Below are 57,225 nucleotides of genomic sequence, written 5' to 3'. Positions count from 1 at the left end.
GTGCGCCGCCGGGTCCGCCCGCGATGCCCGATCGATCCTGCTCGAAGCTCCTCCGTGCCCTGCTCCCGCTCCTCGCCGCCGCCGGCTGCGATGGCTGCCCGAGCTCCAGGCCCTACACGCCCTACACGCTCGGCTCGGCGGCGCCCTCCGGCTCCCCGCCCCCGCTGAGCGGCGTCGGCCCTGGCGCGGCGACCGCCGGCCCCGAGGCCGACGCCGGCGCTCCGGACGCCGCCGCGCCTCGGTTCGCGGTCGTGCCGAGCGTCCCGGCGCCAGAAGGCGGCAAGCGATGGCCCCTCGAGGGCGGCCCCGTGGCCGCGGCGCCGACCGGACGCACGTTCGAGACCGGGCTCCTCCTCGACGTCGACGGGGACGGCGCGCGCGATCTCGTCGCCTGGGCGCGGTCGCCCGACGGCCTGCGCGGCGAGCTCCTGCTCGCGCCCGCCGCGCGGCCGCAGGCGCTGCGCACGCTCGCCGCGCTCCCCGGCGATCTCGACGCGCAGGGGTGCACTCCGCGCGTCGGCCTCAGCCAGATCGGGCCCTCCGCGCTCGCCTTCGATTTCGCCCCGCAGTGCGGCGGCGCTCACCGCGGCGCCGCGGGTACGGGCCCCACGCGCTGGATCGCCGTGATCCGCCTCCCCGGGCCCGCCGCGGGCGCGGGCGCGCCGCCGGAGCTCGCCCTGGAGCTCCGCCTCCGCGCGCCGCCTGCGGAGGAAGCGCTCTCCGCCTCCCTCGAGGTCGCCGACCGCGACGCGGACGGCCGCGACGACCTCATCGTCTCGGTCGGCCTCGCCGGCGCCCTGCGCCCGTTCCCTGCCCCGGCGGGCCCAGCGTCCGAGGTCCGCGCCCCGCTCGTCTTCCTGGATCGCCCCGCCGGCCTCTCGCGCGACGCGGCCCAGCCCGGCGAGGCGCTGCGCGCCCTCGCCGCCTCCCTGCTCCGGGACGCGCGCGGCAAGTCGACGGCGCCGGCCGTGGCCGCCTCCGCCCAGCGGCTGCGCCGGTTCCACGCCGCCCTCTGCGCCGACGCCGAAAGCGGCGCCGGAGCGACCACCGGCCGCGACGCCGCGCGCGCCGGCGAGGCCCTCGTCTGGACGGGCCCTGGCCCGGTGCGCTGCGGCGAGCCGCGGCTCGCGGCCGCCATCGACCACGCGGAGGCGGTGGCGGCGTCCACGCGGGGCGCGCCGATCGCGGCCATCGCGGCGCTCGACCGGGGCGGCGCCGAGGCGCGCACCAAGGAGGACGGCAAGCTCCTCGCGAAGCTCGCGCCGCCGGCGACCGCCGCCGCCGTGTACCGCACCGCCGCTGCCCCGCAGCCGACCAGGACCGGCGCCTTCGGCCCGCTCGCGTTCGAGGCGAGCGGCGCCCTGCTCGTCAGGACCGCGCAGGGCGTCGTCCGCGTCGACCCGGCCACGTCCACCGAGTCCGCGACGGACATCCCTCCCTGGCCCGCCGCCGTCCACGCCGGGCCCGCGGAGCTCGTCGCCGTCGAGCGGCGCTGCGACGCGCCCACCTTGCTCGCGCTCTTCCGCAGCTCGCCCGATGCCGTCGGCGAGATGCAGGTCCCGCTCCCGCTGCTCCGCGGCCAGGGGCCTCGCTCCCGGCCCGGCGCGGCCGCGCCCGAGCGCTGCGCCGGGACGGAGCGCCTGCCGTTCGTTCCGCTCGCCGCGTCCGAGCGCGGCTTCGACATCGCCCTCGGCGCCGCGCTGATCTCGATCGACCTGCGGGCGGCCGCGCCGGCCTCGTCCGCGCTGTCGTTCCCGCTCACGACGCCCGCGCCTCAGGGCGCGGCGCGGTCGCCGGACGGCGCCACGCTGGCGATCCCCGCCGCCGGCGGGCTCCTCGTGGCGACCGCGGGCGGCGCCGCGCGCCTCTGGACGGGCGGCGACCTCGCGCAGGAGACGGCGTGCGCGCCGGCCAACGGAGGAACCCGCGTCGCGTGCGTCGCCGGCGCGGCCGCCGTGATCTTCGAGGCGAAGTGACCCCCGGCGGCCCGTGGGCGCGCCCCGCCCCCGGAGGGTCAGCCGAGCGTCAGCCGAGGGTCAGCAGGGGCTCAGCCCTTGTTGACGCGCTCCAGGTACTTGCCGTCGGTCGTGTCGATCTTGATCCACTCGCCCTCCTTCACGAAGAGCGGGACGTTGACGGTCGCGCCGGTCGACACCGTGGCGGGCTTGGTGGCGCCGCTCGCCGTGTCGCCCTTGACGCCCGGCTCGCTGCTCACGATCTGGAGCACCACGTGCGGGGGCATGCTGACGCCGATCGGTAGCCCGTTGAACAGGGTCACGTCGATCGACATCCCGTCGCTCAGCCACTTGGAGTCATCGCCGATCTTGTCGCCGGGGACCGTGAGCTGCTCGCCGGTCGCCGCGTCCATGAACACGAAGTCGGTGCCCTCCGGATAGATGTACTGGAGGCTGCGCTCCTCCACGTCCGCCGGCTCCAGCTTCTCGCCCGATTTGTACGTGCGCTCGAGCACCGCGCCCGTCGCCATGTTCCGGATCTTGACGCGGGTGAACGCCTGCCCCTTTCCCGGCTTGACGAACTGGAAGTCGATGACCGAGTAGGGCTGGCCGTCGACCATAAACTTGAGGCCTTTTCGGATGTCGCTTGTGTCCATGGGGAGAGCTTCCTGGTAGCGTAAGGGCGGCCTGTCGGCGAGGCCGGGGATCCGCGTCCGCGGCACCCTGGCGCGGCTCGGGGGTCCGCGAACGCGGCCCCTTCCACGGGTCGGGGGTCCGCGAACGCGGCCTCCGTCTACAGGTCGGGGGTCCGCGTTCGCGGCCCCCTTCCACGGGTCGGGGGTCCGCGTTCGCGGCCCCCTTAGCACGAGCACAGCCTCCTGCACAGGGCACGGTTTCAGGACCTGAAAATGCACGACTTCGACGACGAGCTCAGGGAGATCAAGCGTGAGATCGTGGAATCCCGTGGGCTCATCATCAAGACGAACAACCTCACGAACGCCCTCGCCGCGGATCTGAAGAGCATCTCCAAGCGCCAGATGGCGTACGAGCGGCGCGCCTTCTGGAACAGCGCGAGCGCGAACCTGCTCTTCGTGATCGTGGTGATCGGCGTGGTCAAGCTCGCCTGGGACGCACGCGTGGACGCCGTCCAGGCCGAGACCAAGGGCGCGCGCGACCGCATCGCGAAGCATGAGGCCGATCTCAAGGAGATGCAGCAGCGGAGCGACGCGCGCGCCAAGGCCGAGAGCGACGCCGCGGCGTTCTACGAGCTCATCCGTGCCGAGCGGCGACAGGAGGTGATCGAGGGCTTCGAGGCGCTGCGCAAGGCGCCGCTCACCCGCGCCGAGCTCGCGTTCTTCTCGGACTCGGTCGACAAGTCGCGCTCGGAGCTCTCGATCAAATCGTACCAGACGGGCCTCGATCACATGCGGACGGGCCGCTGGCACGAGGCCGCGGTCGCCTTCGAGGACGCCATCCGGCAGAAGGAGACGGCGTCGCACACCCCGTCGGCCCGCCTCAACCTGGCGCGCGCCTACCGCAGGCTGAACCGGCAGCGCGACGCGATTCCGCTGCTCATGACGCTCTCCGAGGCGTCGCCCGATCGGGAGGTCATGGATGACGCGACCTTCCTCCTCGCCGAGTGCCTCCTCGACATCCAGGCCTGGAACGACGCGAAGACGACGTTGCGGTCGTTCATCCGCCGCTTCCCGGACAGCGCGTACATCAACGACGCGCGCCTCGCGCTGGCCGACGTCTCGCTCCGGCACTGACGCGCGCCGCCACGACCGGCCGGCGCCCCCCACGCGGCGCCGCGGCGGCGGGACGACGTCAGGACCCGCGCCGCACGTCGATCCGGCGCGGCTCGTCCTTCTTCTTGAACCAGCTGGATCGGAGCTGCCGGCGGAGGCCTGACGCGAACAGGCAGTCGCGGAACGCGTTCTGCTCGAAGGTCACCGCGCTGTGCGCGAGCGGGACCTGGATGAAGATGGCGCGGCCGTCCAGGAGCTGCTTGCGCGTGAGCTCGCCCGGGCGCCGCTCGTGAAGGCAGGCGACGCCCTGCGCCTCGAGCGCACGCTCCAGCTCGAGGTTGAGCCGCCGCACGTCGCCGGCGACGAAGTGGCTGATGAGCTTGTGCCTGTCCCGCCCCGTTCGGCCCTTCCGCTCGAGCACCCAGTCGCGGAACGCGTCGACCTCGCCGTACAGCGCGTCGAACAGGTACACCTCGTTCACCTCGCAGCCGCCGTGGCGCAGGCACGCGGCCGCGACGCGGTATCCGCCCGAGTGCGCCGACAGGCAGAGCGTCCCGAGCCTCGCCTGCCGCGGGATGGCGCGATCGCCGAGCGCCCGCCGCGCCGAGGGGCTCGCGAGCACCGACGCGAGCTCGCCGCACAGCCGCCGGAGGCCGCCCTTCTGCCCCAGCTTGCCCGGGGGCGACTCCGCCGCGTTCACCGCGCACTGCGGCACCACGAGCACCGCGTTCTGCTTGCTCTCGTGGAGCTGCTCGCGGAGCTTGTGCGCCGCGATGGCCCGCTCCGCGGTCGTGACGTGGCCGTGGAAGTGGATCACGAGGTCGAGCTCATCGCTCTCCGGCGCGCGGTAATGGGCCGGCACGAAGACCATCGCCGTGGCGTCCTGGTAGGGAGCCCCGTCGCAGGGAAACGGCGCGTTCGACAGCTCGATCTTCAGCGTCACGCCGATGTCCGACGCCTCGACGGCCCTCACCCTGGAGGCCGCCCTGGCGAGCGCCGGCGCCGGCGCCCAGAGCCCCGGCGCGGCCAGGGCGCCGCCCGCCGCGCCGAGCGCTCGGAGAAAGGCCCGGCGGCCGAGCGCCGGTGTTGCGATTCGGGACATCCTGGCGACCTCGTCCCGCGCCTATCACCGACGCTCGACCCCGGCCAAGAAACCGCGGCTCGTCAGGGCTGGCTGACGGCGGCGGAGCTGACCTGCGCGAGCAGATCCTGGATGCGCCGGACGAGCTTCGCCGGCTCCTGGACCACGCCCTCGACGAGGAGGGCCTGGTCGAGGAGGAGCTCGGACCACTGCTTCACCCGCTCCGAGCCGGCCTCGCGCCCCGCCAGGATATTGAGGTTCTTCACCACCGGGTGGCCCGGGTTGAGCTCCAGGATCCGCTTGGATTCCCCGGTATTCTGGTCGATGAGCTTCATGATCCGCTCGAAGTTCGCCCCTGGATCGCCCTCGGCGGCGACGAGGCAGCTCGCGCTGTCGGTCAGGCGCCGCGAGACGCGCACGTCCTTCACCCGGTCGCCCAGCGCCGCCTTGACCGCCGCCACGGCCGCGTCCACCGACGCCTCCGGCTCGTCCTTCTTCTCCGGTTCGGCGCCGAGGTCGACATCGCCGTGCATCACGCTCTTGAGGCGGCGCTTGTCGAACTCGTTCAGCGACTGCACGAACCACTCGTCGACCGGATCCACGAGGAACAGCACGTCGTAGCCGCGCTTCCGGAACGCCTCGAGGTGCGGGCTCTGCTCGACCGCGTGGCGGCCGAGCCCCGTCACGTAATAGATCTCCTTCTGCGCCTCCGGCATCTTCGCCACGTAGTCGCGGAGCGAGATGACCTTGCCGGCCTCCGTGTTCATCGACTCGAACCGGCAGAGCTCGGCGATCGCGTCCTTGTTCTTCCAGTCGTTGGTGACCCCCTCCTTGATGACCCGGCCGAACTCCTTCCAGAAAGCCGCATAGCGCTCGGGCTCCGACTCGGAGAGGTCCTTGAGCGACTTGAGCACCTGCTTGACGATCTGCTGCTCGATCTGGGAGAGCGTGCGGTTCTCCTGGAGCATCTCGCGAGAGACGTTCAGCGAGAGGTCCTCGGAGTCGACGACGCCGCGCAGGAAGCGCAGGTACATCGGCGTCAGCTTGTCGCAGTCCTCGACGATGAGGACCCGCTTCGCGTAGAGGCGCACGCCCCTGCGGTCCTTGTGGAACATGTCCGCCGGCGCCTTCTCGGGCACGTAGAGCAGGGCGTGGAACTGCACGGGCGCGTCGATCGACAGGTGCACGGTGAGCAGCGGCTTCTCCCCCTCGTAGCCGCCGGTCACGTGCCGGAAGAACTCCGCGTGCTGCTCCTCGGTGATCTGCGACTTGGGCAGCGTCCAGAGCGCGGCCGAGCGGTTCGCGACCTCGTCGTTCACCTTGATGGGGAAATGAACGAAATCCGAGTACTTGCGGATGATCTCCTTGATCCGCCACACCTTCGTGTACTCGCGCGCGTCGTCCTTGAGGTGGAGGACGATCTTCGTGCCCGGGTGCTCGCGATCGCCGGGGGCCACGGTGAAGGAGCCCGCGCCGGACGAGCGCCACAGGACGGGCTCCGCGCCCGGCAGCATCGAGCGGGTCTGCACGTCGACGCGCGAGGCGACCATGAACGCGGCGTAGAAGCCGACGCCGAACTGGCCGATGAGCTGGAGCTTGCCGCCGTCCTTCTTCTGCTTGGCGGCCTCAGCGTTGGCCTTCAGGAATTCCAGCGACCCAGAGCGGGCGATGGTGCCGAGGTTCTGCACCACCTCGTCCCGGGTCATCCCGATGCCGTTGTCCTCGATGGTGAGGGTGTGGGCGGCGTCGTCGAGCGTGATGAGGATCGCGGGCTCGCCGGCTTGTTCAGCGACGCCTTCGCGCGTGAGGGCCAGGAAGCGGGCCTTGTCGAGCGCGTCCGACGCGTTCGAGATGAGCTCGCGGAGGAAGACCTCCTGGTTTGCGTAGAGCGAGTTGATGACCAGCGCGAGGACCTGCTGCACCTCGGCCTGGAAGGGGAGCTCGACCGCGCCGGCGGCCTTGGCCTCCTCGGACGGGGTCGACGCGGGCGTCTCCGGGCCCGGGGCCGCACCCGAAGGCTCGGCAGAGGGCGTGGAACCGCTGGTTTCGGGGTTCGGGCTTTCCGTGTTCATGTCGGCGACCAAATGGATCCGATTTTCGAAAGGGCAATCCCCCGGCGCGCCGCGGGGCGTCCCCAAGACGCGCCGCGGTGTGTCGCCTCGCTCCGAGCGCGCTCCGCGGCCAGCTCGACGCCTCACTGCCGCGGCGCCCCCCGGCCGAGGTAAGGGGCTCACCAGGCCGCGGGCCAACGCCTGCGTCGAGGTCGGGATCTGCGCGCCGGGTCGTCACGTTCAGGTCGCTGTGCGCGATCCCCGCATCCCTGCCCGGCTTTTCCGGTGGGTAAGGGTTTCTTCATCAGGTCGCCGGAGCTAGATTCACCGGCGTTGCACCCTCGCCGTCGTGGAGATCTGTTGTGGTAGCACTTCTCCGTGCAGTCCTCCGTGTTCTCCCGGCAATCGGCGTGCTGGCCGGGGTGCTGGCGCTCGCGGGGTGCGGCGATCGGGGAAAGACGGTTGATCGGGACGTGAAGCGTCCGCCCGCTGTGCTCCAGTTCGACGGCTATGTCTACGTCCCGACCGGGACGAGCGATTTCAAGATCCTCGAGCGCGTGCGGACGCAGACGCGATCGGTGTTCACGGGGCTGCGGAAATCCCGGGTGATGGTGAGCCGGCGCGAGGTCCAGGGCGCGACCACGGACAACTTCGCCAAGGAGGCCGTGACCGTCGTCGACGCCGCGGGGCACCGCACCCTCGCGCTCCGCGTTCGGTACCGCTTCGTGGCCCGGCCGGAGGTCGCGAACGGCATCGACGATCGCAAGGAGCTCCCGCTCGGGCTCCTGCACCGGGAGGATGACGAAGTCGCGGAGCGCATCCACGAGGAGTGCACGCCGCCCCAGGAGCGGAGGAAGGGGGGCGCCAGCGCCGTCGGCCTCGACTTCGATCCGTCCCTTCCGAGCTGCAAGGCCGCGATGGCCGCGGAGCAGGCGGCGATCGACGCGGCGCGCGCGAAGGTGCCCGAGCTCGCGGGCGGGCCGCCGGCCTCCGTTAAGGAGACCGTGGTCCCGATCGAGGAGGCGCGGCGCCTGTATATCCCGACCCAGGTGACCGTCGAGCTCCGCGATCGGAAGCCGGGCGAGGTCGCGCCGCGCTTCGTCCCGGTGGATCGACCGGAGGAGGACGCGCGGGTCGCGACCGCGGAGCCGGGCGGCGCCGAGCACCCCGAGCGGCTCGAGCCGGCGGTGGTGCTCATCGACCCGGATCTCAGGACGGAGCGGACGCCCGAGGAGAAGGCGATCGCCGAGGGTACCCTGCTGCCGAAGATGCCCGCGACCGGCGGCACTGGCGTCGCGAGCGGCGCGAGCGGCGCGAGGCGAATCGAGGTCGTGAGCCCCGCGGTGGCGCAAGCGCAGCAGCGCAAGGCGGAGGCCGCGACCGCGAACGAGCGCTTCGAGATCCCGTTCGAGACGCTGACCGACCCGAAGTTCCTGGTGGTCTGGTTCAGCCTGCTGATGGCGTACCCGATCCTCCGGGGCGATCCGCGGAAGAAGCGCTGACGCGCGCCGCAACGCGCGCCTCGCCGAGAGGAGCGACGGCGCGGCGCTCGGACCGGCGCGGGCACAGGACGCCGCGATCGCGGGAGGCGTCCGCTACGATGCCCGCCACGCGCCGGAGCACCGCTACCCCGCGCAGCTCGAGGACGCGCTCGCCGCCTTCGATGCGCTGGTCGAGCGCGGCCATGCGCCGTGGGAGATCGCGCTCGCCGGCGACTCCGCCGGCGGCAACCTCGCGCTCGTCACGCAGCTCGCGCTGCGCGACCGCGGCGCGCAGGCGCGGTGCGCCGCGCTCATCTCTCCCTGGCTCGACCTCACCTCGAGCAGCGCCTCGGCTCCGAGCGAGCCTGTCGTCGAGCGCCCCGGGGGCGACGCGACCTCATGCGGCCTGATGCGGAGCTCGCTCCGGGGCGCTGCGAGGCGAGATGGTTGCCGTGAGCGGGCGGCGCGCGTAGGGGATCGCGCCGTGAGGCTCGCGTCGAGGGCCCACGGAGGAGACGATGACCCCTTCCCAGGACCTGGTCGAGCTGGCAGAGCGGCTCGCGGACGCCAGCGGCGCCGTGATCCGGCGCTATTTCCGCAAGGGCATCGAGGCCGACGACAAGGCGGACGCGAGCCCTGTCACGATCGCCGACCGCGAGGCCGAGGCGGCGATACGCGAGCTCCTCGCCGCGCGCGCGCCGGGCCACGGGATCGTGGGAGAGGAGTTCGGCCGCCAGAACGAGGGGGCGGAGCTCGTGTGGGTGCTCGATCCCATCGACGGGACGAAGGCGTTCATCACGGGCAAGCCGCTCTTCGGCACGCTCATCGCGCTGCTGCACCGGGGCCGGCCGGTGCTCGGCGTCATCGACCAGCCCGTCCTCGGCGATCGCTGGCTCGGCGTCCTGGGCCGGCAGACGCTCTGGAACGGCGCGCCGGCGCGCGTCCGCGCGTGCGCGGGGCTTTCGCTCGCGCGCCTCTCCACCACGGGCCCGCAGTACTTCCCGCCGGCGAAGACCCGCGCCTTCGGGGAGGTCGCGTCCCGGGCCAAGCTCGTGAGCTACGGCGGCGATTGTTACCAGTATGGCCTCGTGGCGAGCGGCAGCATCGATGTGGTCGTCGAGTACGGCCTCAAGCTCCACGATTTCGCGGCGCTCGTCCCGGTGATCACCGGCGCCGGCGGGGTCATGACGGACTGGGAAGGGCGCCCGCTCGACGCCGCGAGCGCCGGTGACGTGGTGGCCGCCGGCGACCCGCGCGTCCACGCCGAGGTGCTCGCCGCGCTCCGCGCCGGCGATCCCCGGCAGGGCGCGCGCTGACGCGCGCCGACGTTGGAGCGCCGGCGCCTCACGCCCGGAGCCCTCGGAACTGGAGGGCGAGGGAGCTCTTCAGCACAGGATCCAGCGCGGCGCCGAGCGTCACGAAGCCGCTGAGCCAGGACAGGAGCGCCGCGAAGTAGAGGGCGAACACGTTGTGCGCCGCGGCGAGCGGGTCGATGTCGCCCGCGACCTCGCCGCGCGCCTGTGCGTCGCGCACGAGGCCCGCGATGCGGTGAAGGAACGCGAACGTGAGCGCGTTCAGCCGCTCTCCGTTCGGGCCCGACGCGCCGGGGAAGGCCTTCACGAACGCCTGCGAGACGAGCGGCTGTTCGCCGTACATCGCGAACAGCCGCTGGAACACGTGGAGCAGCTGAGCGAGCAGGGGCTCTTTGCGCGGCAGCGCCTCGAACGCCGCGTCGACAGCGGCCGCGAGCCGGTCGTGCATCACCATCATGAGCAGGTCGGGCTTGTCGCGCGCGTGCACGAACACCGTCCCCGTCGCGACCTCCGCGCGCTCCGCCACCGCCTTGGTCGTCGTGCCGTCGTACCCGAGCTCGGTGAAGAGCGCCCACGCGGCGTCCCGGATCCGCCGGCGGGTGTCGAGCTTCTGCTGGGCGCGCCCGCCGCGCTCGGGCGCCGAAGCGATCGGCGCGGACGCGACCGGCGCCGGCGCGACCGGAGCTCGCGGCGCCGCGGCTCGCTTCCGGCGTTTCGTCGCGTCTGGAATGACCTTGCTCATCGACCGGGCAATCTGTTGCCGCGGATGCTCCCACGTCAAGCGGAGATCTCCTTGACAGAACGAGCGCGAAGAATGACCATGGTCAGTGACTGAAGTCATCGAACGAGGGTGGTGCCATGGCTCTGGTGCATTACGACGAAGGCCTCACGATGCGGGAGGCGCGGGCGCTCTACTTCGAGGTGAACCGCTTCGGCGCGGACGGCGGGTACGGCGACGCGTGGGTCGATTTCAAGCTCGGTCCGCTCCCCGTCCCGTTCCCGAACACCCGGGCGCGCGTGCGCGCCGTGCGTTACCACGACCTGCACCACGTGCTGACGGGCTACGACACGAACGCGATCGGCGAGTTCGAGATCGCGGCCTGGGAGCTCGGCGCCGGCTGCAAGGGCTTCGTGGCGGCCTGGCAGCTCAACCTGGGCGGCCTCTTCGCGGGGCTGCTCTCGGCCCCGCGCCGGACGATTCGCGCGTTCTTCCGCGGCCGCCGCAGCGAGAGCCTGTATGGCCGGCCGTTCGAGGCGCTGCTCGATCGAGAGGTCGGCGAGCTGCGCAGGGAGATGCGCGTCGATGAGCGCTCTTCGTCCGGTTCCAGCCCGGCGGCGCTCGACGTGCTCTGGCTCGCGCTCGCGAGCCTCGCGGGGATGGTGGTCGGCGTCCTCGGGTTCGCGACCGTGCTCTTCGTGGCGCCGATCGGGATCGTGAACCTCGCGCGGCGCCGGCACCGCGCGCGCACCGCCGCAGAAGCCGGGGCCTGAGGCGAGGAGCCGCCCGGCGTTCACGCCCCGAGCAGGTTACGAGGGTTCAACGAACCCCCAGCACCTTCTCGCATACTCCACGACCACCTTTGCGACACCGTGCTCAATCGATGACACCTCCGCACGAACAAAGTCGCCCTTGAGAGGCCCACCGGAAGCAAGGACAGTATACGGGCCGTTATCGGACGGACCTCTACCACCATCAAGCTTTATGAGGACGATCGCCCCGTCGCTGCGCATGCGCTCCAGGATCGGGAGGACCGCATCGATTCCTCTCCACTGCGCTGAAACTGGGCTCAAACCAAGGTAGCTTGCTACCATTGGAATGAGGCTATAATCACCTGTAGCCATGAAAACCCCTGGGGTGTGACACAGTAGCCTCGTGTCAGAACGCAGTCTCGATAACCTTTACGAATGGGGTTCCGAAGAAGTCTGAACCGCCAAGATCGTCGACAACCTCCGAGTACGGTACGCCACCGGGCCCAAGAATGCCTCGCGCACAGCATCTGTGCGCCCGTCCGGCCGCCGACCCGCCCCCTGGCGAAGCTCGACGCGCGCCCCCGGCGCATCCCGCCCTACCTCTCCCCAGCTTGACCTGGCCCCCGCGACGCACGAGGATCCGCCTCGTGCCCCAGCGAAAGCGCTACCTCTTCGTCTGCGTCAACCGCCGCCCCGACGGCGTTCCCAAGGGCTCCTGCGCTCAGCGCGGCGCCGAGGGCATCCACGTGCAGCTCAAAGCCGCGCTCGCCGAGCGGGGCCTCGCGAAGGTCGAGGCGCGCGCCTGCTCCGCGAGCTGCCTCGACGTCTGCTGGGCGGGCCCCGTCATCGCCGTGGAGCCGGACGGCTACTTCTACGGCCGCGTGACCCCCGCCGACGTCCCGGAGATCGTCGACGCCCTCGCCTCCGGCCGCCGCGTCGAGCGGCTCGTGCTCCCGCCCGAGGACTTCACGGAGGCGACGGCCGCCCCGCCGCTGCCGGCGCCTCCCCGGGGCGCGCCCCCGCAGGCGTGATGGGCGGAGGCGTGATGCGCGGCTTCGAGTTCTGCGAGACCATGGCCGGGAGCTTCCACCTGGTCGACTCGCCCTCCGACGAGCGGCCCATGTCGTTCACGATCCGCGCGCGCTCGCGCGGCCTCCTCGCCTTCCTGCGCAAGCCCGAGGTCGAGATCGAGGGCGAGATCGACGCCGAGGGCTTCGCCGACCACCGCTACCTCTCCGGGCGGCTCGGCCTCGACGTCGCGCGCACCGGCACCCTGCCCTACTCCTTCGAGTTCACCGCCAACGACGGCCGCCGCTGCGCGTTCGCCGGCCGGAAGACCGTGCGCCCCGGCGATCTCATGACGTCGATGACCGTCCTGCCCGGCGTCCTCGTCGGAGACGGCGGCGCCCTGATCGGCGAGGCGCTCCTCCGCTTCGACCTGCGGAGCGACCTGCTCCGGTTCCTGAGGAGCTTCCGGGCCACGAGGTAGCCACCATGCAAAGGATCGAGCCCGCAGACAGCGCGGTCATCGTCATCGACGTCCAGGAGAAGCTCGCCGGCGCGATGCCGGCGCCCCAGATGGACGCGCTGACCCGCGCGGCCACGGTGCTGATCGAGGCGGCGCGGCGGCTCGGCGCGGCGGTCATCGCCACCGAGCAGTACCCCGCAGGCCTCGGCCCGACCGTCGCGCCCATCGCCGAGCGGCTCGCCCAGGCGGGCGCGCCCGTCATCCCCAAGATGGAGTTCTCCGCCTGCGGCTCCCCCGAGTTCGAGCGCGCCTTGCGCACGTCGACCGGGCGCGCGCCCCGCGCCGCCATCGTCGTCGGCGTGGAGGCGCACGTCTGCGTCTTCCAGACCGTGCGCGACCTCGCCGCGCGCGGCGTCCTCGTCCAGGTCCCGCTCGACGGCGTCGCCTCCCGCCGCGACGACCACCGGCTCGCCGGCCTCGATCTCTGCCGCGCCGCAGGCGCCACCATCACCACCGCGGAGACCGTCGTCTTCGACTGGCTCAGGATCGCCGGGACGGACGACTTCAAGCAGCTGTCGAAGCTCATCCGCTGACGGAGCCCGCGATCTTCGCGGGCAGCGCGCGGGACCAGGTCGGCGTGTCAGTTTGTCAGGCGCCGGCTCGGACGTTGTCAGACCCGTGCTCTCCTGGACATGCCGCCGACGCCTGTGACACAGTGGCGCATGGCTGACGATCTGGCACAGGTCCCCCCGAGCGCGCCGCCCGCTGGCCCCGTCGCGCCGCCGCCCGGCGCGCCGACGGTCCTCGTGGTCGATGACGAGCCGTCGAACGTCGCCTCCATCGAGAAGATCTTCCAGCGCGACGGCATGCGCGTCATCACGGCGGACAGCGCGAAGGCGGCGCTGGAGATCGTGCGCAGCCGCCGCGTCGAGGTCGTCCTGACCGACCTGATGATGCCGGGCGTCAGCGGCCTCGAGCTGCTCCGCGCGCTGAAGCAGCTCGCGCCCGACACCGAGGTCGTGATGATGACCGCCTACGGGACCGTCGAGACCGCGGTCCAGGCCATGCGCGAGGGCGCCTACGACTTCGTGGAGAAGCCGCTCAAGCGGATGACGATCATCAAGAGCGTGCGCAAGGCGGCCGAGCGCCAGTCGCTCGTCGCCGAGAACCGCTCGCTCCGGCAGGAGATCAAGCTGCTCACGAAGCGCGAGATCGTCGGATCGAGCCCGACGCTCCGCCGCGTGCTCGACATCGCGACCCAGGCGGCGCCCTCGAGCGCCACGGTGCTCGTGCTCGGCGAGAGCGGCACCGGCAAGGAGCTGCTCGCGCGCTTCATCCACGAGCGCAGCGCGCGATCGCGAGGGCCGTTCGTCGCGGTCAACTGCGCGGCCATCCCGGAGACCATCCTCGAGGCCGAGCTCTTCGGCCACGAGCGCGGCGCGTTCACCGGCGCCCTCGCGAAGCGCGACGGCCGCTTCGCCAAGGCGGCCGGCGGCACGCTGTTCCTCGACGAGATCGGCGAGCTCTCGCCCGCCGTGCAGGTGAAGCTCCTCCGCGTGCTGCAGGAGGGCGAGTACGAGCCCGTCGGCGGCGACACGGTGCGCGCCGACGTACGCGTGGTCGCGGCCACCAACAAGGACCTCCGCGCCGAGGTCGCCGCCGGCCGCTTCCGCGAGGACCTGTTCTACCGGCTCAACGTGATCGCGATCACGGCGCCCCCGCTCCGGACCCGCCGCGAGGACATCCCGCTCCTCGTCGACCACTTCCTCGGCATCTACTGCACGAAGAACAACCGCCCCCGCCTGGAGGCGCCGCGCGACGTGCTCGCGCGCCTGACCGACTACACGTGGCCGGGCAACGTGCGCGAGCTCGAGAACGTGATCGAGCGCGCCGTGGTCCTCTGCCGCGGCGACCAGCTCTCCGTCGACGACCTGCCCGACTTCATCCGCGAGGCCGCCCCCGCCGAGCCGAGCTCGCTCACCTTCTCGGTCGGCACGCCCCTCGACGAGGTCGAGCGCAGGCTCATCCGCGAGACGCTCCGCCACGCCCGCGGGGACAAATCCGTGGCCGCGCAGTTGCTCGGCATCTCCACGCGCACCATCTACCGAAAGCTCGGCGAGCTGGAGTGACGCCGCGCGCGCCGTCTTGCGGACACGGCGCGCACCCGTGCGCCGGCACCCCGCGAAAATCCATTTGTCACTTTGGCAACGAAGGCCGTCCGACGCGGCTGGGGTGCGTCACCTTGGCGGGACAGCTTCCGAATTTCCGAGAAGACGCGGCGAACCACCGGCGATTGACCGCTGGCATGAAACTCGCCTAGAGGAGGATGGGCGCATGGGCATCGACGCGATCCTGAAGCGGTATTTCCCCTGGGTGCTGGGCGCGCTGATCGCGCTCGCCGCCTATTTCCAGGCGTCGGGCATGGGTCAGCTGGTGGTCTCCAGCGTCGCGATCGACGCCCCGCCGGCGCCGCCCAGCCCTCCGACGCGCCCGGCGTCGTTCGGGTCGACCGCGAGCAGCACCGACCACGCGACGAGCGCCGCGGCGATCCTCTCGCGCAACCCGTTCGACTCGGTGACGGGGCCGCTCGACGGCAAGCCGGTCGAGATCCCGAGCGCCCCGCACGAGCTGCCCAACAAGGACCCGTACGCGGACCCCTCCTGCGACGGCGCCCGCGTCCTCCTCATCACGCAGGCCGACGATCCCGCGTGGTCGTTCGCGGCCATGGCCGGCTCGGACGGCAAGGCGATCTTGCGCCGGCAAGGGGATGAGATCAGCGGGCAGACCGTTTACTACGTGGGGTGGGATCGGGTCTGGCTGACGTCCGGCAGCTCGCGGTGCCAGGCCATCGTGGGCAGCAACCACGCCGTCGCCCGCGCCAGCGCGACGCCGTCGCCGGCGCCCGCGACGCCGTCGACGAGCGCGGCGTCGAAGCCCGCCGCCCGCGGCGGCAAGAAGATCCCGCCGGAGCTCGCCGCGAAGATCCAGCGCGTGAGCGAGAACGAGTTCAACGTGGAGCGCAGCGCCGTCGACCACATCCTGGAGAACCAGGGCGAGCTGATGCGCTCCGCGCGTATCGTCCCCGAGAAGGAGGGAGACAAGGTGGTGGGCATCCGTCTCTTCGGGATTCGCCCGGACTCTCTGCTGGGGACGCTCGGGCTGGAGAACGGAGATCGGCTGTCCAGCATCAACGGGTTTGAGATGAGCGATCCGCAGAAGGCCCTCGAGGCCTACGCGCGGCTCCGGACGGCGGACCGGCTCACGGTGAGCATCAACCGCAAGGGCAAGCCGATGAACATCGACTTCAACATCAAGTGAGCGCTCCGGACTGAATCCAGGGACGAAAGCAGGGTAGCGGCATGGCGCGATGGATAGGGACGCTGGACGAGGGGAGCCTGCTCCGGCGGACGCTGATGGTGATCGGCACGTTCGTCCTCGGCTCGCTCACGTTCGTCGGGGTCATGAGCCTCGTCCTCGTGTCGGTCGCCAAGGCCGTCCTGCCGCCCCACGACAAAGAGTCCGCGACGGACGCGACGGAGGAGGCCGACAGCGAGGCCTCCGCCGGCGCGAGCAAGACCGCCCTGGGCAAGACCTCCCGCTCGAAGCGGCCGCGGCCCTCCTCGCCGGCCGCGCGCGAAAGCGCGCCGAACGCGCCGAACGCGCCGAACGCGCCGAACGCGCCGAACGCGCCGAACGCGCCGAACGCCGACTGAGCGGCGCCGCCTCCCCCTACCAACCCACGCAGAGAATATCGAGTCGACTGATGGTGATGACGACCCTCGAGCGATCCTGCTGCCTCCGGAGGAGGCTCCTCGCCGCGCCGGTGGCGGCGCTCGTGCTCGCCGCCGCGGCGCCGCCCGCCGCAGCGCAGCCCGCGAACCGCGGCGTCCCCGTGCTGCGGACCCCCGGCCAGGTCCCGCCGCCGCCCGCCCGCCCCGCGCCGGGCGCGCCGGGCGCCCCGGCCGCAGGCGCTCCGCCTGCTGGCGCGCCGGGCGCAGCCGCGCCCGCGCCAGGCGCGCCTGGCGCCCCGGCCGACGCCGGGGACGACCCGCTCGCCGCGGTCAAGCAGGGGGTCCAGGAGATCGAGTTCAAGCCGAAGCCCGGCGGCTACAAGGTCAGCTTCAACCTCGACGAGGCCGACCTCCCCGAGCTCGTGAAGGCCATCAGCAACATCACCGGGCGCCGCTTCATCTACGGTGGCAAGCTCCGGCAGATCAAGGCCACGGTGTACGCGCCGGAGAAGGTGACCGTCGCCGAGGCGTACAGCGCGTTCCTCTCGATCCTCGCCTCGAACGATCTCACCGTCATCCCCCACGGCCGCTTCCTCAAGATCGTGGAGACGCCGGGCGCGGTGTCCGAGACGACCCCCGTGTTCGGGGCCGCCGCGCCCGTGCCCGCGGAGGACCGGTTCGTCACCCGCATGTACCGGCTGTCCCATATCGACGCCAACGACGCGGGCGGCGTCCTGAGCAAGTTCAAATCGAAGGACGGCGACGTCACCGTCTACCCGCCCGGCAACCTGCTCATCATCACGGACACCGGGTCCAACATCCAGCGCATGCTCCGGATCGTCGAGGAGATCGACGTCGGCGGCGCCGGCGATCAGCTCTGGGTGCAGCCCGTTCATTACGGCTCCGCGGCGGAGGTCGCGACCAAGCTGAACGAGATCGTCGACCCGAGCAGGGGCGCGGCGGGCGGCGGCAGGCCCGGCAGGGGCGGCGCCGGCGGCACCGGCGCCCGCATCATCGCGGACGACAGGACCAACTCCCTCATCATCACCGCCACCGAGCCGGACTACCTGCGCGTCCTCGGCATCCTGAAGCGCCTCGACGTGGCGCAGACGGGCGAGGGGCAGGTCCACGTGCTCTCGCTCCAGCACGCCGGCTGCAAGGAGCTGTCGGCGACGCTGAACCAGGTCCTCGGCGGCGGGAGCGGCGGCGGCGCGCCCGTGGGCGGCAGGCCGGGCGCGCGCGCCGCCCCCGCGGTGCCGGGCTCGACCGACGACATCTTCGAGGGGCAGGTCAAGGTCACCTGCGACGAGGCGAGCAACAAGCTCCTCATCACGTCGTCACCCCACGATTACGCCCAGCTGCGCACCGTGATCGACCAGCTCGACGAGCCCCGGCGGCAGGTGTTCATCGAGGCCGTGATCATGGACGTGAACGTCAGCCGCTCGCTCGATTTCGGCATCGGCTACCACGCCGGCGCGCCGTTCGACGGCCTCGACCCGAACGACAGCGTCGTCTACGGCGGCAACAACATCCGCCAGTCCGTCATCGGCCTGCCGGCGCAGCTCGGCGCGCTCGCGCTGGGCATCAAGGGCCCCGCGATCACGGGCTCGAACAACATCCTCGGGACGGGCATCTCGATCCCCGCGTTCGGCGTCGTCCTCCACGCGCTGGCCCAGGACGGCGACTCCAACGTCCTCGCCACGCCGCACATCCTCGCGACCGACAACGTGGCGGCCGAGATCTCGATCGGCCAGAACATCCCGCTCCAGACCAACGTGGGCGGCGGCGGGCTCAACCAGCTCGCGAGCCTGGCGGGCGGCGCAGGCGCCGCGGCGGGCGGGCTCGGCGGGCTCGCCGGCCTGCTCGGCGGCCTCGGCGGCGCCGGCGGCACCGCCGCGCGCCAGGACGTCGGCACGAAGATCAAGGTCGTCCCCCACGTCAACGACTCGGATCAGGTTCGGCTGGAGCTCTCCGAGGAGATCTCCGACGCCGGCGCCCCCCTCGAGGGCGCGCTCGGCGCGATCCCCATCAACAAGCGCACCGCGAGCACCACGCTCGTCGTCCGGGACCAGCAGACGGTCGTGATCGGCGGCCTCATGCGCGACGGCATGACCACCTCGGAGACGAAGATCCCCGTGCTGGGCGACATCCCGGTGCTCGGGTTCCTCTTCCGGCAGCGGGTCAAGACCAAGACGAAGACGAACCTCCTCCTCGTGCTGACGCCCTACGTGATCCGCGACCAGGACGATCTCCGGACCATCTTCGAGCGCAAGATGCAGGAGCGGCAGGAGTTCATCGACCGTTACTTCGTCTTCAGCGAGAGCGCCGCGTGGGAGCCGCCGCGCGACTTCGGCCGCGCGAACGGGCTCCTCGAGGACATCCGCCAGTCGATGCTGGCCGAGGAGGAGCGGGCGCGCCTCGAGGAGGAGGCGCGCCCGAAGGGGCCGCGCGAGCACGTGCCGGTGGATCCGGTCGGCCTGCCGACGTTCGGCGGCAAGGCCACCGGCGCCGCGCATATGCAGCCCGGCGCGGTCGACATGGAGGGCGAGCCGGCCCAGCTGCCGCCGCCCCCGAACGGCGCCCCGCCGCCGCGGCCCACGCGGCGGCCGCCGGGCGGCGGACGGCAGATGGAGCGCGTGGAATGAGCCTGCAGCAGCAGCAGTACCTCGGCGAGATCCTGGTCCGGCGGGGCGTCGTCCCCGCGGAGCGGCTCGTGCCGCTCTACGACACCGTCCGCGAGCGCGGTCAGCAGCTCGCGGAGCTCATCGTCTCGTCCAACATCGCCGACGAGGCGAGCATCGCCAAGGCGCTCGCGGAGGAGTGCGAGGTCGGCCTCCTCCCGCGCATCGACATCGACGCGGTGCCGCTCGAGCTCGCGAGCCGGGTGCCGATCACCTACGCCAAGCAGCACAAGATCCTGCCGCTCGCCGAGCACGACGGGGTCGTCTACTGCGCCGTCGCCGACCCCCTCGACACGACGGCGATCGACGACGTGCGGGCGCTGTTCGGCAAGCCGGTCGAGATCGCGGTCGCCACGAGCGACGCGGTGCTGAACGCGATCAACCGCATCTGGGAGCGCAAGGAGGACGGCGGCGCGAAGCTCGAGGGCGACACGGCGCTCGAGGAGGACAACCTCGTCGACATCATCGACTCGGACGACGACGCCCCGATCATCGCCTGGGTCAACGGCCTCTTCGCGCAGGCGGTCCGCGAGCGGGCGAGCGACATCCACATCGAGCCCGAGGAGCGCGACGTCGTCGTCCGCTACCGGATCGACGGCGAGCTCTACGTCGCGAAGCGCGCCTCGAAGCAGTTCATGGCGCCGATCATCGCCCGCGTGAAGATCATGGCGGCGCTCAACATCGCCGAGAAGCGGCTCCCGCAGGACGGCCGCATCACGCTGAAGATCGCGGGCAAGAGCGTCGACATCCGCGTCTCGACCGTGCCGACGAGCCGCGGCTTCGAGCGGATCGTGATGCGCATCCTGCACAAGGCGTCGGTCCTGCTCGGGCTCGACGACCTCGGCTTCGCGCCGCGCGAGTACGCCGTCATGGACGCGCTCATCCAGCGGCCGGACGGCATCATCCTCGTCACCGGCCCGACCGGCAGCGGCAAGACGACCACGCTCTACGCCTGCCTCAACCGGATCAACGAGCCCAGCCGGAACATCCTCACGGCCGAGGACCCGGTCGAGTACGAGATCGGCGGCATCCACCAGATCCACGTCCACCCCGGGATCGGGCTCACCTTCGCCTCGGCGCTCCGCGCGTTCCTCCGCCAGGATCCGGACGTCATCATGGTCGGCGAGATCCGCGACAAGGAGACCGCCGAGATCGCCATCCACGCGTCGCTGACCGGCCACCTGGTGCTCTCGACCCTCCACACGAACGACGCGGCCGCCGCCGTGACCCGCCTCGTCGAGATGGAGATCGAGCCGTTCCTCGTGCGGAGCAGCGTGATCGGCATCCTCGCCCAGCGCCTCGTGCGCCTGCTCTGCCCGGCGTGCAAGGTCGCCTACCGCCCCTCCGATTACGAGCTGCAGCAGCTCGGCCTCGACGAGGACCGGCTCGCCTGGAAGGCGCGGCGGAAGCTCTCGAACCGCTACAGCGTGCACGGACAGAAATACGATTACATCGGTCAGGACATCGACCGGGCCGTGTTCTACAAGCCCGGGGGCTGCGACGCCTGCAACCAGAAGGGCTTCATCGGCCGGCGGGGCATCTATGAGCTGATGGTCGTCGATGACGCCGTGGGTCCGCACATCCTGAAGAGCGCGGACGCGCAGACCATCAAGCGGGTCGCCATCTCCCAGGGGATGGATACGCTCCGGGATGACGGGGCGCGCAAGGTGCTCAAGGGCATCACCACCGTCGAGGAGGTGCTCGCGGCGACGCAGGAAGACGTCATCGTCGACGAGTAGGGAAGGCCGTGGCGGTATTCGAATACAAAGGCATCCTCGTCGGCACCGGCAAGCCGGTCAAAGGGGTCCGCGACGCGGAGAACGCGAAGGCCCTCCGTGCCGCCCTGCGCAAGGACGGCATCATGCTCACCGGCGCGACCGAGGAGCAGGCCGCGAAGGCGAAGGCGAAGCGCGATCTCAAGATCTTCGCCTTCGCGGGCCGCCCCTCGACGTCGGACGTCGCCGTGATGACCCGCCAGCTCGCGACGCTCATCGGCGCCGGCATACCGCTCTTCGAGTCGCTCAACGCGCTCATCGAGCAGGTCGAGAAGGAGTCGCTGAAGCGGGTGCTCACGCAGGTGCGCGAGCAGGTGCGCGAAGGCACGAGCTTCGCCAAGGCCCTCGAGGCGCACCCCTCGGTCTTCCCGCCGCTCTACGTGAGCATGGTGCGCGCCGGCGAGGCGTCCGGCACGCTCGAGGGCGTGCTGACCCGCCTGACCCTGTTCATGGAGAACCAGGCGAAGCTCGTGGGCAAGGTGACCGCCGCCCTCGCCTACCCCGCGCTGATGGCGCTCATCGGCATCGGGCTCATCTCGGTCCTCATGGTCGCGGTCGTGCCGAACGTGACCGGCATCTTCGCCTCCATGGACCAGGCGCTGCCCTGGTACACGGCGGCGCTCATCGGCACGTCGGCGTTCGCCTCGAGCTACTGGTGGCTCGTCCTTCTCGCGCTCGTGGGCGCGGTGTACGGGTTCCGCCGCTGGGTGCGGACGCCGAAGGGCCGCCTCGCGTGGGACACGTTCGTGCTGCAGGCGCCCATCTTCGGCAAGCTCATCCAGATGCTGTCCATCGCGCGCTTCGCGCGGACCCTCGCGACCCTGCTGTCGTCGGGCGTCGCGCTCCTCAGCGCGATGGATATCGTGCGGAGCGTGCTGGGCAACGCGGCCCTGGAGAAGGTCATCGTCGACGCCATCGCGTCGATCCGCGAGGGCCAGAGCATCGCCGATCCGCTGAAGCGGAGCGGCCGGTTCCCGCCGATCGTCACCCACATGATCGCCATCGGCGAGAGGAGCGGGCAGCTGGAGGCGATGCTGGAGAACGTCGCCAATGCCTACGACTCCGCCGTGGAGACCCGCGTCCAGGTGCTCACGAGCCTGCTCGAGCCGCTCATGATCGTCATCATGGGCGGCGCGGTCGCGTTCATCGCGATATCCATCCTCATGCCGCTCATCCAGATGTCGAGCTTCGTCGGGTAGGTGGCTATGGGGCGGCGCAGGCAGCGAGAGAGCACGATCTTCTTCCCCTGGGAGCGCGGCGGCGGGCTCTTCCGGCGGACCGGCATGGCGCGGGCGAGGCCCTTCGCCGCGGGCCTCGCGATGGTGGTCCTCCTGCTGCTCCTCGGCGCGCGCGAGCGGCGGCTCGTGGGAATTCGATCGACCCGCGCCACGTTGTCCGTCGTCCACGGGGCGATCACCCTGTACCGCGCGGATCACGAGCGGCGGTGCCCGGGTTCCCTGGAAGAGCTGAAGCGCGAGGGATACCTCGCGATCGACCCGGTCGACGCGTGGGGCAGGCCGCTCCGGCTCACCTGTCCCGGAAGGAAGGATCCGGACGGATACGATCTCATGAGCGACGGACCGGACGGCGAAATAGGCGGCCTTGACAGGGTGGAGTGAGAGATGGAGACGAACAGAGCAAGCAGCGCAAGAAGGATTCGACGGCTGAGCCGGAAGCTATCGCGGGGCGTGACCCTCGTCGAGGTGCTCATCGTCGTGACGATCATGGCGATCATCGCCGGCGGCGCCACGCTCGTGGTGTGGCCGAAGCTCAAGCAGTCGCGCGTCAAGAGCGCCTATACCGGGGCGACGATCATCAAGAGCGCCGCCGAGCAGTACCAGCAGCTCGGGGCGGGCAGCGAGGGGTGCCCGACGATCCAGGCGCTGGTCAGCGCGAAGCAGATCGACGGCAACAAGACGGACGATCCCTGGGGCCAGCCCTACAAGATCAAGTGTGACGAGAACAACGACGTCCATGTCGTCTCGTCCGGCGACGACAGGAAAGAGAACACGCCGGACGACATCCGGGACGACATGAAGCAATCGGATCTCAACAAGATCGCGGAGATGTAGCGCCGCGCGGGAGCAGGAGCGCCCATGACACGCCGTCGCACGAGGGGACTCACGCTGGTCGAGGTGCTGATCACCGTCACGGTGATCGCGCTCATCAGCGGCTCGGTCATGCTCGGCATGGGCGCTGTCACGAGCGCGCGGCTGAAGCGCAGCGCGGCGCTGCTCGCGGGCGCCGTCCGGGTCGCGTACGCCCACGCGAACGCGAAGTCGAAGCCGGTGCGGCTGGTGTTCGATTTCGAGGAGCGGATGATCGTGCTCGAGGAGTCCGCGGGGGATCTGCTCGTCGAGCGGAACGACCGGGCCGGCGGCGCCGCCGCGGCGACGGAGGCCGAGAAGGCGGCCACGGCGGAGGCCGAGGCGATCCTGAAGGGGCCGCGCGCGCCGCGGCCCTCGTTCGAGCCGGCGAAGGCGTACGGCTTCAACCCCGAGAAGGACAGGCCCGGCAAGGAGCTGTCGAGCGGCGTGCGCTTCCTCCAGGTGGAGACCGGACACCAGGACGAGCCCGTGACAGAGGGGCGGGCGTATCTCTACTTCTGGCCCGGAGGCCAGACCGAGCACGCCGCGATCCAGCTCAGCCTGGGCGGCGGAGAGACCGAGGACGCGGTGATGACGGTGCTCGTCTCGCCGCTGACCGGCAAGACGGACATCCGGAAGGGCAAGGCGAGCATGCCCAGGCCGCGCGACGACGCCGAGGCGTCGGAGCGCGAGGACACGGGGCTCTGATGCGCGCCCGCGGCTTCACCCTGCTCGAGGTGATGGTGGCGGTCGCCATCCTCGGCCTCGGGCTGACGGCGATCCTCTCCGCGCAGGCCGGCGCCTTCTCGGCCGCGGCGCACGCGAGGAACCTCAGCCTCGCGAACGGGCTCGCGCGCTGCAAGATGACCGAGCTCGAGGAGCGGCTCGCCAAGGACGGCCTGCCGGCGCTCGACGAGGCCGACAGCGGGCCATGCTGCGAGGGCGACGAGTCGCCGAACATCAAGTGCAGCTGGCGCATCGAGAAGCCCGAGATGCCCGAGCCCAAGTACGGCGATCTGGACCTCGACACCAACCTCGAGGGGCTCGGGGCGCTCGGCAAGCCGGGCGAGTCGAGCGGCACCGCGGCCCCGAGCGGCGACATCAACGATCTCGCGCAATCGCTGGTCGGCGGCGGCGCGGGGGGCGGCGAGTCGGGCGGCGGGATCTCGGGGCTCCTGCAGCCGTTCGTCGACATGCTCGCGCCGACGCTCCAGCCCATCTTCGAGGCGAGCGCGCGGCGGGTGACGGTCAAGCTGACCTGGAAGCAAGGGTCTCGGGAGCACGCGTTCGAGCTCGTGCAGTGGGTCACGATCCCCCAGATGGGCCAGCCCGACGAGGGCGCGGGCGGTCAGGGAGGAGGGAGTTGACCGTGGCGACGCGAAGGCCAAGCTCTCCTCGCAGGCGCCGCGGCCGCTCGCGCGCGGTGACCCTCCTCGAGGTCCTCGTCTCGGTCGGCATCCTGGCGCTCATCGGGACGCTCATCTACGGCGCGTTCGACGGCATGAGCCGCGCGCGCTCGGGCATCGCGCGGATGGGCGACCGCTACCACCAGGGCCGCGCGGCGATCGCCCGCATCTCGCGCGAGCTCCAGACGGCCTTCCTGTCCAGGCACCAGCCGGCCGACAAGAACATCGTCGTGCGGCTCACCGCCTTCGCGGGGGACGACTCGTCGCCCGCGGACCGCGTCGATTTCACCGCGTTCGCGCACCGGAGGCTCCTCCGGAACGCGCACGAGTCCGATCAGTGCGAGATCGGCTATTTCGGCGCGCGCGACCCGGAGCGCGACAGGCTCGATCTCGTGCGGCGAGAGGCGAGGACCATCGATACCGAGCCGACGAGGGGCGGAGTCGTCAACGTGCTCGCCGAGGACATCGAGAGCTTCAATCTGCAGTACCTCGACCCGATCACCGGGGAGTGGGTCGACTCGTGGGACTCGACGCAGCCGGCGGCGCAGCTCGACCGGCTCCCCTCGCAGGTGTGGGTGACGCTGGTCCTGAACGGCGGGCCTGGCGGGGAGCCGATCAAGTTCGAGTCGAAGGTGCCACTCCCGATGCAGGTCCCCATCGCCTTCGGGGCCAACTGAGCCATGAGCCGCCCGAGGAGCCCCCACGCCGAGGACCGCGCCGCAGAGAGGCCAGCTTCCGGGCGCGCGCGCCGCCGCCTCCGGAGGCGGCGCGACCGGCGCGGCGTGGCGCTGGTCATGGTGCTCGGCGCGATCACGGTGCTCACCGTGTTCCTGACCGAGCTCCAGGAGGAGACATCGACCGAGCTCTCCGCGGCGCTCGCCGATCGCGACGCGCTGCGGGCCGAGTACTACGCGAAGAGCGCCGTGAACCTGTCGCGGATGCTCATCGCCTCCGAGCCGAGCGTCAGCACGGCGATCGGGCCGATGCTCGCGATCGTCGGGATCAGGGGGAAGTTCCAGGTGCCGGTCTGGAAATTCACCGACATGTTCCTCGGCCCCTTCAACGCGCAGCTCGCCGAGGCCGAGGGCAGCGCGGCGCCGCCCCCCGAGGCGGCGGGCGAGGGCAGCGCGACGGGCAAGAACCTGGGGCTCACCGGCGGCGGCCGCTTCGAGCTCAAGATCGTCGACGAGGACTCGAAGATCAACGTCAACCGCGCCGCCGACGACGTGGGCGGCATCTCCGATCAGATCGCGGTCGGGAACCAGCTGCTCAGCCTGATGAGCGACGCGCAGTACAACACGCTCTTCGAGGAGCGCGACGGCGACGGCCAGTTCTCGGACCGCGCGACCATCTGCAGCGCGCTCATCGACTGGGCCGACCCCGGCGACCAGACGTTCGCCTGCGACGCGACGCCGAACGCCCCGAGCTCCACCGGCGCCGAGGACAGCTTCTACCAGACGGTCGGCCTCTCCTATCAGCGCAAGAACGCCCCGTTCGATTCGGTCGACGAGCTGCGGCTGATCCGGGGCATGAACGACGACTTCTGGGCGACGTTCGTCGACCCGGATCCGAGCAACCCGGACAAGCGGGTCCTGACCGTCTGGGGCAGCCGGAAGCAGAAGGTGAACGTCTCGTCGGCGAACGCGCTGACCCTGCTCAGGCTCACGTGCACCGCCGATTTCGTGGATATCGCGACGACGACGCTCTGCACCGACGTGAACCAGCAGACGGCGTTCCTCACCGTGGCGTCGCTCGTGCAGAGCATGACCGGGGGGCTGCTCTTCCCCACCCCGAAAGATTATGTCGATGCGATGACCCAGAAGGCGGGCAGCTCGCTCGGGGGGATGCTCGGGCAGCAGTTCAAGGCGATGGGCGTGGAAGCGGTGAAGTTCAAGCCGAACGTCACGAAGTCCCTCGGCAACAGGACCAACTTCCTGAGCATCTACGCCGATGGCATCGTCCCGGGGAACAAGCGTGAGACGCGCGTACGCGTCCATGCGGTGGTCGATCTCACGGGGGCGACGAAGCTCGACGATCCGGTCAAGGATACCAAGGACCCCGCTCAGCCCAGCACCCCTCCGACGCCGGAAACGTACGAACAGCAGGTACGATCGAACCCTGCCGGGACGATCATCTACTATCGCATCGACTAGGACACCCCTCCGGGAAGAAGCGCGCAAATGCACAGGCTGCTCGGGATAGATGCTGGAAAATCCGTGGTACGGGCGGCGCTCATCCGCACCACGTACAGGAGGGTCTTCGTCGAGGCCCTCGGCGAGGCGGCCGTCACGGACGGCGTCTCCGAGGCCGAGGCCATCCGCGCCGCCGTGGGGCTCCACCGCCCGGACGCCGCGGCGATCGCGCTCTCCGGGGAGAAATCGTTCTACCGCCGCCTCGACCTGCCGGCGGCCGCGCAGAAGGAGGTCGAGAACGTCCTCGGCTTCGAGCTCGAGGCCACGGTGCCGTTCGAGATGGAAGACGCGGTCTTCGACCACCGTCTGCTGAAGCGGCCGCCCGGCGTGGAGACGCTGCCGGTCTTCGCCGCCGTCGCGCGCGTGGACGACGTGCGCGAGCGCATCGCCGTCGTGAAGGAGGCGCTCGGCTTCGAGCCGGAGCGGGTCGCGCTGGGCGCGGTGGCGCTCGCCAACCTCGAGGCGGTGATGCCGGAGCTCGCCGCGCCATCGCCCGCCAGCGCGCCGATCGCCCTGCTCGACCTCGACTACCTCACGTCCGAGATCGTGATCGTCTCCGGCGGCGAGCCCGTCTTCGCCCGGACGCTGTCGCGCGGGACGGCCGGCCTCCCCGGCACCGCGCCGGCGCTCGCGCGCGAGCTCCGCCAGACGCTCGCGGCGTGGCGCAACCTCGGCGGCGAGCCGCTCGCGGGGCTCTACCTGGTCGGCGGCGGCGCCACCGCCCAGGGCGCGGAGATGTTCCTGGCGACGCAGCTCGGCCTCACGATCCTGCCGCTGCCGACCCCTCGCATCGAGGGGCTCACGCCCGAGCAGGCCGCGGCGCTGCCACGCTTCGCCAAGGCGCTCGGGCTCGCGCTCGGGCTGACGCCGAAGACCAAGGGGTTCAACCTCCGGAAGGGCGCGCTCGAGGCCGAGCGCAGCTACCCGTTCCTGCGCGAGAAGATCCCGATCCTCGCCGGCCTCGGCACCGTCATCGCGCTGAGCTTCGGGTTCTCCATCGTCGCGGAGCTGCGGACCCTCGACGCGGAGCGGGAGCTGCTCGCCGCCTCGCTCGCGACCGCCTCGCACGACGTGCTCGGCGAGGAGACGAGCGACCCGCAGAAGGCCCGGGAGCTGCTCGAGCAGGGCCCCGGCGCGGCCGACGAGGATCCGATGCCCCGCGTCGACGCCTTCGACGTCATGGTGCAGCTCTCGAAGGCCGTGCCGAAGGAGATCACGCACGACGTGCTCGAGCTCGACGTGAACCGCGGCCACGTGACCCTCCAGGGCGTCGTCCCGTCGGTGTCGGACGCGCAGATCATCGCGGATCACATGAAGGAGCACCGCTGCTTCCGCGACGTGAAGGTCGGCCGGACGAGCCAGTTCACGGAGGGCAAGCACAAGTACGTCCTCGAGCTGGATCTCAAGTGCGAGGACAAGACGAAGAAGAAGAAGACCGGCGCCGCTGACGCGGCGGAGAGCGCCTCGGCCGGCGCGCCGGAGAAGCCGGAGGGATCGCGATGACGCTCCGCGAGCGACTCGACAAGCTGGAGCCGCGCGAGCGCAGGCTCCTCACCATCCTCCTCGGATTCCTGGCGGTGATCGTCCTCTTGCTCGTGCCGATCGGGCTCGCGAGCGTCGCGTCCAGCAAGCGCGCCGAGAACCAGGAGATCCGCGACCTGCTCCAGTCGATCTACGAGGCATCGGGGAAGGTCAGCGAGCGCAAGGCGCTGAAGGACGCGCTGCTCGCGCGCTATTCGCGGCCGGCGCCCGCGCTCGCCGGCTTCATCGAGGACGCGGCGAAGCAGCAGCAGCTCACCGCCGCCGAGTCGCAGGATCGCCCCGACGTCCCGCACGGCAAGAAGTACACCGAGCGGATCACGGTGGTGAAGATGCACAGGATCGGGATGCTCGGGCTCGCCAAGATGCTCGAGCACATCGAGGGCTCGGGCCACCCGGTCGCGGTGACGAAGCTGAACCTCAAGCCGCGCGCCGGGGAGCCGGACTCCTACGAGGTCGAGCTCGGCATCTCCGCGTTCGACCGGAAGGGCGAGCCCCAGCCGGCGACCCCCGCGCCGTCCGCGCCCCCCGCCGAGGAAGAGGAGCAAGAGCCATGAAGGCGCGGCTCATCAAGATCGCGAGGTGGGCGGCCTACCCGCTCTTTTACCTCTTCTGTCTGGGGCTCTTCGGCTACCTCACGTTCCCCTACGACCGGCTCAAGGACCGGCTGATCGCCGAGTTCGACCGCACGCAGCAGAAGCGGGGCCCGAGCCAGGCGCAGCGCCTCGAGATCGACGAGCTCGACTCGTACTGGTTCACGGGGGTCGAGATGAAGGGCGTGCGGCTCATCCTGCCGCCGGGCGAGCTCGGCACGAGCAGCAGGCCGAGCGGCGCCGCGGCCTTCGCCTCGGGCGACGCCGCCAAGGACAGCGCGCCGAAGCCGAGCGTCATCGAGATCGACGAGGCGCACGCGCGGGTGAAGATCCTGCCCCTCCTGATCGGGCGGATGCGGGTCTCGTTCTGGGCCAGCGTGTTCGGCGGCGAGATCGAGGGCGTGGTCCCGATGGGCCGATCGGGCGGCGACGTCCACGTCGAGGTCTCGGACGTGGAGCTCGCCAAGGTGGGTCCGCTCGGGGACATCCTTGGCCTGCCGATCGCCGGCACGCTGAGCGCGAACCTCGATCTCAGCGCGCCCGAAGGCAAGTTCAACAAGGCGAACGGCGCGCTCGAGGTCTCGGCCAAGGAGGTCTCGGTCGGCGACGGCAAGACGAAGATCCAGGGGCTCATCGCGCTCCCGGAGGCCAAGCTGGGGGAGCTGCTCCTGTCGGCGGAGGCGAAGGAAGGGGTCCTCAAGGTCACGAAGATGTCCGCGAACGGCCAGGATCTCGAGCTCGACGGCGACGGCAAGGTCAACATGCGCGAGCCGTGGAACAACTCGACGGCGGATCTCTACGTGCGCTTCAAGTTCACCGACGCGTACCGTTCGAAGAGCGATCTAACGAAATCGCTGCTCGGCGCGCCGGGGTCGAGCGTGCCCGGGCTGATCGAGATGCAGCAGCCCAAGATGAAGCGGTCGAAGCGAGCGGACGGCTTCTACGGCTGGCACGTCCACGGCCCGCTGAAGCGGCCCCGGTTCGACCCGCACGCGGCCGAGTCGCCCGCCGCGCGGGGCCGCGGCACGCCGGGCGCGAGCCCGGCCACGACCACGAGGAAGCCCGGCGGCGTCAACATGCCCCTCGGCGCCTCCGAGGCCGCCCCGAGGGAAGGCGAGGAGCACGAGCCCCCTGTGATGCCCCCGCCTCCGCCCCCGCCCTCCACCGAGGACGAGTCCCCCACACGGCCGCCGTCACCTCCGCCCGTAGACGGCGAGGGCACGCCTCCCGTTGAATAGAGCGGGGTGCAGCTTCGTGCGACGAAGACGCGCCTCGCTCTAGGACCCGGACCCACGCTCCAAGGACTCGTTGATGGGGGATCCCAGCTGGCAGCAAAACCGGCGCATTTTGCTGATCGACGACGACGCGGCGATCCACGAGGATTTCCGCAGGATCCTCCGATCCGAGGCGGAGGGCTCGACCTTCGCGAGCCTCCAGCCGACGCTGTTCCGCGAGCCGCCCGCCCGGCGGCCGGTGAGGTTCGAGCTCACGTCCGCGACCCGCGGGGAGGAGGGGCTGGCGAAGGTCCGCGAGGCGCTGCAGAGCGGCGCGCCGTACGCGCTCGTGTTCGTGGACGCGCGCATGCCGGGGTGGGACGGCGTCGAGACGCTCTCGCGCATCTGGAAGGAGGACGGCGCCATCCAGGCGGTCCTCTGCGCGGCGGACTCGGGTGACTCGTGGGAGGAGATCGCCGCCCGGTTCGGGCAGACCGACAACCTCCTCATCCTCGCCAAGCCGTTCGACCCGAGCGAGGTCCGCCAGATGGCCTTCGCGCTCACCGAGAAGTGGAACCAGCGCCGCGCCCTCGCCGAGGCCAATTACAAGGTGTCGGCGCAGTACACCGTGACCAGGATCATGGTCGAGTCGACGACGCTCTCCGAGGGCGTCCCGGCGCTCCTCGGCGCGCTCGGGGAGATGCTCGGCTTCCGGTTCGCCGCCCTGTGGCTCGGCGACGACGAGAGCGACGGGCTGCGCTGCGAGCACACCTGGAGCGCCGCGCCCGACGACTCGATCGCGCTCGAGGCGGCGACCCGGGGCGCGCGGTTCGCCCGCGACGCCGGGCTGCCCGGCCGCGCGCTCGCCCAGGGGGAGCCGACCTGGTTCAGCGACCTGGACGCCGAGGCGGACGACCCGCGCGCGCAGGCGGCGCGCGGCGCCGGCCTCCGCTTCGCGGTCGAGCTCCCCATCGCGGTCCGCGCCGACGCGCAGGTCGCGGCCGTGCTGGAGCTCATGGACGCCGAGCCGCGCGCGCCCGATCCGGGGCTGCTCGACGTCCTGCTCGCCATCGCCGCCAAGGCCGGCCACTTCATCGGCAGCAAGCGCGTGGAGGCGGCCCTGCGCCGGAGCGAGGCGAACAACCGCGCGCTGCTCTACGCCATCCCCGACACGATCCTCCGGATCAGCAGCGACGGCATCTGCCTTGATTTCAAGGCCTCGCGGGACCCGAGGCCGTCGCTCCGCGCCGAGGATCTCCTGCACAGGCACGTCGCCAACGTGTTCCCCGCCCACGTCGCCGAGCAGATCACCGGCCTCGTGGCGCGAGCGCTCGCCGACGAGGCGACGCACGTCTTCGAGTACCAGGAGCAGCTGGCGGGCGGCGCGCGCGACTACGAGGTCCGGATCGCCGGCAGCGATCGGGCGGAGGCGGTGGTCATCGTGCGGGACATCACGGAGCGAAAGCGCGCCGAGACGGAGACCGAGGCGCGTCGCTCCCGGGAAGAGGCCCTCCGGGCGCAGAACGAGATCCTCGCGGCGCTGTCGACCCCGCTCATCCCGATCAGCGACGACATCGTCGTGATGCCGCTCGTCGGCGCCCTCGACAGCCAGCGGACGCGCCGCGTGCAGGAGACGCTGGTCCGCGGCGTCGCCTCCCGCCGCGCGCACGTCGCGATCCTCGACATCACCGGGGTGCCGCGGATCGACGGCCCGTGCGCCGACGCGCTCCTCGGCGCCGCGACGGCGGTGCGCCTGCTCGGCTCGGAGGTGATCATCACGGGCCTGAGCCCCGACGTGGCCAGGACGCTCGTCGAGATCGGCGTCGACATGAGCGGCATCGTCACGCACAACACCCTGCAAAACGGCATCGCCTCCGCGATGACCTCCGCGAACGCGCGCGGACGGCGCCGCCGGCGCCGCGCGAGGTCGCGCGGGTAGCGGCCGGCGGCCCGACGTTGCCGGAGCGTCAGCGCTTGCTGGTCTGCGCGGCGTGCTTGTCGAGGGCGGCGAGGACGCGGTCGTAGTCGGGCGGCAGCGCGACCGGCGGGTTGGCGAGCCGGCTCGTCACGTCCGCGAGCGCGCGCTCGTGGTATTTCACCTTGAACTCCGTGAACTTGAGGCCGTTCGCGGTCGAGACCACGACGACCCGCTGGCGCTTCTCCACGAGGCCCTTCTTCACGAGCTTCTCCAGCGCGGCGAGGGCGACCGCCGTGTGCGGGCAGGTGTACATGCCGGTGCGATCGGCGCGGGCCGCCGCGTCGCAGAGCTCGTCCTCGGTGACCTCCTCCGCGACGCCGTCCATCGCCTTGAGGGCCAGCATCGCCCTCGGCGCGCTCACCGGGTTGCCGATCTGGATCGCGCTCGCCAGGGTCTCCCCCGCCTTCATCGGCACGACCTCGCTCCGCCCCTCGGACCACGCCTTGAAGAGCGGGTTGGCCCGCGCCGCCTGCGCCACGCAGAGGCGCGGGAACCGCGTCGTCAGGCCGAGGTCCTTCAGCATCTTGAAGCCCGCGTAGAGGGCGTAGGCGTTGCCGAGGTTGCCGCTCGGGAGGATGACCCAGTCGGGCAGCGTCCAGTCGAACTGCTGCACGATCTCGATGGCCACGGTCTTCTGGCCCTCGAGCCGCAGGGCGTTCATCGAGTTCGCCAGGTAGACGATGCCGTCGGCCGAGAGGCGCTGCACGATGGCCATGCAGCCGTCGAAGTCGGTGTCCAGCGAGAGGACCAGCGCCCCCGACGCGATCGGCTGGACGAGCTGCGCCGTCGATACCTTGCCCCGCGGCAGCAGCACGACCACGGGCAAACCGGCCGCCGCCCCGTACGCCGCGAGCGACGCCGAGGTGTCCCCCGTCGACGCGCACGCGATCGCGCGCACCTCGAGGCCCTCGCGGATCGCCTTGTTCACCACCGAGACGAGCACCGTCATGCCGAGGTCCTTGAACGACCCCGTGTGGCTGTTGCCGCAGAGCTTCACCCAGACGTCATCAAGCCCGAGCGTGCGGCCGTAGCGGTCTGCCCAGAACAGGTTCGAGCCGCCCTCGTCCATCGACACGATGGCCTCGTCCGGGACCCCGGGCGCGACCCACTCCCGCTTGCCCCAGACCCCGGAGCCGTAGGGCCACACCGTGCGCTTGTAGCGCTCGTCGAAGAGCTTCATCCACGTCGCGGGGCTCCGGTCACGGAGCGCGTCGATGTCGTGGGCGACGTCGAGCAGGCCGCCGCAGGTGGGGCAACGGTAGAGGGGCTGCGTCAGCGGGTAGCTGCCGGCACAACCGGTCAGGCATCGGAATGCAGCAGAGTAGGCCATGGCAATCGAATCTCCTGGGTGGCGGGAAGCGCCCGCGGGAGGTGGTGTCGGTTCAGTCGAAGCGTGGGGCTTCCATGCCGAGCCGCCTATAGAAGTAGATCGCCGCGTTCCTGGCAAACGATCCCTGCGGGACATAGACATCGCTGGGCTCCCGCAGCGGCTCGTCGGCCGAGAGCGGCCCGTCCCGGTCGCCGGCCAGCCGCTCGAGATCCTCGAGGAACGCTTCCATCGAGGGATAGCGGTTGTTCGGGCTCTTCCGGATCGCCTTCAGGATCACGGACTCGAGCAGCGGATCGAGGCTCCGGCGCCTCTCCGAGGGGCGGGGCGGCGGGGTCACGAGCTGCCGGGCGAGGAGCTCCGACTGCTCCGAGCGCGGGAACGGGAGCTCCCCGGTGAAGGCCCGGAACATGACGACGCCGAGCCCGTAGACGTCGGTGCGGGCGTCGGGCAGGTCGCTCACGACCTGCTCGGGCGCCATGTACTCGAGGGTGCCCACGGCGGTGCCGGTCGCCGTGATGAGGTCGGCGGCCTGGATCTTCGCCAGACCGAAATCGAGCACCTTGACCGCGTACGGATCGCCCTGCGGGCCCACGAGGTAGATGTTGTCCGGCTTCACGTCGCGATGGATGATCCCGGCCCGGTGCGCGGCGGCGAGCCCGGACGCGGCCTGGGAGAGCACCGGGATGGCGAGGTCCGCGTCCATGCGGCGCTCGCGCCGGAGCCAGTCGCCGAGCGACTCGCCGAAGAGGTACTCCATCACGAGGTAGGGCGCGCCGTCTTCCGAGCGCGTGCCGGCGTCGAGCACCCGGACGATGTTCGGGTGCCCGATCGTCGCGGCGCTCTGCGCCTCGCGCACGAACCGCTCGCGCGTCCGCTCCGCCCGCGCGGCGAACTCCTCGAGGACCTTGATCGCGACCGGCTGGCCCGTCTCGATCTCGACCGCGAGGTAGACGCGCGCCATCGCCCCTTTGCCGAGGTAGCCGCGCACCTCGTAGCGCTCGCCAAGGACGGTCCCGCGCAGCCGGGTCGGCTTGTACCGGAACAGGTCGACGCGCCGGCCCTCGGTGAGCTCCGCGCCGTCGTAGGGGCAGAACCGATGGCCCGCGTCGTACTCCCGGTGGCAGCGCGCGCAGAACATGGCCCCGCATCGAATAGCGCCCCGCGCTCCGGCCACGCAAGCCCGCTCGGCGGGCGCCCCCGCGCTAGCCGCTCTAGCCCGCCTTGCGCGGCGAGCGCCCCGTCAGCTTGGTGTACGCGTGATAGCCGAGCCAGCGGAGCGGCTCGGGCGGGACGCCCCGGAGGGGGGCCATGTAGAACGGCAGATCCCGCCACCGCGCGTCGTCGCCCGCGTAGATGTCGCAGAGCACGCGGCCCGCGAGGTTGGCAAGCGTCACGCCGTGGCCGCTGTAACCGAGGGCGTAGTACACGTTCCGGTGCTCGCCGCGCACCCCCATGCTGCAGAGCCGGCTCATCGTGATGCCGAGGGTGCCCGTCCAGCGGTGCGCGATCCGCAGCCGCTCGGCCGCAGGGAAATAGCCGGTGAGCCGGCGCCGGATGGCCTCGAACGCCGGCCCTGCCGACCCGGGTGTGCCCGGGTAGGAGGTCTTGTTCCCATAGAGGTAGGCATACGCGGCGTTGCTGCCCCCGCCGAACACGAGCTCACCGGCCGGCGTCATGCTGGCGTACGCGATCCGGTCGCGGTCGTCGCTGAAGCCGGCGACCTGCCCCCAGCCGAGCGCGGCGCGCGCCTCGGCGTCGAGCGGCTCGGTCGCGATGACGTGCGAGTGCAGCGGGAAGATGCCGGTCTTGAAGTAGCCTAGGCGCGGCGTGTAGCCGTTGGTGGCGAGCACGATGGCCGCGGCCCGGACGACGCCGCCCGGCGTTGTCAGCTCGATCGTGCGCCCCTCCCGGATCCCGAGCACCGGCGTGTCCTCGTGGACGGCGACCCCCCAAGCGAGCAGCAGCGGGCGCAGGCAGCGCAGCAGGTCGACCCCGTTCAGCTGCCCCTCGGTCGCGTCCAGCACGGCCCCGGCCGCGCCCTGGATCCCGAGCCGCTTCGAGAGCGCCGCGCTGTCCAGGTACTGTAGCGAAATGCCCCAGCTGGCCAGCTGCTCCACCCGCGCGTGCGCCGCCTCGGCCCGGCGCGCGTCGGTGAGCACCTCCATGCATCCGTCGCGGCGGTGGCGCACCGGGAGGTCGTGCTCCTGGATCATCCCGACGATGCCGTCGATCCCCGCGCGCGTCGTGTCGTACACGCGGCGCGTGAGCTCCGGATCGCGAGAGCCCACCCCGTTGATCCAGTTCAGCATCATCCCCCCGTTGCGCCCGCTCGCGCCGTTCGCGAGGTGGCGCGCCTCGAGGATCATGACGCGGAGGCTCGGAAATCGGCGGATTAGATGGTATGCGGTGGAGATCCCGGTGAAACCTCCTCCGATGATGGCCACGTCGGCCGTCGCGTCCGCGCGCAGCGGAGGGACGGGCTCATAGACCGGGCCCGCCTCGCTCCACACGGAGCGCGCGGAATCGATGTGCGTGTGCGTGTACGTGTCAACGAGCGCTGCACGAGCCACGATGATCACCTATCAGAGGGATGCGCCTCTGGCACCATGAACCCCGGGAGCCCTGCTTGAAGCGACGTGTCCGGCTCTGCATGAAGGATCTCTTCCACCAGGACGTGGTGGAGATGATCGAGCGCGAAACTCGCAAATACCAGATCTGGTCCATCGAGGATCCTTCCGACCCGGACTTCGACGCGGCGTATCAGATCCTCTGGGACTGCTTCGGTCCTCATGGAGAGATGGAGCGCAAGGAGGCGATCGAGGCGTTCCTCCGCGACGACCCGTTCACGCCCGAGCCGTCGGGCACGTACATGCGCTACTTCCTGCTCGTGGCGCGAGACGCGGACGGAAAGGTGCGCGGCGTCCGCGACGGCACCGTGCTCATCAATCCGGCGTACGCTCCGGACCTCTGCGTCATCTACCTCGCTCATATCTTCATGATCCCCGAGGCGCGCGGGACGGTGCTGTCGTACTGGCTGCGCATCTCGCCGGTCGAGCTCGCCATGCAGTACCTCACCGACCTCCACGCGATGGGGAAGATCACGCTCCCCGCGCCGTCGGCCCCGGGCAAGTACTTCGGGATGAACGTCGATCTCGCGGCCGAGGTCGAGTACTTCACGCCGGAAGAGCGCCTGTCGTGGCAGCGCATCCTGTTCTACGGCCGAGGCGGGTTCGACGCGATCAACCCGCGCCACTTCCCCTACCGCCAGCCCGACTTCCGCGATCCCGAGGTGATCCGCGCGACCGGCAACCAGCCGTCTCCCTTCATGGTCCTCGTGCGGCGCATGGGCCGCGAGCGGCAGGCGCAGCTGCCGATCGACGAGGCGAGGGCGCTCATGCGGCTCCTGTACGACGATTTCGCGGATCACTGCGCGCCGCACCTGCTCGAGAACAGCCTCCAGCTCGTCCTCGACCGGCTGGAGGAGCGGGCCAAGCGGAAGAGCTTCGTCGAGCTCTTGCCGCTCCCGACCGGGCCCAGGGATCTGCACCGGCTGAAGCCGCTCTTCCGGCACAACGTGTTCACGAAGTACTACCCGGACAGCCCCGACATCCGCGGTTACCTGAACAGCGGCATCCGCGAGAGGCTGCTCGCGAACCCGCGCCACCTCGACGAGGAGCTCGCCCGCATCGCCCGGGAGCTGGAGACCCGTCCGCCGTTCGTCTACGGGAGCCGGGACAAGACCGCGACCTGGGAGGGCAACCCGCTCGCTCCGGGCTCGGAGCCGCTCGCTGACGGGCCCGACGCGGGCGAGATCACCCGCGAGGTGCCGGCGCCGCCGTCGACCCTGCCGCCGCGGTGATCCCCCACGGCGCCGTGATCACCGCGCCTCAGGCGGACGGGCGGCGCCGCCGCTCCCGGGGCTGGCCGTCGCGGCCCGCGCGCGCAGGGCGCCCGCGCGGAGCCTTTGCACCGCCGCGGAGGCGGCCTCGTGGGCGTCGAGCGCGCCGCGCAGCACGAGCGCCCGCCCCTTGGCCGCGGCGGCCTCTCCCAGCGTCCCGTCGAGCACGCCCTCGGCGAGCCGTACGAGCGGGCCGATCTCGGCGAGGTTCCGCGCGAGCGCCCGGGCCTCCGTGGCGAGCCCGGACGCCGCCTCGCAGGGCGAGGCGCTCGCGATGGCCGCGGCCTCCTCGCAGAGCCCCTCCGCGACGGGGCCCATGTCGCGCCAGCACGACACGGCCGCGCGCAGGCTGGCCGGCGTGACGTGCGTCGCGCGCGCCGCGTCGATCCCGCGCGCCGCGTCGACCCGCGGCCCCGCCGTCGCCGCCTGCGCCGCGGCGATGACGGGCGAGAGGGCGAGGAGCGCGCGCTCCAGGGCGCGGGTGGCCTGCTCGACGCGGACGAGGCGCTCCTGCACGTCGGCGCTGGCCAGCGGGGCGTCGCTCAGCGTGAGCGCCGAGAGCCTGCCGGAGACGTCGATGGCGAGCTGCTCGAGGGCGCCGACGATGCGCTGGTCGAAGCGGCGCGGGACGACGTCGAGCACGCAGAGCGCTCCGAGCACGTGCCCGTGCGCGCGCACCGGCACGCCCGCGTACGCGCGGATGCCGTAGCTCTCGACGAGCTCCTTCGGGACGCGCTCGTCGCGCAGCGCGTCGTCGACGATGAGCGGCACCTCGTCGAGCACGACGAGCTGGCAGAAGGAGTTGCTCCTCGACGTCGCGCAGCTCACGGCGAGCTCGAGGGGGAGCCCGTGCTGCGCGCGCAGGAGCTGGACATGGCGCACGAGCAGGCTGACCACGGCGATGGGCGACCGGGCCAGCTTGGCGGCCCGCACCACGCAGGCGTCGAGGATGGCGTCCGCGTCGGCGCGCAGCAGGGCGCCGCGCAGCTCGGCCAGGCGGGCGGCGTCGTTCAGGTCGGCCATCGCGCGATGCTACCCTGCCTGGCGGGGCGCGGGTCGGCCGAGGTCACCCCGGGCGCGCCGCCGCTTCCCTCGCCCGCACCGCCGCGATGAAGGTGCGGAGGTGCACCTCGACCACCCGGCTCACGTCGGGCGTGTACCCGCCCGCGAGCACCCACGCGATCGGGACGCCCCGCTCGAGCGCGGCCCGGAACACGATCTGGTCGCGCGCGTGGAGATCGTCGTGGGTCAGGTCGAGCGGCGAGTACGGGTCCTCGCGGTACGGGTCCGCGCCGGCCTGGTACAGGATCAGGTCGGGCGCGGCGCGGTCGATCGCCGGGCCGAGGTGCCGCTCCAGGATCTCGAGGTAGGCGGCGCCGCCGCTCCCGTTCGGGACCGGGACGGACCAGCAGTTCTCGGTGTCCGGGGCGCGCTCGCCCTCGACGTCCCGGTGCGCCTTGTTCTGCTTGTACCAGCTGCCGTAGATGGAGAGCTGGAACGCCCAGGGGCGCGACGCGAGCAGCGAGGCGGTGCCGTTGCCGTAGTGGAGGTCCATGTCGACCACCAGGCCGCGGCGGATGCGCCCCTCGGCGCGCGCGCGCTCCAGCGCGACGACGAGGCCGTTGAAGGTGCAGAAGCCCTCGCCGTGGGCCTCGTGCGCGTGGTGGAAGCCGCTCGCGAGGTTGCCCGCGACGCCGTCCTCGAGGGCCGCGGCGGCGGCGGCGACGCAGCCGCCGTTCGTGAAGCGCACCGCCCCGGCGAGCGCCGGCGACCACGGGAGCTTCTGCGACTCGGCCAGCGCCCGGGGCTCGCCGGTCGCGATCGCCTGGACGTACCCGGGCGCGTGGACGCGAAGGAGGTCCTCGTCACAGGCCGCCTCGGGCTCCTCGATGCGCGCGGGCAGGCCGCTCCGCTCGATCGCCTCGCGCACGAGGGCGAACTTGCGCATCGGCATGACGTGCTCGCCGATGTCCGCGAAATAGCGCGGCGTGTGGAACACCCGGATCGGCGGCGAGGCGGCGGCGTCAGAGGTCACTTGCAGACCGACTCGAGGTGGTCGAGCGCCTCGCCGACGTGGCGCGGGGCGAAGATCAGCGCCGGCCGGAAGCGGAGCGTGCGCTCGCCCGAGCCGCCCACCTCGAGGCCGCGGTTGCGGAGCGCCGTGAGCGCCGCGTCACGCCGGGCGGCGTGGGGGAAGTCGACCGCGGCGAAGGTGCCGCTGCCGCGGGCGCCCGAGAGCACCCCGGGGTAGCGCCGGCAGAGGTCCTCGAGACCGGCGACCAGGCGCTCGCCGGTCGACCGCGTGTTCTCGAGGAGCCGGTCGCGCTCGATGACCTCGAGGATCACCTCGAGCTGCGCGCCGCGGAGCGGGTCGCCGAGCCAGGTGTTGAAGACGCGCAGCGGCTCGATCGGCGCGAGCTCCTCGCGGCAATAGAAGCCGCCGAGCTGCATCTTCTTGGAGAACGTGACCATGTCCGGCGGCTCGGGCAGGTCCCACGCCTCGTGCGCCCAGAGCGCGCCGGTCCCGCCGCCGCACGTCTGCACCTCGTCGATGATGAGCGCGACGCCGCGCTCCGCGGTGAGGCGGCGGAGCGCCTGGAAGAAGGCCGGGCTCGCGTGGCGGTCGCCGCCCTCGCCCTGGATCGGCTCGACGATGACCGCGGCGACCTCGTCCGGGTGGGCGTCGAGCGCCGCCTCGACCGCCTCGAGCGAGCGCGCCTCGGCGGCGCGGTTCTGCTCGGCGTGCGCCGCGAGGGGGAAATGGCTCGCGGGGAACGGCGCGACGGGCCAGTCGAACGCGGGGATGTCGAGCTTGTGGATCGGCTTGCTCCGCGTCGCCGAGAGGGCGCCCATGCTGCGGCCGTGGAAGCCGCCATCGAAGGAGAGCACCTTGAAGGCGTTCACGCCGGGCTGCCGGTTGAGCATGGCGGCGGCGAGGTCGCCGTCGCTCGGCTGCGCGCCGCCGCGCCGTCGCCGGGCGAGCCGGATGAACGCGGCCTTGAGCGCGTTCTCGACCGCCTCCGCGCCGGTCGTGAACGTGAAGACGCGCGTGTGCCCCTTCGGCGCGACGCGCATCAGCGTCTTCTCGACGAGGTCGACCCACTCGGGCGCGGGCGCGACGCCGAGCGCGGAGCGGTAGCCGGCGCACCAGTCGAAGCGGCCGTCGCGCCACGCGGCGAGCAGGTCCGGGTGGTTGTAGCCGATGGGCACGGCGGCGATGTGCCCGTACACGTCGAGCAGCACGTTGCCGTCCACGTCGACCATGTAGTTGCCCAGGCTCTTGCGCGCGTCCTGATAGAAGTGGATCGGTCGCGCGTCCTGGTAGCGATGGTGGCGAGCGCGGAGCGCCTCGGACGCAGGCCCCGGGATGGCGGTGCGCATCGAGGCGCGCTCGGGCTCGCCGGGGATGGGCGGGGGGATGTGGGTCGGGGCGTTCATGGTCGGACTCCAATGCAACGGGGGCGGCGGAGCGTCACGCAGATCCGTCGGTCGCGACCGCCGCCCGGACGCGCACCACGATCGATTTCGACGCGGGCGTGTGGCTCTTCTCGGCGATGCTGCCGAGCGGCACGAGCACGTTCGCCTCGGGGAAGTAGGCCGCGACGTTGCCGCGGGGGATCGTGTACAGCACGACGCGGAACGCGCGCGCGACGCGCTCCCCGTCGGAGAAGCGGCTCGTGACGTCGACGAGGTCCCCCTGGGCGAGCCCGCGCTCGGCCGCGTCCTCGGCGTTCATGAACACGACGCGGCGCCCGCCCCGGACGCCGCGGTACCGGTCGTCGAGCCCGTAGATGGTCGTGTTGTACTGGTCGTGGCTGCGGATCGTCATCATCAGGAGCTCGCCCGGCTCGAGATCGTGCCGCGGGAGCGGGTGGATCACGAAGTTCGCCTTGCCCGTCGCCGTGCGGAACTCGCGCCGCGCCGCGGCGTTCGGCAGGGCGAAGCCGCGCGGGTCCCGGATGCGCGCGTTGAAGTCGTCGAAGCCGTCGATCGTGCGCTCGATGAGATCGCGGATCCTGTCGTAATCGGCGGTGAGCTCCTCCCACGGCACGCGCGAGCGCGCGCCCAGCGCCGCGCGGGCGAGGCCCGCCACGATCGCCACCTCGCTGCGCAGCAGCTCCGAGGCGGGGGGGAGGTTGCCGCGCGAGCTCGAGACGACGCCCATCGAGTTCTCGACGGTCACGAACTGCGGCCCGCCCGCCTGCGCGTCGCGCTCGGTGCGGCCGAGGCAAGGCAGGATGAGCGCGCGCCTTCCCGTCACGAGGTGCGCCCGGTTCAGCTTGGTCGAGACGTGCGCGGTGAGGTCGCACCTGGCGAGGGCGCGGGCGGTCAGCGCCGTGTCCGGCGTGGCCGAGAGGAAGTTGCCGCCCAGCGCGAAGAAGACGCGGGCGCGCCCCTCGGCCATCGCCGCGATCGCGGCGACGGTGTCGAGCCCGTGGCGGCGCGGCGGGGAGAAGCCGAAGTTCTGCTCGATCCGATCGAGGAGCTCCGCGGGCGGGCGCTCCCAGATGCCCATCGTCCGGTCGCCCTGCACGTTGCTGTGCCCGCGCACCGGGCACGCGCCCGCCCCGGGCCGCCCGATGTTGCCGCGGAGGAGCAGGAAGCTCATCACCTGCTGCACGTTGGCCACGCCGTTCTGGTGCTGCGTGAGGCCCATGGCCCAGCACGCGATCGTGCGCTCGGAGCGCATCGCGATCTCGGCCGCCGCCCGGATCCGGTCGCGCGGGACCCCGCTCTGCGCGACGATGTCGTCCCAGGGCGCGCCGCGCACGGCGCCCGCGAACGCCTCGAAGCCGTGGGTGTGGCCCGCGATGAACGCGCGATCGAGCACGGCGCCCGGCCTCCGCTCCTCCTCTTCGAGCATCTCCTTGATGATCCCGGTGAAGAGGGCGACGTCGCCGTTGATGCGCACCTGGAGGAAGAGCGTCGAGAGCGGCACGCCCGAGCCGACGAGATCGAGCGGGTGCTGCGGGTGCTGGAAGCGCTCGTTGCCGGCCTCGGGGAGCGGGTTCACCGTCACGATCTCGCACCCGCGCAGCCGCGCCTCGCGCAGCGCCGAGAGCATGCGCGGGTGGTTCGTCCCCGGGTTCTGCCCGACGACGAAGATCGCGTCGGCCAGCTCGAAATCGTGGAGGGATACGGTCCCTTTGCCCACGCCGATGGCCTCGCGCAGGCCGACGCCGCTCGACTCGTGGCACATGTTCGAGCAGTCGGGCAGGTTGTTCGTCCCGAGCTCGCGCACGAAGAGCTGGTAAAGGAACGCCGCCTCGTTGCTCGTGCGGCCCGACGTGTAGAAGACGGCCTCGTCCGGCGAGCCGAGCGCGCGCAGCGACGAGGCGACGACGTCGAGCGCCTCGTCCCACGACACCGGGCGGTAGTGCGACGCGCCCTCGTCGAGCAGCATCGGGTGGACGAGCCGCCCCTGCTTGCCGAGCCAGTGGTCGGACTGCCGCGAGAGCGCCTCGACGCTGTGCTCCCGGAAGAACTCGGGCGTGACGCGGCGGAGCGTCGCCTCCTCGGCGACCGCCTTGGCGCCGTTCTCGCAAAACTCGGCGAGCGAGCGCTTCTCCTCGGGCTCGGGCCACGCGCAGCCGGGGCAGTCGAAGCCCTCGCCCTGGTTCACGCGGAGGAGCGTGCGCACGGCGCGCGCGACCCCCATCTCGCCGACCGCGTGCCGGAGCGTCGCGCCGACCGCCGGGAGCCCGCCGGCCGCCGCGCTGCGCTCGCCGATCCTGGGCGCCTCGGGCTCCAGAGGCGGCTCCGCCTGCACGTCGCGCACTACGTCGCGGGCCGTCACGACGCGGCCTCCGCCGGGACCGCGACCGGGACCTCGATGCGCTCCCGGCCCGCGTACACGTTGAACCGCCCATCGCGCGCGAAGCCGACGAGCGTCATCCCGTGCGCCGCCGCGAGCTCGGCGGCCAGGCTCGAGGGCGCGCCCACCGCGACCATCACCGGGATCGAGGCCCGGAGCGCCTTCTGCACGAGCTCGAACCCGGCGCGCCCGCTGACCATGAGCACCGCACCCGGATCGGGCAGCCGCCCGGCGAGCAAGGCGGCGCCGATCAGCTTGTCGACGGCGTTGTGGCGCCCGACGTCCTCGCGGAGATCGGCGAGCGCCCCGCTCGCGTCGAAGAGGGCCGCCGCGTGCAGCCCCCCGGTCCGCCCGAACACCGGCTGCGCGCCGCGGAGCCGCGCGGCGAGCCCGTGCACGATCCCCGGCGCGAGCCGGGGGACGCCCCGCGCGAGCGGAGAGGGCGGCGCGAGCGCCGCGACGTCGATCGACGCCTTGCCGCAGACGCCGCAGCTCGCGCTCGCGACAGCGAGGGCGCGCTCGGTGCGCCCGAGATCGACGGCCACGTCATCGCCGAGCGTGACGCGCACGAGGTCGCCCGAGGGGCCGAGGGCCTCCTCGACGGCGACCACGTCGGCCGCGCGGGAGATGACGCCCTCGGCGAACAGGAGGCCGACCGCGAGCTCGCGGTCGTTGCCGGGCGTGCGCATCGTGATGCCGAGGCGGCGCTCGGCGCGGCGCGCGTCCCCGAGGGCGCGCGCGACGACGACGATCTCGAGCGGCTCCTCGACGGCGAGCAGATCTTCGGCGTCCGAGGCGGCCTCGTCCGTGATCCTGCGGATCGAAACGGTGGTGGTGCTTGACGGCATGGCGGCGTGTCCGGCGCTCTCAATCGTAGCCCGCGGCGACCCGCCGAGCAGGATTCGCGTGGAGCCGCCCGCCTGGCCGGCGCCGGCCGCGCTCCGACGCGCCCCGGGCGGAGCCCTCGCAAGGATCTCCGCCGAACAGCCGGCGCCTACGATGGGGCGCGGAGCCCCGGGGCCTCCTGACCCCGGCTATCCCGAGGACCACGCCGCGCAGAGCCTCTCGAGCTCCCGGTCCGGCACGTCGAGCGGCGCCTTGCCGCGCCACGCCGGCGGGAACAGCGGCATCACCGCGCTCCGGAGCACCGGCGCGAACCCCGCGGCCTCCGCCGGCCCCCGCGGGATCCGGATCAGGGGCACGCGCTCACCCGGGAACGCCGCGAGGCGCGCGAGCGCGTTCTCGCGGATCGGCGCGAGCTCGCCCTGGCTCACCTCGCGCGCGTGGACGGCCTGGTAATGGCGCAGAAACGACTCGGCCCGGGCGCGCGGGATCTCGTCGCGCTCCTCCTCGCCGACCTGGCGCACCACCGCGAGCAGCGGCAGCGGCACCGGCGTGACGCCGAGCGCCGCGATATCGCGAAAGTCCGGCTGCGCGTACGGGAGCACGTCCGGCGGGACGATCGCGAACCCCGCGCGCCCGTACGCGATGAGCCGCACCACCGTGTCGCGGTCGTCCGGGTCGACGGCCTCCATCTCGGCGGCGAGCATCACCTCCGCGCCATCGCCGCCGGCCCCCTCGCCCCCTGCGAGCCCCGCGCCCTCGATCGCGCGGCGCGCGAGCGCGACGGGCGCAGCGCGCAGCAGGGCGGCGAGCCCGCTGCGGCGGAACGCCGGCAGGACGAGCGCGTGCGACAGGAGCGCCACGCAGCGCCGCGCCGCGCGGTCCAGCGTGACGTAGCAATCGCGCACGCCGGCGAGGTGCCCCTCCGCGTCGCGCGCGAGCAGCAGGTGGTACGTCGCCGAGATCGGCGCCCCCGCGTCCGTGTGCGCCCCGGTGAGCCACGCCCAGAGCACCTCGCGGCGCTCGAGCTCGCCCTTCGGCCCGAAGACGGCGTCGAGCGCCCGGTAGCCCTCGTCGAACGCCGCGCCGTCCTGCGCCTCGTCCACGGAGAACTGCGCGAGCGCCCGCGCGACCTTCTCCGGCCCCTCCCCCGGGCAGACGTCGCGCGGATCGACGATCATCCGGCCATCTCGCGCAGCACCGCGTCGAAGACGCCGATCGCCTCGTCGACGTCCGGGACCGTCGTGATGAGGTGCGGCCGCAGCCGAACCGAGCGCGTCCCCGTGTAGCTCGCGAACACCCCGCGGCGGAGCGCGCGCGAGAGGAAATCGTCGCGCGCCGCGGTCGTCGGCAGGTCGAACGCGAGCAGGAAGCCGCGGCCGCGCGGCTCGCTCGCGAGCGCGGGGTAGCGCTCGCAGAGCTCCTCGAGCCGCGAGAGGAAGTGGCGGCCCGTCGCGCGCACGTTGCCGAGCAGGTCCTCCGACTCGATCGCGCGGAGCGTCGCCAGCGCGACCGCGGACCGCGCGCGGTCGCCGTTGCGCGTCTGGTACATGCGCCCGAACTGCGCGACGTCGTACGCGCTCGTCGCGAAGAACCCGCCCATCTGCATCTTCTTGCCGAAGCACATGAGATCGGGCGGGCGCGGCAGCTCGAGCTGCTCGTGCGCCCAGAGCGCGCCGGTGATCCCCATGCCCGTCTGCACCTCGTCCAGGATGAGCGCCGCGCCCGCCTTCCCGGCGAGCTCCTGCACGCGGCGGAAGAAGGCCGCGCTCGCGTGCCGATCGCCCCCCTCGGACTGCACGGGCTCGACGATCACGGCGGCCACCCGGCCGTCGTGCGCGTCGAGGATCCGCTCGAGCGCGGCGAGCGCCTCCGCCTCGGCGCGGTCGTTCTCGTCGGCGAAGCGCGCCAGCGGGAAGCGGCTCGCGGGGAAGGGCGCCGTCGGCCAGGGGAACGCGGGCAGGTCGGCCTTGTGGATCACCTTCGAGTGCGTGGCGGACATCGGCCCGAGGCCCCGGCCGTGGAACGCGCCGGCGAACGACACGACCACCGCGTCGGTGCCCGCGTTGTCGAGGATGCTCTTCTGGAGCTCCTCCGGCAGATCGAGCGGGTTCCTCGGCAGCCCGGCGGCCTCCCGCCGGCGCTCGCCGTGCCGGATGAACGCCGCCTTGATCGCGGACTCGACGCCCTCGCCCCCCGCGTCCACGCAGAAGACGCGCGCCATGCCGCGCGGCGCGAACCGCTGCTCGAGCGCCTCCACGAACTCGAACCAGGCCGGCGTCGTCACGAACGGCGTCGACGTCGGGTTCGCGACGGCGCGGATGAAGGCCTCGCGGTGCGCCACCTCGACCAGCGCGGGGTGGTTGTAGCCGAGCGCCCCGAGCGCGAAGTTCGCGAACAGGTCCAGGAACACGTTGCCGTCCACGTCGACGAGCGAGCACCCGCGGCTCGCGATGTCGTCCATCACGACCGCGCGGTACCTCGACTGCATGTCGAAGCCGCCGCGCGCCATCCAGGCGCGCGCCTTCGGCCCGGGCAGCTCGGTGACGACTCTTCGCGGAGGGACGGACGGGAGCGTGGGGCGATCGGAGAAATCCATAGGCAGCGCGAGTATCCCGCACGCCGGGGCGGGTGTCATCGCCGCTTGCCGCGCCCGGGTGCGCGGGTTTACGACGGGGGCATGGGTGACACGCGCGAGACGGTGAAGAGGCTTTGGATCGACAACGCCGAGCGGGAGGCGCTCTCCGGCGAGACGTTCGAGACCGCGAACCCCGCGACGGGCGGGGCGCTCGCGCAGCTCGCCCGCGGCCGCCGCGAGGACGTGGACGCCGCCGTGGCGTCCGCGCGCGCGGCGTTTCCGCGCTGGGCGGCGATGGATCCGAACGAGCGCGCGCGCATCCTGTGGAAGGCGGGGGAGCTGATCCTCGCGCGGTGCGAGGAGCTGGCGCGGCTCGAGGCGCTCGACACGGGCAAGCCGATCACGGCCGCGCGGACGATCGACGTGCCGCGCACGGCGGACACGTTCTTCTACTTCTCCGGGTGGGCGACGAAGCTCGGCGGCGAGACGATCCCGGTCCGGGGTCCGTTCCTGAACTACACCGTGCGCGAGCCGCTCGGCGTCATCGGCGCGATCATCCCCTGGAACTTCCCGCTCTTGCTCGCGGCGCGGAAGGTGGCGCCCGCGCTCGCGGTGGGCAACGTGGTGGTCATCAAGCCGCCGGAGGAGGCGAGCCTCACGACGCTGGAGCTGGCGCGCATCCTCGCGGAGGCGGGGGTGCCGCCGGGCGTCGTCAACGTCGTCACGGGGCACGGCGAGGAGGCGGGGGCTGCGCTCGTCGAGCACCCGGGCGTCGCGAAGATCTCGTTCACGGGCGGCACGGAGACGGGCAGGACGATCATGCGCGCGGCGGCGGGCACGCTGAAGAAGCTGTCGCTGGAGCTGGGCGGCAAGAGCCCCAACATCGTCTTCGCGGACGCGGACGTGGAGAGCGCCGCGAAGGCGGCGGTGACGGCCATCTTCTACAACCAGGGCGAGCTCTGCACGGCGGGGAGCCGGCTCCTCGTGGAGCGGGCGGTGCACGACCGCGTGCTGGAGGTGGTCACGAGCGGCGCGCGCCGGATGGTCCCTGGCGATCCGCTCGATCCGTCGACGCAGATGGGCCCCCTCGTCTCGGAGGCGCACTTCACGAAGGTGCTCGGCTACATCGACCGTGGCGCGGCCGAGGGGGCGCGCCGCGAGACCGGCGGGCGCCGCGAGGGCCCGGGGTTCTTCGTCGAGCCGACGGTGTTCTCGGCGGTCTCTCCGTCGATGAGCCTCGCCCGCGAGGAGATCTTCGGCCCCGTGCTGGCGGTCCTCCCCTTCGACGACGTGGAGGAGGCCGCGCGCGTCGCGAACGCGACCGAGTTCGGCCTCGCGGCGGGCATCTGGACGCGCGACGTCGGCAAGGCGCACGCGCTGGCCACGCGCCTCTCGGCGGGCACGGTCTGGATCAACACGTACAACCGCTTCGACGCGGCGAGCCCGTATGGCGGAACCAAACAGTCCGGCTTCGGGCGGGAGAACGGCCGCGCGGTGCTCGACGAGCTGACGCAGCTCAAGTCGGTCTGGGTCTCCCTCAGCTAAGCGGGGCGCATCGGCGCTGACCGCGCGCCCCGCTCTCGCCTCCCTCTTCCGTCCTCGCCTACGGCCGACTACTTCGGCGGGGGCGCGGCCTCCTTCGTGCCAGGCGCCGGCGGCTGCGCGCCCGCGCCCGCAGGACCGAGCTTCTGCGAGAGCGCCTCCGCGTCCTTCAGGTGCTTCTCGATCGTCGGCCGGAGGTCCTTCTCGACCATCGCCTTCAGATCGGCGTTCTTCGCGTTCGGCAGCGCCTTCCTATCAAGGAAGTCGAGCGTGTTCTGGTGATCCTTGATCATGGTGGCCACGAACTGCTGATCGAAATCGGCCCCTTGCAGCGCCTTCAGCTGCTCGAGCGCGCTTTGCGTCTCTTCGGTGAGCTGCTTGCTCTTGTCCGAGTCAGCCGCCGTGATACCGAGCTTCTTGACCAGCTTGGCCTGCTTCGCCTTGGCCTCGGTGTGGTGCTGGGCGATGACCTTGGCATAGGCCTTCACGTCCTTGCTCTTGGCCTTCGTCTGCGCGAGCTGGGCCTCGTCGATCTCCTTCTTGTTCGCGGCGTCGAGCACGGCGAGGATCTGCTCGTCGGTCAGCGGGGCCTCGGCCGGGGCGCTCGGCGTCGTGGCCGTCCCCGGCTGCGTCGTCCCCGCCTGCGGCTCGGTGCCGGGCGGCGGAGCCGGCGGCGTCGCGGGAGGGGCCGCCTCCGGCAGCGGCGGGGCGGCGGTCGGGGCCGGCTGCGGTGGTGCTTCGTTCGTGTTCGGGCTGCTCGCCGGGGGCGGGTTGGAGCAGCCGACGCCGACAGCAAGACCGATCGTCAGGACGAGAGCGTTGCGCGATGCAACCATGGGTAAAGACCTCCTCACGTGGATTCGAGTGCCGGCCCCGTGCAAGATCCGGTGCACGGCACGGGTGCCCCCTTTTCTCCCGAATCCACGCGACTGCCCCCCTCCCCGCTGTGGCAAGTTGCCACGGGAGTGGGCGAATCTGCCTCATCAGTCCGCTCAGGAGGATGCCTGTGGCGGACTCGACGGTTGCGCGGCGACGCTGTCGCGCGACAGCCCCGGTAAGGCGGCGCGGCACGGCGCGATGACCTCGGCGAGCACCTCGCGGCGCAGCGCCCCGAGCGCGCGCGCCGGGAGCAGGCCGAGCGCCTCGTGCACGGCGGGCCCGGGGGCCGGGTCGACGGCGTAGCGGGCGGCGGCGCGGGAGAACGCCCGCTCCGCCGCGGAGCGCGCCGGCCCGCCGAACGTCGCGAGCATCCACGAGAGCGCCCTCCACGAGAGCGCCGCGTGCCGCTCCTCGTCGGCGGCGATGCGCGCGAGCGTGGCCGCGAGCGCCGGATCCCCCGCGCGCTGCGCGATCTCACGGCCCTCCGCCGCGCCCAGCGCCTCGCCCACGCAGCCCTCCTCGACGAGCGCCTCCACCACCTCGGCGACGCTGGCGCCGAGCGGCGCCGTTGCCGCCTCGAGCAGCGGCCCGGGGCCGATGGCCCGGCCGGCGAGGCGGGAGGCGACGCCGTAGGCGAGGCGCGCGTGCTCCACCTCGTCGAGCGCGGCGCGGTGCGCCTCGCCGACGAGGGCGGCCGGCGCGCCGAGCGTGAGGAGCTGGAGGGAGAAGCGGGCGAAGCTCGCGATGGACGCGTGCTCGAGCGCGGCCACGGCAGCGTAGTGCGCCGCGGCGAGCTCGCGCACCTCGGGCGAGAGGGACGCGACGTCGAGCTCGGCGGGAGCGCGCCAGTCGTCGCGGGCGGCGCCCTGCGCGGCGCGCGGCTGGCCGTCGACGACGAACGGGCGGCCGATGGCGCAGGAGATCCCCGCGCACTCCCAGCGCGCGCTCTCGGCCTCCGGGTCGGTGACGACGCAGGCGGCGCCGCGGTTCTCGTCAGAAGATCGGCAGTCCGCGTCGCGCAGGCAGGTATCTTCCTTGGTGCGGCAGGCGAGCGTCACCTGCTCCCAGCAGCCGTTGAAGTACGCCGACAGGCCGCAGGTGCTGCCGGGGCAATCGGCGTCGACCGAGCAGAGGGCCTTTGCGCAGACCGAGTGCTGCTCCCGGAGGGCGCCCGTCCCCTTGCACACGCAGGCCTCGGACGCGCCGCACTCCGCGTCGCTCTCGCAGGAGTACTCGCAGCCGCAATACGCGCCTATCTGCCCGAACGAGCTCACGCACGTTCCGCGGGGTCCCTCCTTGCAATCGGCGTCCGTCCTGCACTGGAACGTCCGCTCGGTGCCGCTGCACGCGCGCTGGTCGATGGTCGCGTCGCACCGGACCCGCGTGGCGCGGTGCACGGTGCCGTCCCGCTCCTCTACCCAGCCCACGCCGCGCGGCGGCCGAGGCGCCGGCGCGGCTTGTTCGTCCGGGACGCCGGCGTCGCGGGGCGTGGCCGCCTGCGGCTCGCCGAGCGTGACGACCGCGATCTCGGGGCTCTTCGCGTTGGAGCAGCCGGCGGCGCCAGCGGCGAGGAGGAGGGTCATGCGGAGCGAGCGGTGGCGTTCCATTCGCGGCAGGGTAGCAGAGGGGCGCGCGAGGCCGGATCGATGGGCTCGCGGCGTCGCGGGAGCTGAGCGTCGATGACGAGGCAGCGCGCCGCGGGGGGCGGACGCACGCTGGCGCGATCCGGTGCGATGCTGGCCCGGTGACGAGACCCTCTGCCGCGATGCGAACGATCGTCGGCCGAGCTGGGCGGTTCGCGCCTGGACATCGCCCCTCGCCGGACCTGTCGTCGACGGGGGACGGACGGCTCACGTCCATCACGTCGTTGCGGCGAGCGCCGGCCGTACGCGGGAATTGATGGCGCTCGGCACCAATGATACGGCCGCTTTCGATCGCGCCGCTCAGCGCGCTCGCCCCTCGCACAGTCCGGAATCGAGCGGAGAGATCATGGCTTTTCGGAGCAGGGTGGCGAAGTACGCCCCTTGGGTTCATCCGCAGGCAGCTGGGACGCATCGAAGCCTGTAGCGAGCGGAAGCGCGAGAGTCTGAGGAAGCCGATCCAGAGGCGGTGTTCCACCGCAGCATCGCCTTGCGGAGGCGTCTGCCTGCCCCATGTTTCGAGCGACGCCGAGCTCGCCGGTCCCCGCCTCGATCCCGGGTTTGCAGCGGACGTCGGCAGGTGATCCCGCGGCTGGCCGAGAGGGGAAAATGTCTCACCGTCCCAACCCGCATTACCACCCCGTGTTGGTCGTCGTCGTGTCGGTTCTCGCAGCGAGCACTGCCCTCGCCGCGAGGCCATACTGGGGTCGTTTCAAGGACGATGGTTGCCGGGCAGCCAATGCCAGGCAGTTCTCCTCGGTCCTGCATGGTATCCCGTCGGGCCAGTCCTGGGAGGACGCGTGCTGGCGCACGCCAGGCCTTCACGGCAGAGTGCCTGACCGCTGCATCACCACCGACCGCATGTGGGGCGAGTGGGATATCCCCGATCCCAGCTGCCGCCCATAACGCAGCCCATCGGCCCTAGCGCAGCGCCGGTCGATCGCTGATGGGTTCCCGCTCAGCCGAGGTTATCTCGGCTGTCCCATGCCATCCGCGCGATTGTCGCCTTCTGCGTGGTCTGGTCCTGCCTGTCGGCTTGCCCGGGTCTCGGCCCGCTCCGACTCTCCACCGCAACAGCGGCATCGTCGGCACCGGCGAAGCTCCGCCCACTTCCGCCAACGTCCTGCGCCACCTCCGGCCAAGCCCCGCCCGCTTCCTCCGGCGTCCCGCGCCACCTCCGGCCAAGCCCCACCCGCTTCCCCCGACGTCCCGCGCCACCTCCGGCCAAGCCCCGCCCGCTTCCCCCGACGTCCCGCACCACCTCGTTCGAAGCCGCGCTCACTCCTCAGGTCATCCGTTTCCCACGCCTCCTCCCCCCACTACCCTATCGCCCGCAGGTGCCTGAAGGAAACCGCACGACCTTGCTCCAGAATCCCGCCCATTTCGTGCTCACACGCGACATTCCCTCCCGCGCGATTTACTCATTCTGTTTATGCCTAAACGGAAAACCCCGAACAAATCAGGGACACCCGCCGTTGAATCCACCCAGCTTCACACCGCGGAGGCGGCCTTCCAGCGCCTGCAGCCCGACCTGGACGCCATCCCGCTCGCCGGGCTGGAGGTGCCGCGGCTCGATCTCCAGGCGGCCGCCGTGCAGGCCATCGGCGCGGCCGAGGCGCTCGCCGCGCCGAAGCTGCGCCAGCGCATCGCGGCCATCGCCGCCACAGGCGCGCTCGATGCCACGCTGATCGACAGGCTCGAGGGCGTCGCCTGGGCGACATGGTTCGCCCGGTACAAGTTCCTCCTGACCTCGGCCACCCACTCCGGGGCAGCGCTCCCGGCCACCCTCGTCGAGCGGGCGTACGAGACGCGCGCGCGCATGCTGAAGACGCTCGAGTATCACCTCGACGGCGACGCGGAGGCGGTCGCGCAGCTCGCGCACCTGCGCGCGGGCAGCGGCCACCTCGACCTCGCCAACGATCTGTCCGGCGCCGCCGAGATGTACCGGAAGCACCGCGAGGCCATCCAGGACGACAAGCGGAACTTCCGCAGCGAGGACGAGCAGGACGCGGCCGCGCTCGCGGCGCAGATCCTCCGCCTGCTCGGCGCCACGGCGACGCCCGAGCAGACGCTCTGGAAGGGCTACCAGGCGCGCGCCGCCAAGCTGCTCTTCCGCCATTACGACGAGGCCGTCCGCGTCGGCCGCTTCCTCTTCTACTACGACGATCCCGAGGGCCGATTCCCCAACCTGTACACGGCGACGCGCGCCACGCCGACGCCCCCTCGGACCGAGAAGAAGCCGGACGCCAGCCCCGTGAAGCCCGAAGCCGTCACCGTCGATCCGCCGGTCGGCATCGCCTGATCCGGACGCTCCCGACAGCCGCGTTGACCAACGTCGTTCGGTCGCGCTCAGGGCCCGAAGCCCCCCCCACCATCACTCACGAACGTGAACGTGGTCGAGATCGTCAGTGGTCGTCAACGGTAGGCCGTGAACGACCACGACCACGACCACGACCACGACCACGACCACGACCACGTTCACGTTCGGGGCTAGGAGAACGCGGCGCGAAGACTGTTCGCAGCGCTGCTGCGCCGGCATCGCGCCGGCGCGGCGGCTACCTCCTCGCCCTGCGCCCGATCCCGCGCGCGTCGCGCCCGATCGGCTCGCCCAGCTCGAACGGCGGCTCGCCGGTCCTCGCCGGCGGCGCTTGCGGCTCGCCCGCCTCGAGCGGGCCGTGCGCGTGCTCGGCGTCGGCGATGGATGGATAGCGCTCCACGTCGCCGTCGACCTGGAAGCCCCCCTCGCGCGCCGGGCGCACCACGCGGCCGAGGACGAGCCCCTCGTCCCAGATGCCGCGGTGCTCGACCGCGATCGCAGCGCCCACCGCAACCTCGGAGAGCCGCGAGAGCGCGCCGTCCGGCCGCTTCGGCGTGGGCCGCCAGCGCAGGATCGTGTCCTCGTGAAGCACGACCACTGCGCGCTCGCCGGGCAGCTCGGAGATCCCGAGGGCAAAGCGCACGCGGTGCCCCGGTGCCCCGGAGCCCGCGCCGCGCCCGCCGCGGGCATCGCTCTCCGCCTCGTCGATCGCGGCGAGCTGCTCCGGTTGCGGATCCTCGAGCGGAGCCATGCGCCGTGTCCTCCCCCGCAGATCTCGGACGAGGTCGCCGCGTCGTCAAGCCCGCTGCGTCGCCCGCCTCCTCGCACGCGCCGGCTCGGACGGCGCGCGTCTTCCAGCCTCCAGCGCGCGCCGCGCACACCCCTCGCGCAGCGCCCGACGCCCACGACGCACAGCGAGGGACGCACAGCGAGGATCGGGCTCGAACGCCGCTCCAGGCGAGCACCGCTCCAGCGTCGAACGCCGCTCCAGGCGAGCACGGCTCCAGTCGAACGCCGCCCCGGACGGCGGTGGCCAGCGCCGTGTCCGACGCTTGACGTCCGCCGGACCTCCGCCCATCCCCTCGCCCGATGGTGTCGTTCGATCCGTTCCCCGCCCTGATGACGCCGCGCCTCCGCCTCCGCGCGATCGAGCCCGCCGACGCCGCGACCATCCTCCGCATCCACTCCGACCCGGAGGTGACGCGCTACTTCGGCCGCGCGCCCGACAGCTCGCTGGCCGACGCGGAGCAGCGCATCGCTACCATCCTCGCCGGGATCCGCGACGCCACATCCATCCGCTGGGGCATCACCCTCCACGAGAGCGGAGAGCTCATCGGGACCACGGGCTTCTGGCGCTGGCACAACCCCCATCGCTGGGCGGAGATCGGCTATGAGCTGCTGCCCGCGCTCTGGAACCGGGGCATCATGACCGAGGCGCTGCGCGCCATGCTCCCCTTCGGATTCGACGTGATGGACCTCCACCGCATCGAAGCGCACATCGATCCCGAGAACCGCGCCAGCATGCGCGTCCTGGAGCGGCTCGGCTTCGTGCGGGACGGGCTGCTCCGCGAGAACTGGTATTACAACGGGCGGTACACCGACACCGCGATCTACGGGCTCCTGCGCCGCGACGCCGACGGCGCCGCGAGGTGACCCGAGATCGCCCGAGCGGCCTGCGCGCGCTCCCCTCCCGCGCTATCTCGGCGCCGGCGCTCCCCTGCTGCCCGCCGGCGCCGCGGTCCCGGCCTCGCCCTTGCGCGCCAGGTTCAGCTGGATCCGCGCGGGGGACTCCGACGTGATCTGCACCGTCTGCGAGACGCCGTCGCTCGATCGCACGTCGACCGAGAGCGACACCCCCGGCATCGGCCGCGCGATGACCTGGCTGCCCACGCCGAGCACCACGCCGTTCAGCCGCACGACCGCGGCGCTCGGCTCGATCTGCACCGCGATCGGATCCACGAGCGACCGCTGATCCCTCGGCCGGCTCAGCGCGACGAACATGAGCGAGGCCACCGCGACGCCCGTGGACACCGAGGCCACGAGCCACGGCAGCGCCACCGGGCGCAGCGCGTCGCCGCCGGCGCGCATCAGCCCGCCGAGCCCCCGCCGCGGCTCCGATCGCACGCTCCGCCGGCCCTCGGAGGGCGGCCCCGCGGACAGCGTCGCGCCCGGCTTCGGCCGCCACCCCGCGCGCTGCTGCGGGGCGACGGCGGCCGCGATGCGCTGCCGCTCCTCCTCCATGCTCTCCCCGCAGCGCTCCAGGAGGAGCTCCGCCACGTGCGCGGGCGTCACCACGCCCGACCTGCGCATGAGGAAGTCCTCCAGCGCGCTCGCCATCTCGCCCGCCGTCTGGAAGCGCTTCCGCGGATCGCGCGCGAGCGCCTTCACGATGATCTCCTCGAGATCACGCGGGCAATGCGGCGCGATCAGCGTGGGCCGCGGCGGCTCCGGCACCCCGGTCTGCGGCAGCACGAGGTCGTGCAGCACCTGGAACGGGAGCGCGCCCGTCACCGCCTCGAAGAGCACCACGCCGAGCGAGAAGATGTCCGAGCGGCGATCGACCGGCTGGCCCTGCGCCTGCTCCGGCGACATGTACTCGCCCTTGCCCTTGATCTCGCCCGTCTGCGTCGTGTCGCCCAGGCGCTCGAACGCCTTCACGATCCCGAAATCAGCCACCTTCACCGTGCCGTCGCGATCGATGAGGATGTTCTGCGGGCAGACGTCGCGGTGCACGATGCCGAGCGGCTCCCCGCGGTCGTCGTGGAGGTCGTGCGCCGCGTGCAGCCCGTGCGCCGCGTCGGCCACGATGCGCGAGGCGATCGCCGGGGAGAGCGGCATCGGACGGAGGCCCGGCCGGAGCAGCTGCTGCATCGTCTGCCCGTCGATCCACTCCATCACGAGGAAGAGCACGCCGTCCGTGTCGCCGAGGTCGAGGATCTCGACCACGTTGCGGTGGTGGATCTTCGAGGCGAGGTTCGCCTCGTCGAGGAACATGCGCTGGAACTGCGGATCACGCGCGAGCGCCGGGATGAGCGTCTTCAGCGCGACGACCTTGTGAAAGCCGCGGGAGCCCTCCATGCGCGCGGCCCAGACCTGCGCCATCCCGCCTTCGCCGATGAGGCGCAGAAGCTCATATCGCCCGAGACGCTGCCCCGGAGCGGGGTCCTCGGAGATCCGCATGGCTCACCAGATGCTGGTGCTCGGGGAGCCGCGCCCGCGGTCCCCAGGAGCAGCCCGGCCGCGGGTCGCGGCCCCTCTCTCCAGACGATCACCATAGCCAAGCGCGACCGCGCCGGAAAGGCTCGTGTGGCGCGCCCGCGCCCGCGACGCCTCGATCCCGGCGTCCGCGATGCCCGCGACGCCCCGCGCGCGCCCTTCTCCGCTTCCCCTCGCCCGCGATCCGCGTCGCTCCCACGCCTCGCCCCTGCTATGGCCGGAGCACGATGACGAACGCGACAAGCGCTCCGCCCGCCCGCGCGGACCGGGCCCCCGCCTCCAAAGCCCTGTTCGATCGCGCCGCCGCCGTCCTGCCGGGCGGCGTGAACAGCCCCGTGCGCGCCTTCCGCGCCGTCGGCGGCGACCCCCTGTTCATCGCGCGCGCCCAGGGCGCGCGGCTGTTCGACGCCGACGGGGCCGAGTACATCGACTACGTCGGCTCCTGGGGGCCGGCCATCCTCGGCCACGCGGACCCCGCCGTCATCGAGGCCGTCCGCGAGGCAGCGCTCGGCGGCCTCTCGTTCGGCGCGCCGACCGAGCTCGAGGTCCGCTTCGCCGAGAAGATCCGCGAGCTCTACCCGAGCATCGACATGCTGCGCTGCGTCTCGAGCGGCACCGAGGCCACGATGAGCGCCATCCGCGTCGCGCGCGGCTTCACGCGCCGCGACACCATCATCAAGTTCGAGGGCTGCTACCACGGCCACGCCGATCACCTGCTCGTCAAGGCGGGCAGCGGGCTCGCCACCTTCGGCGCCCCCGACTCCGCCGGCGTCCCCGAGAGCATCGCCCGCACCACGCTGTCCTTGCCCTACAACGACCCGGCCGCCCTCGAGGCCGCCTTCGCCGCGCGCGGCGGCGACATCGCCGCGGTCATCCTCGAGCCCGTGGTCGGCAACATGGGCTGCGTCCCGCCCGAGCCCGGGTTCCTCGCCCTCGTCATCGACCTCTGCCGCAAGCACGGAGCGCTCTCGATCTTCGACGAGGTGATGACCGGCTGCCGCCTCGCCCGCGGCGGCGCGCAGGAGCGCTTCGGCCTCCGGCCGGATCTGACGACGCTCGGCAAGATCGTCGGCGGCGGCATGCCCCTCGCGGCCTACGGCGGCCGCGCCGACGTGATGCGCGTCGTCTCGCCGCTCGGCCCCGTGTACCAGGCGGGCACGCTCAGCGGCAACCCGCTCGCGGTCACGGCGGGGCTCGCGACGCTCGATCGCCTCACGCCCGCGCTCTACGAGCGGCTCGAGAAGCTCGGCGCTTCCCTCGAGGCGGGCCTCCGGGCCGCCGCCGAGGGCGCCGGCGCGGCCGCGTGCGTCCAGCGGGTCGGCTCGATGATCACGCTGTTCTTCACGAAGGGCCCAGTCCGCTCCTGGACCGACGCCGCCACGTCCGACACGAAGCGCTTCAGCG

Annotated in this window: 47 protein-coding genes and 1 pseudogene (1 of these 48 running past the window's edge); 30 read left to right on the top strand and 18 right to left on the bottom strand. The window is 72.1% G+C overall.

Annotated features, from left to right (window positions below):
• Positions 1-23 precede the first annotated feature (23 nt).
• On the top strand, positions 24-1,976 hold the full coding sequence (locus WMF39_RS49670; protein WP_437743427.1) for a hypothetical protein: 1,953 nt from the start codon (positions 24-26) through the stop codon (positions 1,974-1,976).
• Positions 1,977-2,047: 71 nt separating this feature from the next.
• On the opposite strand, the gene efp is transcribed toward WMF39_RS49670, so the two are convergent.
• Complete coding sequence (efp, locus tag WMF39_RS49665; RefSeq protein ID WP_437296963.1) at positions 2,048-2,611, bottom strand: elongation factor P; 564 nt, start codon at positions 2,609-2,611, stop codon at positions 2,048-2,050.
• A 252-nt stretch (positions 2,612-2,863) separates the two neighbouring features.
• Between efp and WMF39_RS49660 the strand changes: the two genes are divergently transcribed.
• Positions 2,864-3,724: a tetratricopeptide repeat protein gene (locus tag WMF39_RS49660; RefSeq protein WP_012241841.1), complete on the top strand. Its 861-nt coding sequence runs from the start codon at positions 2,864-2,866 to the stop codon at positions 3,722-3,724.
• A 58-nt stretch (positions 3,725-3,782) separates the two neighbouring features.
• On the opposite strand, the gene WMF39_RS49655 is transcribed toward WMF39_RS49660, so the two are convergent.
• The gene (locus WMF39_RS49655) at positions 3,783-4,805 is read right to left on the bottom strand and encodes a hypothetical protein (RefSeq protein WP_437743426.1); all 1,023 of its coding nucleotides are present in this window, start codon (positions 4,803-4,805) and stop codon (positions 3,783-3,785) included.
• A gap of 62 nt (positions 4,806-4,867) precedes the next feature.
• Positions 4,868-6,856, bottom strand: coding sequence for a molecular chaperone HtpG (htpG, locus tag WMF39_RS49650; RefSeq protein WP_437743425.1), 1,989 nt, complete (start codon positions 6,854-6,856; stop codon positions 4,868-4,870).
• A 452-nt stretch (positions 6,857-7,308) separates the two neighbouring features.
• Between htpG and WMF39_RS49645 the strand changes: the two genes are divergently transcribed.
• The 3 genes and pseudogenes from WMF39_RS49645 (at position 7,309) to hisN (ending at position 9,632) form a co-directional block, all read left to right on the top strand.
• Complete coding sequence (locus WMF39_RS49645; RefSeq protein ID WP_437743424.1) at positions 7,309-8,337, top strand: hypothetical protein; 1,029 nt, start codon at positions 7,309-7,311, stop codon at positions 8,335-8,337.
• A pseudogene (locus WMF39_RS49640) lies at positions 8,318-8,662 on the top strand (alpha/beta hydrolase fold domain-containing protein); the annotation flags it as partial. The gene WMF39_RS49645 and the pseudogene WMF39_RS49640, both read left to right, overlap by 20 nt.
• 172 nt (positions 8,663-8,834) lie before the next feature.
• Positions 8,835-9,632 (top strand): histidinol-phosphatase, encoded by a 798-nt coding sequence (gene hisN, locus WMF39_RS49635; protein WP_437743423.1) that lies wholly within the window; start codon positions 8,835-8,837, stop codon positions 9,630-9,632.
• A 28-nt stretch (positions 9,633-9,660) separates the two neighbouring features.
• Here hisN and WMF39_RS49630 read toward each other — a convergent pair whose 3' ends face one another.
• Positions 9,661-10,371, bottom strand: coding sequence for a TetR/AcrR family transcriptional regulator (locus WMF39_RS49630; RefSeq protein ID WP_437743422.1), 711 nt, complete (start codon positions 10,369-10,371; stop codon positions 9,661-9,663).
• Between the two features lie 116 nt (positions 10,372-10,487).
• Here WMF39_RS49630 and WMF39_RS49625 point away from each other — a divergent pair, with 116 nt between their 5' ends.
• The 20 genes from WMF39_RS49625 to WMF39_RS49530 all read left to right on the top strand — a co-directional run bounded on the left by WMF39_RS49625 (position 10,488) and on the right by WMF39_RS49530 (position 31,724).
• Complete coding sequence (locus WMF39_RS49625) at positions 10,488-11,120, top strand: hypothetical protein (RefSeq protein ID WP_437743421.1); 633 nt, start codon at positions 10,488-10,490, stop codon at positions 11,118-11,120.
• A 626-nt stretch (positions 11,121-11,746) separates the two neighbouring features.
• The gene (locus WMF39_RS49620; RefSeq protein WP_012241833.1) at positions 11,747-12,130 is read left to right on the top strand and encodes a (2Fe-2S) ferredoxin domain-containing protein; all 384 of its coding nucleotides are present in this window, start codon (positions 11,747-11,749) and stop codon (positions 12,128-12,130) included.
• 14 nt (positions 12,131-12,144) lie between these two features.
• The gene (locus WMF39_RS49615) at positions 12,145-12,588 is read left to right on the top strand and encodes a hypothetical protein (RefSeq protein WP_437714683.1); all 444 of its coding nucleotides are present in this window, start codon (positions 12,145-12,147) and stop codon (positions 12,586-12,588) included.
• Between the two features lie 5 nt (positions 12,589-12,593).
• Positions 12,594-13,160, top strand: a complete 567-nt coding sequence (locus tag WMF39_RS49610; protein WP_437743420.1) for an isochorismatase family protein — start codon at positions 12,594-12,596, stop codon at positions 13,158-13,160.
• 129 nt (positions 13,161-13,289) lie between these two features.
• Complete coding sequence (locus WMF39_RS49605) at positions 13,290-14,696, top strand: sigma-54-dependent transcriptional regulator (protein ID WP_437743419.1); 1,407 nt, start codon at positions 13,290-13,292, stop codon at positions 14,694-14,696.
• 205 nt (positions 14,697-14,901) lie between these two features.
• Positions 14,902-15,885, top strand: coding sequence for a type II secretion system protein GspC (gene gspC / locus WMF39_RS49600; protein WP_437743418.1), 984 nt, complete (start codon positions 14,902-14,904; stop codon positions 15,883-15,885).
• Positions 15,886-15,926: 41 nt separating this feature from the next.
• Positions 15,927-16,280: a hypothetical protein gene (locus WMF39_RS49595; RefSeq protein ID WP_437743417.1), complete on the top strand. Its 354-nt coding sequence runs from the start codon at positions 15,927-15,929 to the stop codon at positions 16,278-16,280.
• Positions 16,281-16,330: 50 nt separating this feature from the next.
• Entirely contained in the window at positions 16,331-18,943 is a 2,613-nt protein-coding gene (gene gspD / locus WMF39_RS49590) for a type II secretion system secretin GspD (protein ID WP_437743416.1), read from the top strand.
• Complete coding sequence (gene gspE, locus WMF39_RS49585) at positions 18,940-20,718, top strand: type II secretion system ATPase GspE (RefSeq protein ID WP_437743415.1); 1,779 nt, start codon at positions 18,940-18,942, stop codon at positions 20,716-20,718. Before gspD ends, gspE begins: the two co-directional genes overlap by 4 nt.
• 8 nt (positions 20,719-20,726) lie before the next feature.
• Complete coding sequence (gspF, locus tag WMF39_RS49580; protein ID WP_437743414.1) at positions 20,727-21,953, top strand: type II secretion system inner membrane protein GspF; 1,227 nt, start codon at positions 20,727-20,729, stop codon at positions 21,951-21,953.
• Between the two features lie 6 nt (positions 21,954-21,959).
• Entirely contained in the window at positions 21,960-22,373 is a 414-nt protein-coding gene (locus tag WMF39_RS49575; RefSeq protein WP_437326756.1) for a type II secretion system protein GspG, read from the top strand.
• Positions 22,374-22,376: 3 nt separating this feature from the next.
• Positions 22,377-22,826: a type II secretion system protein gene (locus WMF39_RS49570; protein ID WP_437743413.1), complete on the top strand. Its 450-nt coding sequence runs from the start codon at positions 22,377-22,379 to the stop codon at positions 22,824-22,826.
• A gap of 24 nt (positions 22,827-22,850) precedes the next feature.
• Positions 22,851-23,549 carry a pilus assembly FimT family protein gene (locus WMF39_RS49565; RefSeq protein WP_437743412.1) on the top strand — a complete coding sequence of 233 codons (699 nt, stop codon included), beginning with the start codon at positions 22,851-22,853 and terminating at the stop codon, positions 23,547-23,549.
• On the top strand, positions 23,549-24,208 hold the full coding sequence (locus tag WMF39_RS49560) for a type IV pilus modification PilV family protein (RefSeq protein ID WP_437743411.1): 660 nt from the start codon (positions 23,549-23,551) through the stop codon (positions 24,206-24,208). Before WMF39_RS49565 ends, WMF39_RS49560 begins: the two co-directional genes overlap by 1 nt.
• Before the next feature lie 2 nt (positions 24,209-24,210).
• Positions 24,211-24,924 (top strand): type II secretion system protein GspJ, encoded by a 714-nt coding sequence (locus WMF39_RS49555; RefSeq protein WP_437743410.1) that lies wholly within the window; start codon positions 24,211-24,213, stop codon positions 24,922-24,924.
• Between the two features lie 3 nt (positions 24,925-24,927).
• Positions 24,928-26,400 carry a general secretion pathway protein GspK gene (locus WMF39_RS49550; RefSeq protein WP_437743409.1) on the top strand — a complete coding sequence of 491 codons (1,473 nt, stop codon included), beginning with the start codon at positions 24,928-24,930 and terminating at the stop codon, positions 26,398-26,400.
• Between the two features lie 27 nt (positions 26,401-26,427).
• Positions 26,428-27,942, top strand: a complete 1,515-nt coding sequence (pilM, locus tag WMF39_RS49545; protein ID WP_437743408.1) for a type IV pilus biogenesis protein PilM — start codon at positions 26,428-26,430, stop codon at positions 27,940-27,942.
• Positions 27,939-28,535, top strand: a complete 597-nt coding sequence (locus WMF39_RS49540; RefSeq protein ID WP_437743407.1) for a hypothetical protein — start codon at positions 27,939-27,941, stop codon at positions 28,533-28,535. The genes pilM and WMF39_RS49540 overlap by 4 nt, the downstream gene beginning before the upstream one ends.
• On the top strand, positions 28,532-29,809 hold the full coding sequence (gspN, locus tag WMF39_RS49535) for a type II secretion system protein GspN (protein ID WP_437743406.1): 1,278 nt from the start codon (positions 28,532-28,534) through the stop codon (positions 29,807-29,809). Before WMF39_RS49540 ends, gspN begins: the two co-directional genes overlap by 4 nt.
• Positions 29,810-29,882: 73 nt before the next feature.
• Entirely contained in the window at positions 29,883-31,724 is a 1,842-nt protein-coding gene (locus tag WMF39_RS49530) for an STAS domain-containing protein (RefSeq protein ID WP_437743405.1), read from the top strand.
• Between the two features lie 28 nt (positions 31,725-31,752).
• Here the strand turns inward: WMF39_RS49530 and thrC are convergent, their stop codons facing one another.
• The 3 genes from thrC to WMF39_RS49515 form a co-directional block, all read right to left on the bottom strand.
• The gene (gene thrC / locus WMF39_RS49525; protein WP_437743404.1) at positions 31,753-33,093 is read right to left on the bottom strand and encodes a threonine synthase; all 1,341 of its coding nucleotides are present in this window, start codon (positions 33,091-33,093) and stop codon (positions 31,753-31,755) included.
• A 52-nt stretch (positions 33,094-33,145) separates the two neighbouring features.
• Entirely contained in the window at positions 33,146-34,231 is a 1,086-nt protein-coding gene (locus WMF39_RS49520) for a serine/threonine-protein kinase (RefSeq protein ID WP_437743403.1), read from the bottom strand.
• Positions 34,232-34,304: 73 nt separating this feature from the next.
• A complete protein-coding gene (locus tag WMF39_RS49515; protein WP_437743402.1) occupies positions 34,305-35,663 on the bottom strand; it encodes an NAD(P)/FAD-dependent oxidoreductase in 1,359 nt (452 codons plus the stop codon).
• Positions 35,664-35,719: 56 nt separating this feature from the next.
• On the opposite strand from WMF39_RS49515, the gene WMF39_RS49510 reads away from it, so the two are divergent.
• Positions 35,720-36,952 carry a hypothetical protein gene (locus WMF39_RS49510; RefSeq protein ID WP_437743401.1) on the top strand — a complete coding sequence of 411 codons (1,233 nt, stop codon included), beginning with the start codon at positions 35,720-35,722 and terminating at the stop codon, positions 36,950-36,952.
• 18 nt (positions 36,953-36,970) lie between these two features.
• Here the strand turns inward: WMF39_RS49510 and WMF39_RS49505 are convergent, their stop codons facing one another.
• The 7 genes from WMF39_RS49505 to WMF39_RS49475 form a co-directional block, all read right to left on the bottom strand.
• On the bottom strand, positions 36,971-38,014 hold the full coding sequence (locus WMF39_RS49505) for a GAF domain-containing protein (protein ID WP_437743400.1): 1,044 nt from the start codon (positions 38,012-38,014) through the stop codon (positions 36,971-36,973).
• 43 nt (positions 38,015-38,057) lie between these two features.
• On the bottom strand, positions 38,058-39,026 hold the full coding sequence (locus tag WMF39_RS49500; protein ID WP_437743399.1) for a histone deacetylase family protein: 969 nt from the start codon (positions 39,024-39,026) through the stop codon (positions 38,058-38,060).
• Complete coding sequence (locus WMF39_RS49495) at positions 39,023-40,429, bottom strand: aminotransferase class III-fold pyridoxal phosphate-dependent enzyme (RefSeq protein WP_437743398.1); 1,407 nt, start codon at positions 40,427-40,429, stop codon at positions 39,023-39,025. The genes WMF39_RS49500 and WMF39_RS49495 overlap by 4 nt, the downstream gene beginning before the upstream one ends.
• Before the next feature lie 34 nt (positions 40,430-40,463).
• Entirely contained in the window at positions 40,464-42,788 is a 2,325-nt protein-coding gene (locus tag WMF39_RS49490) for an FdhF/YdeP family oxidoreductase (RefSeq protein ID WP_437743397.1), read from the bottom strand.
• Positions 42,785-43,654: a formate dehydrogenase accessory sulfurtransferase FdhD gene (locus tag WMF39_RS49485; RefSeq protein ID WP_437743396.1), complete on the bottom strand. Its 870-nt coding sequence runs from the start codon at positions 43,652-43,654 to the stop codon at positions 42,785-42,787. Before WMF39_RS49485 ends, WMF39_RS49490 begins: the two co-directional genes overlap by 4 nt.
• 186 nt (positions 43,655-43,840) lie before the next feature.
• On the bottom strand, positions 43,841-44,830 hold the full coding sequence (locus WMF39_RS49480) for a hypothetical protein (RefSeq protein ID WP_437743395.1): 990 nt from the start codon (positions 44,828-44,830) through the stop codon (positions 43,841-43,843).
• Entirely contained in the window at positions 44,827-46,248 is a 1,422-nt protein-coding gene (locus WMF39_RS49475; protein ID WP_437743394.1) for an aminotransferase class III-fold pyridoxal phosphate-dependent enzyme, read from the bottom strand. Before WMF39_RS49475 ends, WMF39_RS49480 begins: the two co-directional genes overlap by 4 nt.
• An 81-nt stretch (positions 46,249-46,329) precedes the next feature.
• On the opposite strand from WMF39_RS49475, the gene WMF39_RS49470 reads away from it, so the two are divergent.
• Positions 46,330-47,772 (top strand): aldehyde dehydrogenase family protein, encoded by a 1,443-nt coding sequence (locus WMF39_RS49470; RefSeq protein ID WP_437743393.1) that lies wholly within the window; start codon positions 46,330-46,332, stop codon positions 47,770-47,772.
• A 68-nt stretch (positions 47,773-47,840) separates the two neighbouring features.
• Here the strand turns inward: WMF39_RS49470 and WMF39_RS49465 are convergent, their stop codons facing one another.
• Together WMF39_RS49465 and WMF39_RS49460 are read right to left on the bottom strand one after the other, a co-directional pair.
• On the bottom strand, positions 47,841-48,605 hold the full coding sequence (locus WMF39_RS49465; protein WP_437743392.1) for a DUF4142 domain-containing protein: 765 nt from the start codon (positions 48,603-48,605) through the stop codon (positions 47,841-47,843).
• Between the two features lie 156 nt (positions 48,606-48,761).
• Positions 48,762-50,255, bottom strand: coding sequence for a ferritin-like domain-containing protein (locus WMF39_RS49460; protein ID WP_437743391.1), 1,494 nt, complete (start codon positions 50,253-50,255; stop codon positions 48,762-48,764).
• Positions 50,256-51,720: 1,465 nt separating this feature from the next.
• Between WMF39_RS49460 and WMF39_RS49455 the strand changes: the two genes are divergently transcribed.
• Entirely contained in the window at positions 51,721-52,590 is an 870-nt protein-coding gene (locus WMF39_RS49455) for a hypothetical protein (protein WP_437743390.1), read from the top strand.
• 253 nt (positions 52,591-52,843) lie between these two features.
• On the opposite strand, the gene WMF39_RS49450 is transcribed toward WMF39_RS49455, so the two are convergent.
• The gene (locus tag WMF39_RS49450; RefSeq protein WP_437743389.1) at positions 52,844-53,356 is read right to left on the bottom strand and encodes a hypothetical protein; all 513 of its coding nucleotides are present in this window, start codon (positions 53,354-53,356) and stop codon (positions 52,844-52,846) included.
• A gap of 338 nt (positions 53,357-53,694) precedes the next feature.
• Here WMF39_RS49450 and WMF39_RS49445 point away from each other — a divergent pair, with 338 nt between their 5' ends.
• Complete coding sequence (locus tag WMF39_RS49445; protein ID WP_437743388.1) at positions 53,695-54,258, top strand: GNAT family N-acetyltransferase; 564 nt, start codon at positions 53,695-53,697, stop codon at positions 54,256-54,258.
• A 42-nt stretch (positions 54,259-54,300) separates the two neighbouring features.
• Here WMF39_RS49445 and WMF39_RS49440 read toward each other — a convergent pair whose 3' ends face one another.
• On the bottom strand, positions 54,301-55,785 hold the full coding sequence (locus tag WMF39_RS49440) for a serine/threonine-protein kinase (RefSeq protein WP_437743387.1): 1,485 nt from the start codon (positions 55,783-55,785) through the stop codon (positions 54,301-54,303).
• A gap of 263 nt (positions 55,786-56,048) precedes the next feature.
• Between WMF39_RS49440 and hemL the strand changes: the two genes are divergently transcribed.
• A protein-coding gene (hemL, locus tag WMF39_RS49435) for a glutamate-1-semialdehyde 2,1-aminomutase (RefSeq protein WP_437743386.1) crosses the window boundary here: on the top strand, positions 56,049-57,225 show its 5' portion. Its footprint extends 137 nt past the window's final position; only the first 1,177 of its 1,314 coding nucleotides appear in the window; its start codon is at positions 56,049-56,051; its stop codon lies off the right edge, out of view.

Source organism: Sorangium sp. So ce1504 (assembly GCF_051521635.1).
In the GTDB taxonomy this organism is placed as follows: Bacteria; Myxococcota_A; Polyangia; order Polyangiales; family Polyangiaceae; genus Sorangium; species Sorangium cellulosum_B.
The sequence above is the reverse complement of the archived record's forward strand: the minus strand, read 5'-3'. Positions and strand labels throughout refer to the sequence as shown.

Bases quoted from the DNA above. Each gene is read 5' to 3' on its own strand.
- htpG (WP_437743425.1), bottom strand. From the start codon at position 6,856: ATGAACACGGAAAGCCCGAACCCCGAAACCAGCGGTTCCACGCCCTCT.
- WMF39_RS49655 (WP_437743426.1), bottom strand. From the start codon at position 4,805: ATGTCCCGAATCGCAACACCGGCGCTCGGCCGCCGGGCCTTTCTCCGA.
- WMF39_RS49460 (WP_437743391.1), bottom strand. From the start codon at position 50,255: ATGGAACGCCACCGCTCGCTCCGCATGACCCTCCTCCTCGCCGCTGGC.
- gspE (WP_437743415.1), top strand. From the start codon at position 18,940: ATGAGCCTGCAGCAGCAGCAGTACCTCGGCGAGATCCTGGTCCGGCGG.
- WMF39_RS49440 (WP_437743387.1), bottom strand. From the start codon at position 55,785: ATGCGGATCTCCGAGGACCCCGCTCCGGGGCAGCGTCTCGGGCGATAT.
- WMF39_RS49540 (WP_437743407.1), top strand. From the start codon at position 27,939: ATGACGCTCCGCGAGCGACTCGACAAGCTGGAGCCGCGCGAGCGCAGG.
- efp (WP_437296963.1), bottom strand. From the start codon at position 2,611: ATGGACACAAGCGACATCCGAAAAGGCCTCAAGTTTATGGTCGACGGC.
- WMF39_RS49485 (WP_437743396.1), bottom strand. From the start codon at position 43,654: ATGCCGTCAAGCACCACCACCGTTTCGATCCGCAGGATCACGGACGAG.
- WMF39_RS49575 (WP_437326756.1), top strand. From the start codon at position 21,960: ATGGGGCGGCGCAGGCAGCGAGAGAGCACGATCTTCTTCCCCTGGGAG.
- WMF39_RS49630 (WP_437743422.1), bottom strand. From the start codon at position 10,371: ATGAGCAAGGTCATTCCAGACGCGACGAAACGCCGGAAGCGAGCCGCG.
- gspD (WP_437743416.1), top strand. From the start codon at position 16,331: ATGGTGATGACGACCCTCGAGCGATCCTGCTGCCTCCGGAGGAGGCTC.
- WMF39_RS49660 (WP_012241841.1), top strand. From the start codon at position 2,864: ATGCACGACTTCGACGACGAGCTCAGGGAGATCAAGCGTGAGATCGTG.
- WMF39_RS49495 (WP_437743398.1), bottom strand. From the start codon at position 40,429: ATGAACGCCCCGACCCACATCCCCCCGCCCATCCCCGGCGAGCCCGAG.
- WMF39_RS49450 (WP_437743389.1), bottom strand. From the start codon at position 53,356: ATGGCTCCGCTCGAGGATCCGCAACCGGAGCAGCTCGCCGCGATCGAC.
- WMF39_RS49610 (WP_437743420.1), top strand. From the start codon at position 12,594: ATGCAAAGGATCGAGCCCGCAGACAGCGCGGTCATCGTCATCGACGTC.
- WMF39_RS49465 (WP_437743392.1), bottom strand. From the start codon at position 48,605: ATGGTTGCATCGCGCAACGCTCTCGTCCTGACGATCGGTCTTGCTGTC.
- WMF39_RS49615 (WP_437714683.1), top strand. From the start codon at position 12,145: ATGCGCGGCTTCGAGTTCTGCGAGACCATGGCCGGGAGCTTCCACCTG.
- thrC (WP_437743404.1), bottom strand. From the start codon at position 33,093: ATGGCCTACTCTGCTGCATTCCGATGCCTGACCGGTTGTGCCGGCAGC.
- WMF39_RS49605 (WP_437743419.1), top strand. From the start codon at position 13,290: ATGGCTGACGATCTGGCACAGGTCCCCCCGAGCGCGCCGCCCGCTGGC.
- WMF39_RS49445 (WP_437743388.1), top strand. From the start codon at position 53,695: ATGGTGTCGTTCGATCCGTTCCCCGCCCTGATGACGCCGCGCCTCCGC.
- hisN (WP_437743423.1), top strand. From the start codon at position 8,835: ATGACCCCTTCCCAGGACCTGGTCGAGCTGGCAGAGCGGCTCGCGGAC.
- WMF39_RS49550 (WP_437743409.1), top strand. From the start codon at position 24,928: ATGAGCCGCCCGAGGAGCCCCCACGCCGAGGACCGCGCCGCAGAGAGG.
- WMF39_RS49595 (WP_437743417.1), top strand. From the start codon at position 15,927: ATGGCGCGATGGATAGGGACGCTGGACGAGGGGAGCCTGCTCCGGCGG.
- WMF39_RS49470 (WP_437743393.1), top strand. From the start codon at position 46,330: ATGGGTGACACGCGCGAGACGGTGAAGAGGCTTTGGATCGACAACGCC.
- WMF39_RS49565 (WP_437743412.1), top strand. From the start codon at position 22,851: ATGACACGCCGTCGCACGAGGGGACTCACGCTGGTCGAGGTGCTGATC.
- WMF39_RS49625 (WP_437743421.1), top strand. From the start codon at position 10,488: ATGGCTCTGGTGCATTACGACGAAGGCCTCACGATGCGGGAGGCGCGG.
- WMF39_RS49570 (WP_437743413.1), top strand. From the start codon at position 22,377: ATGGAGACGAACAGAGCAAGCAGCGCAAGAAGGATTCGACGGCTGAGC.
- WMF39_RS49670 (WP_437743427.1), top strand. From the start codon at position 24: ATGCCCGATCGATCCTGCTCGAAGCTCCTCCGTGCCCTGCTCCCGCTC.
- WMF39_RS49455 (WP_437743390.1), top strand. From the start codon at position 51,721: ATGCCTAAACGGAAAACCCCGAACAAATCAGGGACACCCGCCGTTGAA.
- pilM (WP_437743408.1), top strand. From the start codon at position 26,428: ATGCACAGGCTGCTCGGGATAGATGCTGGAAAATCCGTGGTACGGGCG.
- WMF39_RS49530 (WP_437743405.1), top strand. From the start codon at position 29,883: ATGGGGGATCCCAGCTGGCAGCAAAACCGGCGCATTTTGCTGATCGAC.
- WMF39_RS49505 (WP_437743400.1), bottom strand. From the start codon at position 38,014: ATGGCCGACCTGAACGACGCCGCCCGCCTGGCCGAGCTGCGCGGCGCC.
- WMF39_RS49520 (WP_437743403.1), bottom strand. From the start codon at position 34,231: ATGTTCTGCGCGCGCTGCCACCGGGAGTACGACGCGGGCCATCGGTTC.
- WMF39_RS49480 (WP_437743395.1), bottom strand. From the start codon at position 44,830: ATGATCGTCGATCCGCGCGACGTCTGCCCGGGGGAGGGGCCGGAGAAG.
- gspN (WP_437743406.1), top strand. From the start codon at position 28,532: ATGAAGGCGCGGCTCATCAAGATCGCGAGGTGGGCGGCCTACCCGCTC.
- WMF39_RS49475 (WP_437743394.1), bottom strand. From the start codon at position 46,248: ATGGATTTCTCCGATCGCCCCACGCTCCCGTCCGTCCCTCCGCGAAGA.
- gspC (WP_437743418.1), top strand. From the start codon at position 14,902: ATGGGCATCGACGCGATCCTGAAGCGGTATTTCCCCTGGGTGCTGGGC.
- WMF39_RS49560 (WP_437743411.1), top strand. From the start codon at position 23,549: ATGCGCGCCCGCGGCTTCACCCTGCTCGAGGTGATGGTGGCGGTCGCC.